The sequence below is a fragment of the Fimbriimonadia bacterium genome (genome assembly GCA_039961735.1).
GTDB lineage: Bacteria > Armatimonadota > Fimbriimonadia > Fimbriimonadales > JABRVX01 > JABRVX01.
In genome coordinates this window covers 1-57,671 of the sequence record JABRVX010000059.1, presented here as the reverse complement: position 1 = coordinate 57,671, position 57,671 = coordinate 1, and the positions used below count along the sequence as shown (strand labels likewise).

Sequence of the window (57,671 nt, the reverse complement as noted above, 5' to 3'; positions counted from 1 at the left end):
GTCGCACTCGTATACGCGAAAGCTGTCGTTGCCTTCCGTCAGCCCGAGGACCGAATCGAGCATCCGCTCGTCCTGGTAGCCAATGGCCACTTTGGCACCGTGTCGAGCGGCTGCCTCCGCCACAGCCCACGCTATCGAGAACTTGTTGGCCACGCCAAAAACGACCCCGGCTTTTCCCTCGAGCAGCAAGTCCCCCCTCACTTTGCCAGTTCGTACGACACGAGCTCGGTAACCGTCCTCTTTCCGTTCGCGTCCAACACACCCTTTACCCAACCGACCCCCAGGGCATAGCTGTCCGTGGTGGTAATGCGGATCGGGCTGCTGCCTGCTTCCACCGTCACGGTTTTGGACACGACCAGAACATCGAACGTGCCTGCAGGTACCGTGAGCTTGCCAATGGCCGTGTGCTGACACTTCGCAGAGGCCTTGTACGTCCCTCCGCCGATGGTCACGGTCCCTGACCACTCCCAGACAGTGCCCGGCTTTGCAGGTAGCTTCAGTTCCACCATGGGCGGCGAGAACTTGGCCGCCGTGCTGTCCTCCTGGACCAAACCATCGGCCGTCCAGTACAGAACGCTCGTCGTCTTGTCGCCCTTCTCCCCACGCACCTCGAGCACGAACGCCTGCTGATCTCCCTTCTTGCGCACCTTGGTTACCCGGTTCACGACGGTCTCCTTCCCGTCGCCCGCCGTCTGACGATAGGTCCAGCGGTTGCCCACCTTGAGCGGAAGGTAATCGGATGGGCCTGCCGCAAGGAGCAAAGGAGCAATCAGCAACGCGACTACGATCACGAACCCCTCTTGGACAACAGCATGGACATCTTGCCTGCCCGGCTGACGAAGACGGCTTTCACGATCCCGATGTCCTTCGCGAACCAGAAGTCGAACTGCTCGGCCAAGGCACCGGTTCCCGAGCCGACCACGCGGGTGATCTCCGTATGAATGGCGTCGAAATCACCGGCCGGAGTCGCCACACGCTCGGTGCCCACGATCTTGCCGATGGCCTTGCCAGGCGCGGTGCGACCTTGGTTGTCTTTCAGCGTGAAGGTGTCTTCCCAGCGGGCCTCCTCGCTCCACTTGTTGGGAAGGATTCGTAATGCGTAGGGTGCCGGTGAGGTGACGGTTCCAGGCTGAAGGAGCAGTCCCTTGTCGGGGTGCCAAAAGTACGTCTCCTTGACGGTGCCCGTTGCCTTCGGTGGTGGTGCCGGCTCGCCTTCTTTCGAAGGCTTGTCGAACTCGTGACTGGTGCCCGTAACGTGCTGATAGCGAATGGAACCGCTGGAGCCGGGTGACTGAAACGAGTAGTCGACTCTCGCCGTCTTCAGATCGCGCGATGCCATATATTCGCGTTTCTCGGGGCCTTTCATCGGGAAGAAGGAGGTGAAGGGGACCTTCGAAGGGTCCAGCGTCGGTTCCGCGAGGTGCTCGGGCTTCGTCGTCGTCTCGGTGGTGGACTTCGTGCTTTGGGGCGCCTCGCCGCAGCCCGAGCTAAGAAGTACCAGCAACGGGAGCAGGGCGAACAGCCCAGCGGCGAACGGCAACATCAACCTATTGGTCTTCACTGGAATACTTCAACCTCCTACCCTAGGGCTTCGAGATCGGCGAAGCGCTGTAGCAGCTTCTTGATGCCGACAATACCCGGAAACGCTACGGTGACTTCGCTGTCCTCACCCACCGGAACGCAAGCCACCACGACCCCTAAGCCGAACTTCTTGTGCCGCACCTTCTGCCCCACCGCAAAGGCGGGCTCGCGGGCAGCCTCTGTCTGCTGCTGAACGACCGGGGGACGCGCCGGATGCCGCTCCGTTCCAGGTCTCAACCCCGACGCGGCAGGTGGGATCGGTGCCCCGAGCGAAGTGACCACGTCGGGATCCAGGTCCTGCAGAAAGCGCGAGGGGCGGTTGAACGATGTCTGACCGCGAAAGGCTCGCCTCGTCGCGTAGGTCAGATTCAGCTCCTCCTGTGCCCGAGTCATCCCGACGTAGCAGAGTCTGCGCTCTTCCTCGAGTTGGGACTCCGAGTCGAGGCAACGTTGATGCGGAAACACGCCTTCTTCGAGGCCCGCGAGGAACACCACCGGGAATTCCAAGCCCTTCGCGGTGTGCAGGGTGAGAAGCTGTACGGAATCCGCCCGTTCGCCCACGAAGTCGGCGTCCGATACCAAAGCGATGTTCTGCAGAAACTCGGCCAGCGTGGGCTCCTCGGCGCGGCTGTCGTAGTTGCCCGCAACGGTCAAGAACTCGCGAACATTCTCGACCCGATCCCGGCCCTCTTCAGTTCTGTCTGCCGCGAGCGCATCGAGATAGCCGCTTTGGCGGATGGTTGCCTCGACTACCGGCAACACCGGTCCTTCCAGTGGCATCTGCCGCAAGTCCTCGATGAGCTGAACGAACGCCGCGACCCGCTTGCGTGCCGCCGTGCCGAGCGCCTCTATCGCGGCATCGGACCGCATTGCGTCCCACAGACGCTCTGCGTTGTCTGCATGGTCCCGTAATACCTGCAGCGTCGTAGGGCCGATGCCTCGGGCGGGCACGTTGACGATGCGCTCGAGCGCCTTGAGGTCATACGGGTTGTGGATGACGCGTAGGTAGGCGACGACGTCCTTGATCTCCTTCCGCTCGTAAAACCGCGTGCCCCCGATGATTATGTGGGGGATGCGGAGGCCGAGAAACGTTTCCTCGAAGGCTCGCGACTGAGCGTTCGTGCGATACAGGATCGCGAAGTCGCCGTAGCGCCTGTGGCCGGCTCGCACCTCGCGCTGAATGGTCTCGGCAATCACTTGCGCCTCGTCGGTCTCCGTGCCACACATCGTCAGGGTCACTGGCGAGCCGCCAGCATTCTCGGTCCACAGCTTCTTTTCTGCGCGGTTGCGGTTGCGACGGATGACGCGATGCGCGGCGTCCAGGATGCTCTGAGTCGAACGGTAGTTCTGGTCCAGCGTCACCACCTTCGCGTCCGGGTAGTCGCTGGTGAAACGCAGGATCAGCTTCACGTCGGCTCCGCGCCACCCATAGATGGACTGGTCGTCGTCGCCGACCACCGTGATGTTCTCGTGTTCCCCGCCGAGTAGCTGAATCAGTGTGTACTGCGACTGATTGACGTCCTGATACTCGTCCACCAGCACATGGCGGAACTGGTCTCGGTAGCGCTCGAGCACCGTTCGGTCTTCCCGCAGCAGCCGCACTGCGAAAAAGATCAGATCGTTGAAGTCTAAAGCGTTGTACTCGCGTAGGCGGGCCTGATACTTCGGGTACACCTCGGCGACGATCCGCTCGAAGAATCCGTGCACAACGTCGGGGAATTGCTCTGCGGAGATCAGCTTCTCCTTGGCCCGACTGATGGTGGTCAGTACCGAGCGGGGGGTGAACTGCTTCTCGTCCAGGTTCAGTTCCCTGAGGCAGTCTCGCACCACAGATGTCTGGTCGTCATCATCATAAACGACGAAGTTGCGGTCTATACCGATGCGCTCTCCACACTCGCGCAGGATGCGGCTGCACATCGAGTGGAAGGTGCCCACCCACCGCGGCTGCAGGTCCTCGCCCAGCAGTGCAGCGACACGCTCTTTCATCTCGTTCGCGGCTTTGTTGGTGAATGTGACGGCGAGCACGTTCCAGGGGCGCAGGCCGTCCGAGATGAGGCGCGCGATTCGATAGGTAATCACCCGAGTCTTGCCGCTCCCTGCACCGGCAAACACCAAGAGCGGCCCGCCGGGATGCATGACTGCCTCCAGTTGCTTGGGGTTGAGAGAGGAGAGATCGAGCTTGCTCACCGCCCTTCAGCCTACCCGCTCGCCGTACCGGGTGTCTAGCGGATCAAGCTGATTCGTGTTGACGTTTGTCAACTCATCAGGACCAGGTGCCCGAGCCGGTAGGCTACGAACCAGGTTGAGAGCTCGGCTCGGGTCGAGGACGCCCAGCACGTGGCGCTCTTTCTTCGGGCGGTGCCCACCTCGCTGTGCCGTGCCGCTGAGCCCACAGCAGGCCGAGCACGCCGATGGCAACCACCAACAGAGCCACCGCTTGGGCATCCGTCAGCAGCCCCGGAATCAGATACGTAGAGGTCGCCCCGGCGCGCGTGAATTCGTAGAGGAACCGATACAGCCCGTGTAGCAGCAGGAATCCCCAGAAGATCTGGCCTTGCTTTCCGTCCCTCCGATCCCACCACAGCAGCACTCCCGCGATGATCAGGTTTGCCACCGTCGCGTAAAGCTGTGAAGGGTGGCTGGGCGGCGTGACACCGTCCGGCGTGCGAAACGTGCAGGCCCAGGGTAGGTTAGTGGGTGACCCGTAGCAGCAGCCGTTCAGGAAGCAGCCGATCCGCGCGATGGCGTAACCGAGGGCGATCGAGGGCGCACACAGGTCGGCCCAGCGCCAAAACGAGATCTTTCGGCGACGCGAGTACCAAAGTCCCGCCAACACGCCCGCGGCCAAGCCCCCGAAGTAGGTCAGCCCGCCCTGCCAGATGTACAGCACCGAGATGGGGTTATCTCGGTAACTGGACCACTCCTGAACTACCCACCCGATTCGCGCCCCGATAACCCCGGAGACCAGCAACACCACGCCGATGTCCAGGATAGTGTCCAGATCGGCGCCGTACTTGGGGCCGCGACGCCATGCCAGTACGATTGCCAGAATGAACCCGAGGACCAGCATCAGCCCGTAGGAGCGTACGGGCACGCCGAACACTTCGAATAGAATGGGGTACACGGCGAACCTCGGCAGTCAGGGTACCGTCAATATACCTGGAGTGAGTGTCGCAGCCTACGGATCAGCCTATTGACCTCGCAGGCGCCTGGTCCAGGCCTCTGCGTGCCGCTTAGTCCGATTAGGCTATACTTTCGCGCGCGAGGGCCTGTGCTCTACGGTTCATCCCCCAGAAAGATGTTGTTGGAGCCCGGCGCGGATTTGGGGAATAGAAACGGTGAGTGCCGCGCTCGCGTCCGCGTTGCGCTGTTGATTCTGCGGCTTAGGCTGCGACGATAAGGTGGGAGCATGGCTGATTTGCCTGAGTTGAGAAGGGACCCGGCGACCCGAGAATGGGTCATCATTTCGCCGAAGAGAGAGGGTCGTCCGAAGGGGTTTCGGATACCGGACGGTGACGAACCGCTCGAAGAGTTCGACCCCGAGTGCCCGTTCTGCCCCGGCAACGAGACAATGACCCCGCCCGAAGTGCTGGCCTATCGGAGTTCCGATTCCCAGCCCGACTCGCCCGGCTGGTGGGTGCGAGTCGTCCCCAACAAGTTCCCGGTCATCTCGCCCGATGGAGACCTGGACACCAAGGGCTTCGGCATGTACGACCTGATGCACGGCGTGGGCGCCCACGAGGTGATGATCGAAACGCCGAAGCACAACTTGCAGATTGCGACCATGCCCCTGCAGCAGTTGGCCGAAGTGCTTTGGGCCTTCCGTGACCGATGTCTCGACCTATCGCAGGATACGCGCGTGCGCTACACAATGCTGTTCCGCAACCGCGGTCAAATCGCGGGAGCAACGCTAGCACACCCTCACTCCCAGCTCGTCGCGCTGCCGATGATCCCGCACGACCTCAAGCAGAAGATTGCGGGCGTCGCAGCATACTACGACTTCCACGAGCGATGCCTGTACTGCGACATGATCCGCCAGGAAACCAATTTCGGCGAGCGCCTCATCTGTGGCAACGAGGAGTTCATCGCGTTCTGCCCGTACGCCCCGAAGTACCCCTACGAGATCGTGATCATGCCGCGCGGTCACCGCAGGTCCTTTGTCGAAGAGACCCGACACACCATCGAACCGATGGCCCGCATCGTCCGCGAGGTGATGCAGCGCCTCGATAGCGCACTGAACAGCCCGCCGTTCAACTTCACCTTCCACTCCGCGCCGGTGAATGTCGAGAAGGACCCGCTCTTCCACTGGCACCTCAGCGTGCTGCCTCGGCTCACCATCGCAGCAGGCTTCGAAATGGGTACCGGCATCTACATCAACACCGTGCGCCCCGAGGATGCCGCGCGCATCCTCCGAGAGGAGCCCATCGAGCCGAAACTCGTAGAGGCTGCTCAGCCCGCTTCGCCAGGCAACGGGGAAACTAAGTCCGCGAGTAAGAGCAAAGTTTCGACTTGACAGAGGGGTAGGGATCGTTCACACTGAGAGGCCCGACACAGTGGCGTCGGGCCTCTCGCCTATGCTTTTGGACCGCCCACTGCGGGGCGAGATCACGGAGGTCGCCGTGAAGGACAAACCCACCCTTAGCCCGTCCAAGTTCGTGACCTACCTCGCCTGCCCGGTGATGTATCGCTGGAGCTTCGTGGACCCGCGAGGACGTTGGTACCGAACTGCCAAACCCTATTTCAGCTTCGGCGCCACCCTGCACAAAGTGCTGCAGCGCTTTCACGAACAGGGCGGCGTTGGCGAGGTGCCCAAAGAAACCCTGCTGGCCGACTATGAAGAAAGCTGGATCGAAGCGGGATACGACAGCCCCGAGGAGTCGGCAAGGCGGCTGGAGATGGGTCGCGAACTGCTTGTCGCCTACTACGAGAAGCAGGCTGCAGCGCCGACGCTCGCCAAGCCCGTGTACGTCGAACGGATGCTGCGCTTCGACCTTGGCCCCTTCCTGCTGCAGGGCCGCGTGGACCGCGTGGACGAGCATCCCGACGGCGCTCTCGAGGTGGTGGACTACAAAAGCGGTCGGGACAGCGTCACCGAGGAGGACGTGCGCAACGACCTCGCCATGTGCGCCTATCAGTTGCTTCTGCGCAGGCTTCATCCGGAGCGTTCGGTGCGCGCGACGATTCACGCACTGCGGGCCAACCAATCTGCCACCGTTGGGCTGACCGATGAGGAGTTAGCGCAGTTCGAGGAGAGCCTGCGTTTGTTGGGAGAGGAGATCCTGGAGACAGACTTCGCGGCACTAAAGCCGGCGTTCAAAGCGGTGTGTTTGGGGTGCGACTTCGTGCCGTTGTGTAAACGCGACCCCGAGTACGCGGCCCAGTGGGATGCCGCGCAGTCGGAGGCCGCGCCGGAGGTCTGATGCCCTTGTCAGGCGGCAAGCGATGACCACGCTCGAGCCGTATTCCCCTGGGTCGAAGGGAAGCAAGACTGAGGGACCGTGGGCGGGAAGGACGTGCATAATGAGAGGCGGATGATCCCTGCGCTTGCCCCCGCCCGACTTCAGGACCTTCTCGCCGAGCCCGGTGCCATGCTACTCGACGACCGTCAGTACGGCCGCACCTCGGTGTTGCGTGATCCCGTCGGCCATATAACTGCCCACACTCCGTTGGAGGTGGGGAAGGCGCTGGCCGAGTTGGACGCTGCTTTGGCTGGCGGGCTGGTAGCCGCCGGGTACCTCTCCTACGAGGCAGGCGTCGCGCTCAACCGGCCCAACGCGATCCGTCACATGCACTACCTGCCGCTCGTGTGGCTCGGGCTGTACGAGGGGGTGGAGGAGGCCGACTCCGAGTGCTTCGAGTTCGATCCCTCCGCCGCTTGTGGTGGAGGGATGGGAGGCATAGAGAACCCGCGGCTGTGTATCGGGGCTAGAGACTACGGCCGTGCGGTAGACCGGATCAAAGCCTACATCGAGGATGGCGATGTGTACCAGGTCAACTACACCTGCAAGTTGCGCTTCGAACACGACGGCCCGCCCGCCGACCTGTTTCTAGAACTGCGCAGAGATCACCCCGTCGGCTACTCGGCGTTCCTGAACCTGGGTGATGCGCAGGTGCTCTCCCTTTCCCCCGAACTGCTCCTCCGACGCGAGGGTAGGCGCGTGCTCACCCGACCGATGAAGGGCACCGCCAAACGAGGCCGCTGGAGCGAAGAAGATCGGCTCGTTGCGGACGCGCTGTCGCGCGACGACAAGAACCGCGCGGAGAACCTGATGATCCTTGACCTGATGCGGAACGACCTGGGGCGCGTGTGCGAGTACGGCAGCGTCACTGTCCCTGCCATGTTCCGTGTCGAGCGCTATCCCACGGTATGGCAAATGACGAGCGACGTGGAAGGACTGTTGCGCGAGGGCGTCCGCGTCTCGGACCTGCTCCGCGCCATCTTGCCGCCCGGCTCGGTGACGGGGACGCCGAAGTTGAGGGCGTGCGAGATCATCGGCGAACTGGAGGCGGAAGCGCGTGGCCCCTATTGCGGCTGCATCGGCATCTTCCGGCCGAACGGCGATTGCCTGCTGAACGTGGCCATTCGCACCGTTATGAAGCATGGCCCACACTGCGAGCTGGGTGTGGGAGGTGCAATCGTGGCGGACTCCTCGGCTGATTCCGAACGTGAGGAGGCTGTCTGCAAAAGCCGGTTTCTGTTCAGCAAACATGTGGTGTTCGATCTACTGGAGACCTTGCGCTACGAACGCGGCGAGGGCTACCAATGGATGGAGGACCACCTGGCGCGGATGTCCGATTCGGCTGCGTACTTCGGACGGCAGTGGGATGACAGTCGGGTGCGGGAGGCGCTGGAGGCTGCTGTCCCCGGCATCGAGGCCGACCTGTCGGTAACTGGTGCGACGGCGGCACGCGTCCGGCTGTTGGTCGGCTCGGATGGAGAGCCGAGGGTGGAGTGGGCCGCGTTGGTAGGCGGCCCAATCGGCCCCGTGACCCTGATGCTCGCGAAGGAGCGAACCGACCCGGCAGAGGTGTTCGTGTACCACAAGACCACTCACCGCGAAGCGTATGAACGCGGACTGTGTGAAGCACGGAAGCTGGGCCACTTCGATATCCTCTACCTCAACACGAGGGGTGAAGTGACGGAGTGTTCCAGAGCGAACATCGTCGTCCGGCTAGACGGTGAGTGGGTGACTCCGCCCCTTGACTGCGGCCTACTGCCGGGCCTTTGGCGTGAGGACCTTCTGAAGCGAGGTCAAGTTGCCGAGCGCGTGCTCACTCTCGCTGACCTAGTCCGGGCAGATCGGGTGCTCATTGGCAACTCCGTACGTGGCGCGATACCTGTGGCAAGCCTCCACCTCGGAGAAGGGAAGTCGGTCGAATGGCCCAGGAGAACGTTGGTAAGTGGTGGACCCTGAAGCGTTACCTACCCGCCGACTGAGCCCGAAGTGAAGTGTATGTTCCGGGAACGTCTGCCGCGCACTTCCTGTCCTGATATCTTAAGGACTGACTCTAAACGGTGGTGAACTCTGCATGAAACTGTGGATGTTGCTCCTGTCGGTGGTGTTGGCTATCTCGGTGTGCGGGAGCGGCACCTCGCGCTCTGCAGTACTGCCCTCGCCAATCAAACTCGACACCCGCGAGGCGCACGATCTCCTCACCCCGCTGACCTTCGATGCCGAGCGGTACGCGGTGCTGAAGGAAGCACGGGGGAACGTCACGCTTCGCGACTTCCCCATTAGCAGGACCGTGTCGGCCGACCTATTGCTCGAGCGCTTCGAGGTCTTGCCCTCGAACGCCGCGGTGGTTATCGGTTCGGAGTTGGGTGACATCCCGACCGAACGCCCGGACGTGGTGCTGTTGCGTGGAACGATTGATGGACTGGCAAAGTCTTCCGTGTACCTCGGCCTCTCCCCCTGGGGCTGTAACGGTTGGCTGATGATAGAAGACGACATGTACTTCCTGTCGGCCGGATCGAGGACGAACAACAAGTCTCTGCACATCTACCGTGTCAAGGACATGCCGGGCTACTGGTTCCAATCGGACTGGTTCTGCGATGCAGATAGTTTGCTGCCTCGCGGGTTGAGTGACCAGACGAATGACGTAGTGATCGCCGACGACTGCGGAGGGAAGTTGTGCTCGATTGCTGTGGAGACCGACTGGGAGTTCACAGGCAGCCTGTTCGGTGGCAATACCAACGCGTCCGGTGCATATGTCACTACGCTGTTTGGCGCCGTAGACTTCATCTATCGGCGCGACTTCGGAGTCGCAGTTAACGTTCCATACATGCGGCTGTGGAGCAACTCCAACGATCCATGGAACCAGAACAATACTTCCAACCAGCTCAATCAGTTTCGAACATACTGGACCCAAAACATGCAGCAAATCTATCGCAACATCGCGCACTTCCTCTCCGGAAGAGCGCTAGGCGGCGGCGTTGCATGGTTGGGAGTTCTTTGCGACTACGGCTATGGATACGGGCTAAGTGCCAATCTGGCAGGCTCCTTCCCTCCGGGCCTTGAGCCCGGACCTAACAACTGGGATCCGTTCGTCGTAACTCACGAGATCGGTCACAACTTCGGTGCCCCTCATACGCATGAGATGTTCCCACCCGTCGACACCTGTGGCCTCGGCTGTAACGATCCGCCATTCGTTGGGACCATCATGAGCTACTGCCACATCTGCCCGGGCGGAATGTCTAACATTCACCTGGAGTTCCATCCTCGAACCATCGAGGTCGTACAGAACTATCTCAGGGGCATAAGCTGTCTGAGCTCAGCGGTGCTCACCTGCAATGTTGCCCTTCAGGAGTATCAGGGCACGGCACCACTGATGGGATACGTGGAGTTCCGCAAGCCTGGCACCGGGGAGCTGGAATCCCTTCGGTCTGTGGTGTACCAGAACGGCACTTTCGGACTGAACACGAGCATGCTGTGCGAGCACGACTTCTCCGTCAAGTTCCCGACTTTCCTGCGCAAGACTATCCCGTCGGTGATGATCCTGCCGCCGGAGACCATCCTGAACTTCGCGATGCTGAACGGCGACGCGAACAACGACAACGTAGTGGACATTCGCGACATCAACATCGTGCTGTCCAGATTCGGACTGACCGGCCAGGGCGATGTGAACTATAACGGCGTGGTGGACGTCGCCGACCTGTCGGTGATGCTTATCAACTTCGGCCTGGTGGGTGATACCTAGAGCCTCCAAGTGCCGTACGTATGACGTTGCCCTGGAGCAGAGGCTGCTCCAGGGCAACGCGGTCGAGGGTGGTTACCCGCTATACACCGTAGTACATCATGAACTCGTACGGATGCGGCCGAAGACTCAGTTGAAGGACCTCTTCCTCACGCTTGTACCGGATGTACTCCTGCAGCAGGTCGGTGCTGAACACACCGCCCGTTGTTAGATACTCATTGTCCCGCTCGAGTGCCGTCAGCGCATCCGCCAGACTTCCCGGAGTCTTGCGGACCTTTGCGTCCTCTTCGGGCGAGAGGTGGTACACGTCCTTCTCGATGGGATCCGGAGGAACGATTTCCCTTCGGATGCCGTCGAGGCCCGCCATCAGCTGCGCCGCGAATGCCAAGTAGGGGTTGCAGCTCGGGTCGGGAGCGCGGAACTCCAGTCGCTTGGCGTGTGGCGCTGGGTTGAATGTCGGGATGCGGATGCACGCGCTGCGATTGCGCTTGCTATACACCAGGTTGATCGGAGCCTCGTATCCCGGCACCAACCTGCGATACGAGTTGGTGGTAGGTGCCGCAAACGCAAGGATCGAAGGTGCGTGTTCTAACAGGCCGCCGATGTAGTGGAGCGCGAGCTTTGAGAGCCCAGCGTACCCGTGCTCATCGTACATCAGGTTCTGTTCGTTCTTCCACAAGCTCTGGTGGCAGTGCATGCCGCTCCCATTGTCGCCGTAGATGGGCTTGGGCATAAACGTGGCCGTGAAGCCGTTGCGGAAAGCCACGTTCTTGATCACGTACTTATAGATCATCACCTGGTCGGCCTGGCGCAGCATCTGAGCGAACCGAAGGCCGAGCTCGCACTGGCCGGCAGCGCCTACCTCGTGGTGGTGCGACTCCATCTCCACCCCGACATCGCGCAAAGTGGCAATCATCTCGCCGCGCAGGTCCTGCAGCGTGTCGTTGGGTGGGACCGGCGTGTATCCGCCGCGAACCTGCATCTTGTGGCCGGGTGCGGGCTTATCCACTCGTCCGCTATTCCATATTCCCTCCGCACAGTCCACGAAGTGCATGGAGGAGTGGTTGTTCTGGTCGAACCGCACCTCGTCGAAAACGTGAAACTCCAGCTCCGGTCCGAAGAACACGGTGTCCGCGATGCCCGTCTGCCGCATGTATTCGACGGCGTTTCGTGCTACCAACCTCGGGCTCCGGTCGTAGGGTCGGCGTGTCTCTGGGTCAATGATGTCGCACACGATTACCAGCGTCTTGTACTTGCTGAACGGGTCGATGAAGTGGACGTCCGGGTCGGGTATCAGCAACATGTCCGACTGCTCGATGGTCTTGAAACAGCGAATGGACGAACCATCGAAGCCGATGCCCTCCTCGAACGAGGCTTCCGAAAACATGTTGACCGGCATCGAATAGTGATGCCAGGAGCCGATGGGGTCCGTGTAACGGTAGTCTACGATCTCAATGTCGTTGTCGCGCGCGTACTGAACGACCTCTCGCGGGCTCATTGCTCCTCCTTCATGGTGTGCCTTCCCCACGCGGGCGAGGATGGCTGCGGCGGGGCTGCGCGGTGCACAAATGACGAAGACGCCGAAGCGATCCCGTCGCTCGCCGGCGTCTTTGCAGCTTGATGCGGTCCGCGTTGACCCAACAAGGGCCAAGATTACCGGGTCAGACCGACGCCTGGCAAGCACCCGGTTCAAGAGGGCAGCTACTTGGGCCTCTTGGGCGAGCGCTATTCTTGGCTATATGGTAAAATAGTCAAAGAGCCGTCGTGTGAGGCAGGGAGTCGAGTGGGCTCGCTGTCCGCGGGGTGGCAAAGAGGACCTCGGTTTTACGAGGTCTTTCGTCAACTTGCCTTGAAGCAGGAGAACCCCGGGTGGCCTGGGCGCGGCTGGGATCAGCTTGTGGAGGTTGATTACGCCATGGCAAGTATTCGGCTCCTTCCCTTTGTGTGGGGCGTCTCGCTCCTGGGCATCTGCTTTCTCTTCTCCTCGGCCAGCAATCAGGCGCAAGATCCGACCTCGTCCGATTGGGACGGCCATCCGGACGTCACTCTTCTCGATGAGGCTGGCAATCCCGTAGACCCTACGGCTCCCAGCCCGGCTCCCTACAGTCCCAAGCAGACCTGCGGACAGTGCCACGACTACGACGCGATTACCGCGGCCTACCACTTTCAGATGGGAGCAGACCGAATCTCGGACGATTATGGTACGAAGCAAGGCAGGCCTTGGGTTAGCTCGGATGGGCAGTTCGGCCGCCAGTTCCACATGTCTTACGAGTGGCTAGGTAAGAAGAAAAACGGCTCTGCCGCGGAAGTGGGGCTATCTGCGTATCAGTTCGAGCTGTCGTGCGGGAAGTGCCACCCCGGCGGTGGCTTGGCGGAACTGGACAGGAACGGCAACCGCATGGACAAGCATCAGGCCGCCAATCCCGGAATTGCCGCATCCTTCGACGGTGATTACTTCGCGGCCGAGTGGGTGAAGTCCGGAGTGGTGGAAGCAGACTGCCTTATCTGCCACCAGCCGAAGTACGACTTTGCGGGCCGATGGCAGCAGCTATCCCAGGGTAACTTCCGGTGGGCCGCGTCCGTTGGGGCCAGGTTGGCCACCGTGGAAGGCTCGGTGCTCGCTGGCCAAACGCCCAAGCTGCGCTATCAGGGAGTAGCGAAGGACGGGACCGTGCGATTGCAAATCGGGCGGGTCACGGACGCGAACTGCCTACTGTGCCACGGTGAGGCGGAGGTGAAGAAGCGCGGGCATGTTTGGGATGGCCGGAACGAAGATATTCACTCGTCGAGAGGAATGAAGTGCACCTCTTGTCATGTCACAGGGGCCGACCACCAGATCCGTAAGGGGCGCTCGAACGAAGTGACCTTGCGCGACGACTTAGACGATCCTACGCTATCATGCGAATCCTGCCACGCTCGGGGCGAGCTCGGAGCCAAGAAGCCGCAGCACCCCTCGACCCCACCGAGCCACCTGAAGAGCATTGCCTGCGTAACGTGCCATGTGCGTGATCAGAACGTGACCGCTGTGCTGGCAGTGGATACTACCACCGGGGCGGCCATCGGTGTACCGACGCATCCGGAGGCGAAGAAATACGGAGAGAGCTTCGAGTGGAGCATGTCTCTATTTCGACTCGCAGACGGCCGCATCTATGCTGGCAACGCCCTGCTCCCGGTCTGGTGGGGCCACCGTGATGGCGATATCATCTACCCACTCACGCTCGCCGAGACGAAGGCAGCCTATCTCCGAGCACAGGCGGCGATCAAGGACGACAATGGTGACGGCAAGCCCGAGGCTAACACCGAGTCGGAAATCCTGGCGATGCTGGAGGCCCTGCGCTCCACGCTCTCCGGCGGGCGTTTTTCGCGGCCCAACCCTGTGTATGTAAAGGGTCACACGGTCTATGCCGAGACTGCCGGAAAGGTGACCAAGAGCGAACATCGCCAGGCACAGCCTCTGAGGTGGACCTTCAGCCACAACGTAGCGGCGGCATCTCGTGCACTTGGCGCCCAGGGGTGCAAAGACTGCCATACAACACCCCATTCACGCTTCCTCCACGCACCGATCGTCTTGGACCCGTACGACGAGAACGGGAAGCGCTCGACGATACAGATGTGGAAGCACCTGAAGATTGACGAGACGGTGATCACGGCGGGGCAGTAACGGGCTGCCTCCCCCGGCCTAGTCTTGGCCTCGCTCGCGGGCGCGGCGCTCGTCCTTCTTGGCAATGGCCTCGCGCTTGTCATACATCCGCTTGCCCCGCGCTAGGCCAATCTGTACCTTGGCCTTGCCGTGCGCGAAATACACTTTGAGCGGGACGATGGTGAGACCCTTTTCCTGCGACTTGGCCTTCAGGCGCATGATCTCGCTCTTGTGCATCAGCAGCTTGCGCGGGCGCCGCTCCTCTAAGTTCCAGCGCCCCGCCTGCTCGTAGGGTGCGATATACACGCCCTTCAGCCACAGCTCGCCGTCCTCCACCTGACAGTAGCCGTCGGCGAGCTGCACGTTGCCCAGGTACACCGACTTGACCTCCGGGCCGATAAGCACGATGCCCGCTTCGAAGGTGTCGAATATCTCGTAGTCGTGCCTTGCCTTGCGGTTCTGGATCGTGGCGGGGCCGCTTTGTTCCTTGCTCCGCTTGTCTCTCTTGGCCATCGCGGCGGAAGTGTACCTTTGGGTTTAAGACGACGGCCCTCCCGCACCCGGGAGGGCCGTATGGGGGCAGGGAAGTGACTAACGTCCGCGGGGAGGCGGGGGGCTTTCGTAGCTGAGGCGCACTCCGTCGTCCGACCACTCGCCTCGGATCCAGTGGCCGAAGGGGTGGCGAACCTTGTATACGCCTTTGCCGCGAAGGTTCGCGACGCCCTTTCCGGCCGCTGCCAGTGCGACCTTGCCATCGAACTCCATTCCGAACCTGGTAGCCCTGATGGTAGCGTGTCCCTCTCCTTCGAAGGTCCAACGGTCACCCTCCCGGGACTTGAGGGTGAAGCCCTCTACGCGGAACTGATCCTCGGTGACCCCGGCAATAACGAGCAACCCCGTGCCCTTGAGGTGTACGATACCGGAGCCTGCTAGTCTCACCTGTCCTTCGCCACGGGCGAGCAAGACACCCTTGCCGCCGATCCTAACGTTTTCCTGCTCCTGCGCCATCGCGAATGCCGACGCCAACAGCAGGCAAGCTGCAAATGCCATGAGTCGCTTCACTGGTGATACTCCTCCTATGGGTTGGTCAGATACCTGCGTCGTATGCATACTCGCTAGCCGGCAGGATTAGACGTGGCTCGTGCCGTTCGGTTCGGTAAGGTAGTGCGAGTTTTTTGCGAGCCCTAGCGTCGTGCGCTACATGGCCGCAATGATCGCGTCGGTGATCTCGGAGGTGGTGGCGCTGCCTCCGAGGTCGGGCGTAAGCGTCTTGCCCTCACGCAGCACGGTGTGCACCGCCTTTTCGACGCGGTCCGCCGCATCGGTTTCTCTCAGGTCGCGCAGCATCATGGCGGCACACTGAATCAACGCGATGGGATTCGCCTTGTTCTGCCCCGCGATGTCCGGAGCACTGCCATGAACGGCCTCGTAGAGCGAGCAGCTCTCCCCCACGTTGACACTGGCAGTAAGCCCCAGACCGCCTATCAACCCCGCGCATAAGTCGGACACGATGTCACCGTACAGATTCTCCATCACCATCACATCGAATCGCTCTGGGCGCATCACCAGTTGCATGCAGGTGTTATCTATGATCAGTTCGTCGGCCTGAATGTCGCTGTACTGCCTGGCGACCTTGCGAAAGCAGTCGAGGAAGAGTCCGTCGGAGAGCTTCATGATGTTCGCTTTGTGCACCGCGGTGACCCGCTGCCTGCCGAGCCTGCGCGCCAGTTCGAAGGCATACTGCGCGATGCGCGTGCTACCCTTCTCGGTGACCACCTTCAGGCTCTCGACAACGCCAGGCACCACCTGGTGCTCCAGCCCCGAGTACATGCCTTCGCTGTTCTCTCGCACCACGATCAGGTCCACGTTCGGAAAGGGCGTTTGGATGCCGGGCAGGGTCTTCACCGGCCGCACGTTGGCGTAGAGTTGCAGCCGTTGACGCATCAGCACGTTCGCGCTGGCAAAGCCGGTCCCGACGGGTGTGGTGATGGGGCCCTTGATGCCCACCCGGTTGCGGAGCAGAGACGTGAACACCTCGTCGGGCACCGTAGTGCCGTACCGGGTGTACACCTCGGCACCGGCGTCGTGCCGGTCCCAGTCCACTCGTACCCCGGTGGCCTCGACGACACGAACGGCGGCCTCCACCACTTCTGGCCCGATGCCATCTCCTGGGATGAGCGTGATGTTGTGCGTCATGGTTCCTCCCGGCGCCGAGCGCGGCGCGACCGATTAGTATACTAGGCGCCCCCGCCGAAGGGCCGTGACGAGCCCGCGGTCAATGGGGGAGCAGGTGTATCGGGAAGTCGAATGCAATCTCTTGTCGCGGTCTTGGTGTGCTGCCTTACGCAAACGTTGACATCCAACCTCCTCCGCAACGCGGGGTTCGAGGAGGCGGGTGGTTGGAACATGCCTGGTCCTGTGTGGGGCATAGACCGCTCGGTCCACCGTTCGGGTTCGGCGTCCACAAAGTACAAGAATATTCATGTAGACTTGTACAGAATAGCCTCTCAGGTCGTTCCAGTGAAGCCAGGGGCCAGATACAAAATCTGCGCTTGGATTCGCACGGAAGATGTCGTCGGGACCGAAGTCGGGGCGACCATCGCGCTGGAGTGGATCGGTACGGCAGGCGAGTTCCTAGGCGGCTGCTATCCGAGAGGGGTCACGGGCACGTCGGGCTGGACCCGCGTCGAGGCGGTTACCGCCGTTGCGCCGACTGCGGCCCGCGGCGTACGATTCGTATGCTACGTCGCGAAGGGCTCAACCGGCACGGCTTGGTTCGACGACCTGGAATTGTTCGCAATCGGTCGCGATGACTGGCACGTCACCATCCTCGAGCCGTGGTTCCGAGGCCGCCTGGACGGGTGCGACACGGTGCGGGTCGAGGTCCGGCTTCCGCCGGAAGCGGTCTCGGAGGGTCATGCGGTTCGTGCGTTCTGGGCATCACCGGGTGGCTCGAGTTCCACCGTCACGGCCGCTGAACCGACAACGTTGTGTCTGGATGCGTCCGATCTGTCCCCGGGCCGTCATCACCTTGTCGTCGATTGGCTGGGCCCGCAAGGCGATACCAAGCGCCGGTACGTGCGAGAGCTGACGAAGGGGATGTCGGCCCCCAAGCGTGTGGCCTTCGACGGGGTCAGGCTGCGTATCCACGGGAGACCCTTCTTCCCCCTCGGCGTGTACGACAGCGAGGGCTGGAAGTCCGAGACGACTCCTGCGAGGTTGCAGCAGATAGCCGATGCAGGTTTCAACTGCGTTTTGCCTTACGGTCTATTGAGCGGTTCTGTAGAAGATTGTCGCAAATACTTGGACGCTGCTGGTCGTCTGGGACTGCGTGTTCTTGTCTCGCTGAAGGATCTCTATGAGCACGTGCGCTATCCGCTCCGGCGAATGCCGGGCATCGAAGGCCGCGAGAACGTGCTCCGCACGGTGGTCACAACACTCAAGGACCACCCCGCCCTTCTCGCCTGGTACGTGAACGATGAGAGCGGCCCGGAACACGCCGAGGAACTGCGTTGGCTCTACGAGATGGTTGTCACCTTGGATCCAGAGCATCCGTGCCTCGCGGTCACCAATCAACCGGAGTCCGCCTACGAGTTCTGGGACACCACTGACATCATCGGCGTGGACCCCTATCCGGTGCCCGGTTCGCCTCTGACCCTGGTTCGCGATTGGGTTCAGGCGGGTGTAGATACCGGTCGGCCCGTGTGGGCAGTAGTGCAGGCCTTTAACAAGGCCAACTATTCTCCAGGCCCGGGTTTCAGGGCGCCGACCGTCGCCGAGTACCGAGCGATGGCGTTCCTGGCTCTCGCCTCCGGAGCAGGGGGGCTCCTAGCTTACTCCTACCACGACCTTCGCAGAGAAGCCGACTTTGAGCAGCGCTGGGCAGAGATCGGAGCCGTGAACCGAATGCTTCGGCGTTTCGGAGAGGTGGTTTCCGAGAGCGAGTGGCAAACGGTTGCTTGTGCCGGGGCGTTCGCAGCGACGTGGCGCTTGCGCGGCCAGGAGCACTTCTTGCTCGTGAACCCGACGTCTTCGCCGGTGACCGCGTCCCTGTCGCTAGGTGCCCTTCGCGAGTGCACCGAGGCTTTCACGCGTTCGGTCATCCACACGAAGGCTGGGCGCCTAGAACGCAGATTGCCTGCATTCGGGGTGGAGTGGCTGATTATGGACGATTGATACCTGCTGCCACGGCTCGAGTTCTCTCCACGTCCTATCGCTCACCGTCACTGCATCTCCTGTTAGCTGCTATCACATGTGCTATGCCACTATGTCGTCATGCTGAGCCTGTCGAAGCTAACGTCATGCTGAGCTTGTCGAAGCTAACGTCATGCTGAGCCTGTCGAAGCTAACGTCATGCTGAGCCTGTCGAAGCTAACGTCATGCTGAGCCTGTCGAAGCATGCATCCGTCAGCCACTCGCTACCACATGAAACCGCGACGTTCGCATCAGGCGCGGTCATGCTTCGACAGGCTCAGCATGACGGAACTTTATGACGGAACTTTGCTGGTGTGTTGGCTAATACACGGGGTCGGGGGCTCAGCATGACGGTTTGGGTGTTCATGTGCTTATTCGAGTTGCTGTGCTGAATGATCGCTACCGAGATGATATCTAACACGGGGGAGGAGGCTCAGCATGGTGCATAGAGCGCTGCTACCTAATGCAATACTGCGAACGGCGAGTGAGGTGACAACAGCCGGGAGGCAGCCACGTGCAACGTGGTAGTTAGCTCTCCTCGCTGACGTCCTTCAGCTTCCGGGCCTGTTTAGGGCGGCGCAGCTTGCGAAACGCCCGCTGTTCGATCTGCCGTACCCGCTCCCGCGTCACGTTCAGTGCCCGGCCCACGTCTTCCAGCGTGTACATGTTGCCGTCGTGAAGACCGAAGCGAAGCATGATGACAGTGCGCTCACGCTCCGACAGCACGGAGAGTGCATCCTCGATGCGGTCTCGCAGCGCGAGTCGCGAGGCGATATCCAGCGATGCGGTCCGGCTGTCTTCCAAGAAGTCGGCAAGCACCGAGCCTTCGTCTTCGCCGACGGGCGTCTCCAGCGAAACCGGGTGCGGCGCGATCCGCATCAGCTCCGTCACCCGCTCGACAGGGACTCCCAACTCCACGCCGATCTCTTCCAGCGTCGGCTCGCGGCCCAATCGCTGCACCAACCGGCTGGTGGCTTTCACCAGGCGATTGATCGTCTCCACCATGTGCACGGGGATGCGGATCGTGCGCCCATGATCGGCCAGCCCACGCGTAATGGATTGGCGAATCCACCAGCTCGCGTAGGTGCTGAACCGAAACCCCTTGGTGTAATCGAACTTGTCCACCGCGCGGATGAGACCCACGTTCCCGTCTTGGATCAGGTCTGCCAGGGGCAGCCCCCGCCCTGTGAAGCGCTTAGCAATGGAGACGACCAGGCGAAGGTTCGCCTCGACCAGCGCGAGCTTAGCCCACTCGTGACCCTCCGAAGCCAGCTTGGCCAGTTTCAACTCTTGGTCCGCATGCAGTAGGGGGACCCGACCGATGAGCCGCAGCCAGACCTTTACCGCGTCCTCCACCGCAGGCCCTTCGAGCGCTGCGAGGTCTTCTCCGGTAAGGTCCGCCTCCTTCGGGATCTCGGGCTCCTCGGTCTCGGGCTTGCGCATGTGAACGACGGCCACTTCGGCGACCTTGATGCCCGAGCGCTCCAGCATGGCGAACAGATCGTCCAATCGCTCCAAGTCGTCCTCGGAGAGACACGCGTTGATCTGATCGAGCGTAACCCAGCCGGTTGACTTGGATTGCTCCACCAGTTCGAGGATATCCGGAGGCCACTCGTACGATGTGTCAGCCACGATTGAGTCCTAGCAAAAGGGTCATACAGGTTAACGGCAGGAGCGGAGCCTTAGTCCCCTCTGCTCTGTTCGCCAAGAAGCCTGCAATATTCCTGCCATACCGCATCGGTTTTCGTGGTCGCGTCGCTGATGTCGGCCTGCAGGCGTCTCCTCGACGCCTTCTGGAGCGCAACGGTGAGGCACTGCAGGTAGTCTTTCAGGATCTGCTCTCCGAGCGGCTCGCTGTCGGTAATCAGGATGTCGTGGAGAGCGCGCTGGGTTTCCGCTGGTGACACGGAGGCGAGCACCTCCGCAGCAGAGCCTTGGGGCGGCATGTCGGGGTATGCGGCGAGCAGTGCGTGCACGATCTCCCTATACTCCGGCGATGGGAACTGCTCCGGCCTCAGCGCGGGCCATCCCAGTCCGCGCCATTCGGGGTCGCACGCAGCCCGCAGGAGGCCTCTCTGCGCCTTTTCTACTGCGGACCGTGTTCGCAAGGCGGATGGACGGGTCTCCGTACGCACCACCGCCTTACCACGGGCTAACGCCGCTACCTCCTGATGCACCAAGCGCTCGGCGCGTACGCGGTCGGTCAGAAAACTGGGTAGGTGGCGAGCGACACGCTCGATGTACCGGTCGCGCTCCACTTGGCTGGGTATCGCGGCCAACACACGCACGGCAGCAGCAACGAACTCCGCAGCACCCTCAGAGGAAGACAGATCGTGCCGTGCTTCCAGAAGGTCCAGTTCGAAGTCCGTGGGTGTGCTAGCTCGTGCCACCACAGCAGACAACGCCCCCGTTCCCTGTTTCTTGAGCAGCGAGTCGGGGTCTTCGCCATCTGGAAGTCGGGCGATGCGCGTGCGAAGTCCAGCAGCTACCGCGATCTGCGCGGCTCTGAGCGCTGCCTTACGTCCTGCCTCGTCCGCGTCGAACATGACCACCAGCTTCTCGGTCCAGCGTTTCAACAGACTCGCATGCTCCTCGCCGAATGCGGTGCCTAGGCCCGCGACCGCGTACTCCAGCCCCGCACCGTGGCATGCGATCACGTCCAGATAACCTTCCACTATGAGCGCAAAGCCACGCTCGGCGATGTTTGACTTGGCCAGGTGAAACGCATACAGCACGTTGCGCTTGCTGAAGAGCGGAGTGTCGGGTGAGTTCAGGTACTTCGGCTCGCCCACCCCGAGCACACGGCCACCGAAGGCGATAATGCGCCCCTGCGGATCGAACACTGGGAACATCAGGCGGCCGCGGAACTTGTCGTAGTAACCGCCGTCCGGCCCTTGGTCCACCAGCCCCGCCTTCGCGGCGTCCGCTAGCCGGTGGCCTTGCTTCTGCAGAGTTGTCGCCAGTGCGTCCCCGAAGCCAGGCGCAAACCCGAGCCCGAAGCGTTCTGCGAGACCGTCGGGTATGCCCCTGGCCCGCACGAACTCCTGCGCCGACTGGGACCTGAGCAGTTGCTCGCGGAAAAAGGCTTGTGCAGCATCCAGGGCGGCGCGCATCGCATCTGCTTCCCCCTTTGCCTCCGGCGACCGCTTGACCAGTCGCACGCCGACACGTTCGGCAAGGCGTTCGAGGGCTTCGACGAAAGTGATGTGCTCGATCTCTTGGAGAAACGTGAAAACGTCGCCGAACTTGCCGCATCCGAAGCAGCGGAACGTCTTCAGGTCGGGGTTCACATAGAACGAGGGGCTCTTCTCGTTGTGAAACGGACAGAGCCCCTGAAAACTCTTTCCCGATCGCCGGAGACGGACGTAGTTGCCTACGACTTCGAGAATGTCGGTCCGTGCGCGGACCTCTTCGACCTGCGGATCCCCGGCCATCGCACGTGCACGGCTACTTGCCGGCGGCGACGCTGATGTACACCACTCGCTGCACGCCGTTCAAAGTGACGAACTGGAACACGACGTGGCTGTTGTTGAGGAACCGCAACTGCATCGTCTGACCCTTGAAGTCGTATCGGTCCGGGTTTTTGTAGACGCTCATCACCTGCTGGAACGTCGAGCCCAGTCGAATCCCGCCCGCGGCGACCGCGGCGCCGGAGAAGCCCTTGGCGTCAATCTGGATCACGCGGTTGTCATCATCAATCACGAAGGCGTACTCCGTGCCTCCGCGCTTGTACACCCAGCGCGTGACCGTCGTGGTCATCTCGCCCTCGAAGCCGCCGCCGATGCCACCCGCAGGCCCGCCTGCTCCGGCAACGGGAATGCCGCCAGGCCCCATCGTCGGCCCGACCATTCCGGGAGGGCCACCCTTTGTGGGGCCACCCACGCCGGCAGGACCCATCGCTACAGGGCCAGCAGGTGCAGGACCGGCCGGTCCGACCATGCCAAAGGGGTTCTCGGTCATCTCACCGCCGGACGGAGTGCCCTGGTCCTGCTTCACCTGGAGCGGCTCAATGCGAGTAGGGTTGCCCCACACCTGCAGCACGCGGGTGTGCGGGTCGAGCAACTTGATGCCCAAAAGGCCGGTGTTCACCACATGCTTCGTGGTGGTCTTCTGACCGGCCTGGGCCCATCCGGCACCGGTCACGCACAACGCGCCGGCCAGCGCCGTGACTGCGAACAATACGTGCTTGCTCTTCATCTGCGAGATCTCCCTCCAGCCGTGCGATATCCTATTCGGCACGCCCCGCACTTCTCAATGGCAGCGGGCTGTCCCGGTAGGGGTTCACCTTCCAATGACGGAGTCCTTGGCGACCGGTTCCATTATCCCAATTATCGGCGAAGAACGAAAGGGGCAAACGACTCGACACGTTCGACTCTCACGGGTTACAATTCCCACTGATTGCCGCCACCAGGGCGAAACCGGAGGAATGCTCATGGGAAATGCGATTGCTGTTACTGCCGACACTTTCGATTCTGAAGTTCTCCAGTCCTCAATCCCGGTACTCGTGGACTTCTGGGCCGCCTGGTGCGGTCCGTGTCGTATGATTGCCCCGTTCGTGGAAGCCGTTGCCGAGGAGTTCGCAGGCAAGGCAAAGGTAGCCAAGGTGGACGTGGATAGCAACCAGAGCTTGGCCATGCGGTACGGCATCATGGGCATTCCTGCGCTGCTGATTTTCAAGGGGGGACAGGTAGTAGAGCAGATGGTCGGTGCTAGGGGCAAGGACGAGATCGCCGACGCCCTCCGACGCCACGTAAGCTAGTTTCGCCTACTCGCCCGAACTTTCTACCCAAGCGCGCAGCGCGATCAGAGGGTTCGAGCTGTGCAGCTGCCTTCGCGCCATTCGGTGTTCGGACTCCGTGATGGGTCCCAGCGCGTCGAACACCTCGCGCTCGCTAGAATGAAGCTCTTCACGCGATCTCGGGGTGAACACCCCGGGCCACCACTCCTCCTGGCGAATAAACCTCTCGCCCAAACGGTTGCAGCGGCGGCAGCGGAACTTGATGTACACGAAGCTCGGACCGAACTGCCGGATATAGTACTCCTGCAGCACCAAATCCCTGCGCACCAGCGGTTGACCACAATCACAAAGCAGCTTGGTCATCGTTCTACTCGGATTATATTCCAAGCACCTCAGCGCAGGCGAGGAATCCGTGCCCTCCTGTAAACTTTCGGCGTGAGCGACTTCCAGAACCTGGACCTTCGCCTATTCGAGATCCTGAACGGCGTTCCGCACCCCGAGTGGCTGAACGCCTTCTTCTGGGTCGTCACGTCTCTGGGGCTGGGGTGGGCTCAGGCAGGCGGAGTGGTGGCCATAAGCCTTCTTTGGTGGCGAGGGCGCGAGCGATTTTTCGCTTCGGAGGCCGCTAGGCGGCTGCTGTGGCCTGGGCTATGGTCCTTCGCTCTGAGCGGGCTGCTGAGCCAAGGGCTGAAGAGGTTGATCGAGCGTCCCCGACCGCCCGACCTGGGCGCAAAGGCCCTCGACGAGTACATCCACGCATACTCGTTCCCCTCCGGCCATGCCACCACTTCCTTTGCGCTCGCCGTGGTGGCAATCAGCATCACTCACGGCACCCGCAGAGCCTGGATCGGCTGGGTCGCAGTTGCGCTCGCGCTGCTAGTTGGCTACTCCCGTGTGTACCGCGGCGTACACTACCCATCGGACGTGCTGGGCGGTGCGCTCCTCGGAGCCCTCACCGGCCTCTGCGTGCTGTGGTTCTTTCGATGCCGCTACCAAGCGTCCGGAAGCTCGGAGTAGGTCGGTGTCGAGAGATATCGCTCTCCACTGCTGGGGATGATCGTCACGATCATCTTGTCTCGGCTCTCTTCACGCCCTGCGACCTGGAGGGCTGCCCATACCGCTGCGCCACTGGAGATGCCTGCCAGGATCCCCTCCTCCCGCGCTAGCCTTCGCGCGGTCTCGATGGCGGCTTCGGTCGGTACCTTCACGATCTCGTCAATAACGCTGCGATCGAGAATCGGCGGGACAAAGCCTGCACCGATGCCCTGAATCGGATGTGGGCCCTTCGGCTCGCCGGATAGCACCGCACTGGCGGCAGGCTCTACGGCCACACAGCGAAACTCGGGCTTCCGCGATTTGATCACCTGCCCGACGCCTGTGATGGTGCCGCCCGTACCCACCCCCGCTACCAGAACGTCCGCCTTGCCGTCGGTGTCCTTCCATATCTCCTCTGCGGTGGTGCGGCGATGAACGTCCGGATTCGCAGGGTTCTCGAATTGCTGGGGCATCAGGTAGCGAGAGGGGTCCGAGGCTACGATCTCCTTCGCTTTGGCAATCGCTCCACCCATGCCCTCCGGACCCGGCGTCAGAACGAGCTTGGCTCCCAACGCCTTCAGCAAATTCCGCCGCTCCACCGACATCGTCTCCGGCATCGTGAGGATCAGCCGATAGCCCCGCGCTGCACACACGAATGCTAGCGCGATCCCGGTGTTGCCGCTCGTAGGCTCGACGAGCACCGTGTCCGGCCCGATCTTGCCCTCGCGCTCGGCGGCCTCGATCATGCTCACGCCGATCCGATCCTTCACGCTGGAGAGAGGGTTGTAGAACTCCAGCTTCAGCACGATGTCCCCCGGCAGACCCTTACTCAGCCTCTGCATCCGGACGAGCGGCGTTCCCCCGATGAGCTTCGTTATGTCCTCTGCAATTCGCATCGTCGTTCTCCTACTCTCGTCTCGATCTATAGGCCTGGCATCAAGGCCATGGCCTCGCTCAGTCTGCGCGCGCGTTCAGCCAGCCCGCCTATCGTTTCGGAGGCAAGCAAAGTGTCGAGCGCCTTCTCGGCTCCCACTGCCCACTGGCGAACCGCCACTCTCGACAGCTGCTCTGCGGCGCCACGAGCCGCGGCACCGCCACCCTCGAACGCTGCGACTACCTCTCCGACCTCGATCTCGTCACCGTCGCGCGCCAGCGCATAGCCGCCAGAAGGACCCCGCTCGCTATGCACGAAGCCCTGGCGGCGCAGCCGCACCAGCACTTGATGTGCCGAAGCGACGGCTATGCCTGCCCTGCGGCTCAATTCGCCGGCCTGCAAGGGTTTGCCCTCGGGCTGAATGGCGAGTTCCACCAGGACGCACAGCGCGTGTTCCGTCTGCAGGCTTATCAGGCGAGGCATAGTTGATATTGTTGTCAACAATATCATAAATTCACAACCGTGTCAACCCGTAGGACCCCCTGCCCGATACCGAGAATGCCAACCCATGGCCAAGAAGCGGCGTGTCGAAGAAACCATCGAGCACCAACTAGAGATGTGGCGTGCAAGCAGGAATGCGCCCGCTGACCCGGGACTACGCGACGCCTACCCTGACATTCCGAGGCTTCCCATTCGTCTCATCTGCCCACGCCTAGACAAAGAGATCAATCACGGCAACCTACTTCGAATCGCTGAGGCCTTTCGCCTGGAGATGGTCGTCTTTGCCCCGGATGACCGGCCCTGGGACCTCTCAGGCGCCATGGGGGCGACGGTCTGGCAACCGTTCGAGCGCAAGCCAGGCGCCGAGGCAATCGCCCAAGCTAAGACCGATGGCTACCGCATCTACGGCCTGGACCTGCACGAGAGGGCCCGTAACCTCCACAGCGTCGAGTGGCGATTTCCGGCGGCGCTGGTGGTTGGCGAAGAGCTCCACGGCTTAGCAGACGAGCACCGCAGCGCCTGTGACGAGTTGGTTGCCATCCCGCTCTACGGACTGATGCAGTCGCTCAACGTGGCCGTGGCAACCGGAATTTGCCTGGATCGCATGGTCGAGACCCTGGCGCGCCAAGACCCGCAGTGGCGCCCCGTTCGGGCAGCCTCGCGCAGGCTACTCGACTAGCTTTGAAGCGGAAGCAGGGTGTTTCACCGGCGCGGCACTTTGCGTTCCGTGTTACGATGCCTGTGGCCCTCTGGCTGTGGTGTAATCCCTCCGACCGAAGCCCAGTCTTCGGCGGCTCCGGACTCTCCTCCTAACACGACGCCACGTACAAGGGAAGCTTAGGAGGTGCTTTGTGCCTGAGGAGAAAGGAAAGGCAGCGAAGGACCGCGCATCCAAGGGTCGAGGCTGGCATGGTGACCCGGACGGTCATCGCCGTGCCGGCAAAAAGGGAGGCGAAAAGGTCTCCCGGAACCGCGAACATATGGCCGAGATCGGCCGTCGTGGCGGGCAGAAGGTATCTGCCGACCGCGAGCACATGGCGAACATCGGCAGGCGGGGCGGCCAAAAGTAGGCCGCGACCCTTGCAACTAGCTTAGCGCCGGGAGGCGGCAGACCCCCGGCGCTTCTGCGTTCCCCAGATGTGCGACAGGAACAGGACGGGCGGGGAAGAAGCCAACGGCTATGACTGAACTGCGCACAGGCACGCTGGCGCTAATGGGTGCCGATCTCGGCCCCGAAAACCCACTTCCCGACCTCGGCACGGTGAACCCTGTCGGCGGGAAGGTAGAGGCAGAACCCGATGTTCCCGAGGAAGACTGCAGGTACCTGGGATGGGAAGTCGAGGTGAGCATCCTCCCACATCGCTTGCAAGACGGCTACACGCGCAAGCGCCGACCGATGCAGCTACCCACCATCGTGCTGGAAAACGAGCGGCTGCACGCAACGTTCCTGCCAACCCTGGGAGGGCGCCTCTGGTCCCTATACGATAAGCAGCTGGCACGCGAGCTACTATACGTCAACCCAGTCTTCCAGCCCGCCAACCTAGCAGTACGCAACGCATGGTTCAGCGGAGGAGTCGAGTGGAATGTCGGCATACGCGGTCATACCCCTTATACGTGTTCTCCCCTCTTCGCAGCGCGAGTACAAGGAGAGGGTTACCCGATCCTGCGCCTTTACGAATGGGACCGTATACGGCGCGTGTACTACCAGTTGGACACATGCCTACCTCCGGCCTCTCCACTGCTACACGTGTTCGTACGCATTCGCAACCCGCGTGAAATCCAGATACCGATGTACTGGTGGTCCAATGCAGCCGTGACCGAAACGCAGGACCTACGTATCATCACCCCGGCAAACTACGCATACAAGATGGCCTACGATGGACGTATGGCGCGGGCGACCTTGCCGGAGTGGGGCGGCTACGACATCACACGACCGACACGAGCACCCTCGGCCAGCGACGCTTTCTTCGTGGTGGACGAGCCGACGAGACCGTTCGTGGCCGCCGTCTATGAAGATGGGAGCGCTACGTTCCAGGCCTCGACGCCTCGTCTGAAGGGCCGCAAGCTGTTCGTATGGGGTATGGGTGCGGGAGGTAGGCGGTGGCAAGAGTTCCTGTCGCAACCGGGACAAGCATATGTGGAGATCCAGGCCGGGCTCGCACGCACGCAGTACGAGTGTATCCCGATGCCTGCTTCGGCCGATTGGTCGTGGCTGGAGGTGTACGGTCCCCTGCAATGCGACACGAAGGCCACGCATGGCCCGGATTGGCAACAGGCGCGCCGTGAGGTGGCGAACCGGATTGATACACTGGCACCTGCCAGCTACTTGCAGCAGGCGTACGACAAAGCGCTGGTGGCCTCGGATGCGGCTCCGCACGATCTGCTCCATCTGGGGTCCGGGTGGGGTGCACTGGAGGAGATGAGGGCTGCTGGAGAGAGTGCCAGCAGACTCGCGCACTCCCAAGTGAACGCTCTCCCGTTCCCTCAGTCGTCGCTTACGGATGAGCAACAGCCGTGGGTGCGACTGCTGCAGGAAGGCGCACTTGCCGAACCAGACCCGAGCGATGGCCCCGGCGCATTTATGGTGCAAGAGGAGTGGATGCAGCTACTGGCGCAATCGCTCGGTAGAGGGTGTGGTGATCACTGGGCGTCACGCTGGCACCTCGGGCTCATGCACTATCATGCAGGGCAAATGGGCGATGCAGAACGAGAATGGCAAACATCTGCTGCGCGTCACCCCAACGGGTGGGCACTGAGGTGTCTGGCGAAGCTGTTACTACGTCGCGGCGAACTCGATAAGGGCGCGGATATGATGCTGCAGGCCGTGGAGTTGTTACCTAACTTAACTCCGCTAGCCATCGAGTGCTGCGACGCACTGTTAGTGGCGGACAGGCCGAAGGACGCACTGCGATTTGCAACGTCTTTGGAGTTGCCGATGCGCAGCCACGGACGGATTCGAGTGAGCGAGGCGAAGGCTGCTCTCGCACTGGGCAACCTCGACGCAGCGGAGGAAGCGCTGGCTGGCGAGATGGATCTCGGGGACCTGAGAGAGGGCGACTCGATCCTTACCGACCTCTGGTTCGAGCTTCAGGAGCGCCGCGCGGGGAGCCTCGTCGGACGACCGCTATCCGAGAAGGAACGGGCTCAGGTTCGACGCGATCACCCGCCCCCGCCCCACCTCGACTTCCGTATGCATGTTGCACCAGAGCGCGTGTAGCGCCGTATCGGCCGGGGTCCCTGGTCGTGCTGTTGCTTTGTGCACTGTGCTCGAGCGGCGTTCGAGCACCAGCTAATCACCCATTGCTCGAACCCATCGCGGGGTCTGTTACTTCTGGGCCCAGCACGTCACGCTGACTTGCCACCACTGCGTACTTTTCGGCCGACACCGGCTCGGTACGGAAGGCGGCGTGTGCGTCGGGAACTGTGTGTTGAAACGACTTCGGCGGCGGGGGCGAGCGATCGGAACGGGCCGTACATTCCTCGGCGCTCGCCCCCGCCGCCGAAGTCGTTTCAGTCCCCTTGTTAGCGGGGCGGTCACTGCGACGCGGACTTGCGGGTTGACTGGTAACTGGTACCAGTCATCGTTTCAGTCCCCTTGTTAGCGGGGCGGTCACTGCGACGCTGAGGTCCCCAGCTGCGTAGCTTCGCCACGCCCCGCCTCCGGGTTTCAGTCCCCTTGTTAGCGGGGCGGTCACTGCGACCGATAAAAAAAGAGCCGCCGTAACAGAGCCGGTAATAGGTTTCAGTCCCCTTGTTAGCGGGGCGGTCACTGCGACCCTTCCCTCGGCCCTCTCCAGGTTCAATTCTATCACCCGATTTGGCGATCTGTCAACCTTTGAACCTATGCGGGACTCTCTGGAAGGCCTCAAAAAGGGGGAGAGTCGCGCAAAGGTGTCTAAATCACTAAGCACACTCAGGCAAAAAACGGTTCGACGCTTACGTTTCGGCACCCTCAGCACCCCTAGCTCCTCCCCCTGCGGACCTCGTCTCCACCGAGAAGGGTCCCAATCGGGCAGTCGCATTGCAACAAAAATAATGTTTTTCGGCCGATTTTGCGGGACTCTCACTGCGGTTTGAACCTAAGACGGATCGGCCTCGAGAGTCCCGCAACGACAATCGCCCGCCCGAGCGGCCCAAAACGGCCGAATCTGGGCTGCACTTAGACTCCCCCGACTAGTACGGTCGTGCCTCGCGGCGGGTTGCCGACTATGGGACCCCGCACTTCAGGTCCGAGGATCTCTCCCCCGACGCCGTGAGGGCGCGGAGGTGGATTGGCCAGTGACCTCGGGCATCCGTCGCGGGACCGTCTTCTCCCGTATCGACGTGTGGCTTCCCTTGCCAGCGCTGTTCGGGCATGCGCGTGCCGAGGGCAGGCTGCTGCAGTTGCAGGCCGCACTAGTAGGTCGGAACAAGCTACTCCGCTGGCGACGCATCCGTCTGCTGTGGTGATGCATGCCGAGTGGTATTCGCGCTCTCGCCCAGTTTAGGTGCCTTCTGGATCAGCTCACCCAGCTTCACTCCTGTCATGGCTTCTAGCACAGGCGGCACCTGCGCCATTATTTGTGTCACCTCGGAGGTGATTCGGCTGGCGCCCACGCCATCGCTTCCACCTCCCACCAGCACGATCTTGTCCACCTTGCTCAGCGGCGCGGCGACCGCTTGTGCGATCTCCGGCAGCTTTTCGATGAACATGCTGGCGACTGCGGCCTCGTTGTACTGGCGGAATGCTGCCGCTTGGCGATCCATCGCCTCGGCTTCCGCGATTCCCTTGGCCTTCACCGCGTCCGCTTCGGCAAGGCCCTTGGCGCGGATCATCTCCGCCTCGGCAAGTCCCTGAGCCTTCACGACGTCGGCCTGGGCGAGGCCGCGCTGACGGTTGGCCTCGGCCTCGGCCGTTCCGGCCAGCTTCGTCGCCTCCGCTTGGCCTTCCGCGGTAGTCTTCAGCCGGTACTGCTCGGCGCTTGCAAGCTGCTCGATGCGCTGGCGCTCTGCAATCGCAGGCTTCTCGACCAGCGCCTCCAGCTCCAGTTCCTTGCGCCGGATCTCCTCCTGCTGAAGCTCGACTTGCTTCTGCTTCTCCACGATGCTGACCTGCACTTCCTCCTGCTTCACCTGCTGCGCGGTCTTGAACCGCTGCAGGTCGTAGGCGAGGTCAGCATTCGCCTTCTCCAGGTTGACGGCACGTGCGAACTCCTGCTGCTTCACCTTAAAGTCACGCTCGGATTCCGCCACCTTGGTCTCGGCAGCGAGACGAGCGGTCTCGGCTTCCTGTCGCGCCTGTGCGGAACGGATGGCGGCATCTCTGCTCGCTTCAGCTTCTGCTATGGCTGCGTCACGCTTCACGGCAGCGATGCGAGGCTTACCAAGTGCATCGAGGTAGCCTTGCGAGTCGCGGATGGAGCGAATCGTGAAGCTGATAACCTCCATGCCCATATGTTGCAGGTCGCGTGCGGCAACCTCTTGTACCTTCTGCGCGAAGGCCTCGTGCTCCGTGTATATCTCCTCCACCGACATGGTGGACAGAATCGCCCGCAAGTGGCCGGCCACTGTCTGGTGGGCGATGAACCGTATGTCGCTCTGGTTCTTCGACAGGAACTGTTCGGCAGCGGTGCGGATGGACACGTCGTCGCCGCGTACCTTGATCTGCGCCACGCCGTCCACCTGAATCGGCACTCCCTGCTTGGTGTAGAATTCGCTGGATTCCACGTCGAGGGTCATCAGCTCGAGCGACATGATGTCGGCGCGTTCCAGTATCGGCAACACCATCTTGCCGCCGCCGCGTACGATCTTGTAACCCAGCCGTCTCCGCTCACCCGTTCGAGGGTCTTGGGCGAACTCGCCTCGGAATCCGGAGATGATCAGCACCTCGTTCGGACCGACCTTCCGCCACAGCATGATGTTTGCGACGAAGTAGGTGACGAACAGGAAGACGAAAGCGACTCCGCCACCCACCACCCACTTCATCAGAACCGGCAACGATGCGAACCACTCCACTTCTGTTTCCTCCTTCCGCCGCCTCTCTGCGGCGAACCCGTGCAAAACGACGTCTACTACTTACGGCTCGTCAGCCTAATCATCGAGGAGGCTCGGCTCGGAACTTTCGTCAAAGAGCGTCACGAACGCTACGCCGTCCTCGATCCGCTCGATCATCACCCTTGCGCCGGTGCGCAGTGCCGTTTCGGCCCGCGCCGGATACTGCATTCGCGAGCCCGCCGCGTACACGGTCACTTGGCCGAAGCCTCGCTCCGGGATGGCTGTGGTGACGTCGGCGATTCGACCGACCAGCCTGCTGACTAGTTCGTGGCTCGAGTGTGAGCCCGCGGCTAGGCACTTCCCGACCAGCTTGGCGGTTCCTCGGCTGAGGGCGAATCCGGCTGGAATCGCCAGAATCACCGCTAGCACCGGGAACACCCCGATGGCGCGAAGGCCCAGACCGAACAGTCCGAAGTACGCGAAGCTCATAGCCAGTGCGACCGGACTGAGATAGCTCAACGCCACTCCCGCCAGCCCGAACTGCGAGATCCCGCCGTTCCAGTGCGAGTAGCCAGTGTCGCTAGTGTCGGTTCCACCCGCATCGCCGGTGTGTGTGCCGGCGTCCGCGTGCATGCTTCCCGCATCCGCCGCTCCCATGTCGGGCCCGACGTCGGCGCCCGCGTCGCCGTGGTGCCCACCACCGGTCACATCCAGTATCGCGTGGCCGAGCGCTCCCACGAGCGCGGCAATCGTCAGGACCCCTGATCCGACGATCAGGGCGGCCACGAATACTTGATCGATCGGCGTCATCTGCGGCTCCTTCGTCGAAAACCGTCGAAGATCATACATCAGATAGGGATGCGAGGTTGCAAAGTAGAGCGGCCCGGCACGGGCCGGGCCTGCTGTGCTAGGAAGGAGAGGGTTCTCCCCTGGGGCCACCGAGAGTACGTGGGTAAAAATGACTTCACCACCATGTCCGGCGGCGGCACACCAGAAACAAAACACGACGACTACCCAGCCGTCGTGTGCTGCGTGTGGGCATTATAACACGGACCTGCTCTGATTGCCAGGAGCGAATCGGACTAGGGCAAGAAAAGTTTGCCTAAGAGGATGGTGGACGGCTCGCGTGTGCAGGATGAGGCGTTCTCCATACCCTGGCCCGTGCCCTAGTCGAGTGTCGCAACGCCAGGACCACCGACGAGGATCCGCTGGTGATGCGGGGCCGCCCTTTTTGGGATTGGTACGAACCCTCCCACCGAGCGCTCCAGAATGACCGGCTCGGCCGAATCGAAGCCGGGGCCCCGTACCATGTCGTTTGGCCCCCCCACTCGTCACCGCAAGCCACGAGATCAAGTGCCGCCGCGAGGGTGCCCGTCCATCGGGCGGCGTGTCCGCCAGCCCATGACCAGTCTCACTCGACGGGCAGTTGGATAAGACCGTGATGCAGGGCTGTCGCATGTCGCGCGGAAACTGGGTTCTACCATGAACCTTTTCGCCATCGTAGCACTCATGTTGTCGCTCGACCCCGGAGCGATTTCGCACGTCGGCGACGGGTCGCCGCTGCTGGACGTAATGCGGCCCGTCAAAGAGATCACCCGCAACTCCTTCACCCTGCAGTACTTCACACAGCAGCCGACCGAGACCCGGGTGCAGATTCGCGAGGGCAACCTCTCCGCGGTCGCATGGCGGCCCGCAGACAAGCGCGTGGACCTGTGGGCGAGTAAGGACGTGCGCACCGTGCAAGGCGCACCCGGACGCCGCACCATGCACGAGATCAGGGTCGAGGGCCTGAAACCAGGCACGCGCTACTTCTATCGCATCTACGATCCGGCAGCACGTCCCACGGGGCAGGAAGCCGCATGGGGTGCGATCCCTCCGTGGCGTAGGGAATTCGCTGTTGCCACGCAGGCGCCAAAGGGGCGCAAGACCATCATTCACCTTCCCGTCAAAGTTCTGCTAATGACCAACGTGATCGCCGTGGATACCGCTCACGGCCCGGACGGTGCGATCGCCACGCCGCCCCCACGCTTCACCGACGAGCAGCTGGAGATCATCCGCAGGGAGTTCTTTCACGCGTCGCGCTTCTTCTGGGTGAACAACGGCATGCGGCTGTGGGTGGATTTCCATATCTTCGTGGACGATCGGTGGCAGCGTTGGGGTGACGAACCCGACAACGTGGATGCCTTCTATAAGGGCTGGCCTGTCAGCCGAGCGTATCCAGGCGAGGACTTCCGCGCGCCCGGCGGCGGGGAGTTCAACATTGTGGATACCTCGGACATACATCGTCACACCAAACAGCCCGTCTACGAGGAAGTCCCCTATGCCGGTCAAATCGAAGTGGCATTCCTTCGCCGTTGGAACGCGAACGAAAAGAAGTGGGAGTTCCGTGGCAGCGGCGGTGGTACTCTGGGGATTGACAGTTTTCCACGCGGCATCCCCTCACGGTGTCAGTATCTGGGCGGAGGCGACACCGCTTGGCTCACCACCCACGAGTTTCACCACTCATTGGAGTCGATGGGTTCCTTCGGTCTGGCTAACCGAGAGGACGACAGGATCGTTTTCGACCACTTCGAGCCTCGCGCGAGGAAGCTGCAGCCGGATGGCAGGTATCAAGAAATGACCTGGACCACCAGTGGCAGACACGGAGAGCACTATGATGGCATTGCCTTCTGGGACCGTACGCTTACCGATGCGCAGTGGCTTCGCTTCTACTTCGGAGAGGCCATCACGGTGGCGGATTCGGACATGGACGGCATCCCCGACAACGATCCGAGACTACCGCTGGACGAGAAGCGGTTCGGCAGCGACCCCCGCAAGGTCTCGACCGACGGGGTGATGTCCGACCTTCACAAGGTGATGCTCAGCACGTGGGTGCCTTGTCCCTTGCAGTTCTCGTTCGTCAAGCCGGAGCCCCAACATATCGTTCCAAATCCACGCAACACCGATACCGACGGTGACGGCCTGCGCGATGGCGTTGATCCCTATCCGCTCTACCCCTATGCGCCCTTCATCTATCCCTATACGGCCACCGTGGACGGTGACGACTCCGAGTGGGCGCACATACCACTCGCCGGCAGTGCCGAGAAGGGTGGGATGAAAATTGATCTCAGGCAGTCACACACGGCATCCGCCTACTACGGTGTGATCACCATCCGTGGCCCGTGGCAGCGTGTGGAGGTGGTACAGGACGGCGAGGGACTGGGTGTATTTTCGCGCGACGGTGTCGTGGGTTTCAACATAACACGCGGCGACCCCGTGAGCGTGCGTGCCACGTGGGGCGAGGCGAAAGGCCTCGCTTGGAAGGCCGCTCAGAAGCCGGACGGCACGACGGTGGTGGAGTTCAGCTATCCGAACCGCGGGGAGGGACTATGGTATTGGAACCGCGGTGGGCGTGAGATCGGTACCTCTATTCACTTCTTCTCGTCACGTGGCACCGGCTATCCGCTCTACGAGACCTATCGTGTGTTTTACGCACGGATGATCGAGCCGACTGGCAAAGACCCCCTGCCCACTGGTGCGCCAGAGGACCTATCCAGTGTATCGGACTGCACCGTGCTGAGACCCGGCGACCCCGGGCTGCGCCTTAGCGGTGATGGGTGGAAGTTGGTGGATGGAACCTACCGATATTCCGGTGATGAGGAGCAGTCGATCTACATCGCCGACCTAGCAGCCGTCGAGTTCGATCTCTGGGTCCGGATCTCGGCAAAAAGCGATGGGATATTGGGTGCATTTCTTCCCACCACGAAGAACATGAGCGCTGGGAACGACTATATCGGTTTCGTAGGTGGATACGCCAACACCGTGACGCGGATGCGGCTGTTCGGTCAAGAGGCAGGGGACGAGCCGGTCGTCATGTCGGGCTCGCCACAGTCCATACAATTGAGCAGGCGTGCCAACGGCGTTTGGCTGCTGGTGGATGGCAGTCCAATTGTGTGGGCTCCCGACCCCGACCCCAAGGTTGTGGTGGACCGCCTAGCCGTAATTGGCGGCTACGGCGGCGAACAGGTGGTCTACGAGATCCGTTATCGCAGCCGTCCACCTAACTAGAATACGCATAACTCCGGCCTCCCGCCGGGTGTTGCTACAGACCGCCGGAGCGTGCGCCCACAGGTAGTGCTTGTTCCTGAGCCCGTGGAAGCACCCGTTATGCTGAGCCCGTCGAAGCATGACCTCGCCTGCCGCGACCGCACCAGCTGCACATGGGAACGAGCGATAGTCGGCCCCACGCCTCGACAGAGTCGGCATCTCGGGAGTGTGACGCACCGCTTACAGCATACTGCCACGGCTCAAGCAGTGTCCCATGCACCACGGTGCCCTGGACCCACATGTGACAAACAGCCGAACACTGTCACCCTCGCGGGTGACAACGACGGTGTATTTCGCGCAGACGCTCGTTGGTCACGTGGGTGTAGATCTGAGTGGTAGATATGTCCGCGTGTCCGAGCAGCTCTTGTACCACACGCAGGTCGGCGCCGCCGGACAGCAAGTGCACGGCGAACGAGTGGCGCATGGAGTGTGGTCCCAGCGGCTTGGCAATGCCCGCAGCACGAGCATACTCGCGCAACAAACGCCACAACCCGGAGCGGCTCAATGGTGCACCCCGCGTGTTGAGAAACAACGCCGCAATGGTGCGCTTTCCGACGAGCTGAGGACGCCCTTCCGACAGGTAGCGTTGCAGCCATGCTTCGGCAGCCCGACCGTATGGCACGATCCGCTCCTTGCCTCTCTTACCAGTGACACGTATTAGCGGATCGGGCTGCGTCACGTCCTCGACCGTGAGACCTAGCAACTCACTGACTCGGAGCCCGGTCGCAAACAGCAACTCGAGCATGCACCGGTCTCGCAGGCCGACCGGCGTGGAAGTGTCCGGTTGCGCTAGCAACTCTCGCATCTCGTCGAGCGATAGGTAGGATGGTAGCCGGCGGTGCATCCGACGACCGCCCTCATTCTTCATGGGAGGCTCGTCCAAGTCGCCATGACGATAGAGGAATCGCAGAAAGGCACGAACCGCACACACCTTTCGCGCGATGGAGGCCTCCCCGAGCCTCTCTTTCCGAAGCGCATGCGAGAACCGCTCGATCGTCTCGGCATGATGCAGGCGCTCGAACCGAATCTGCGCCGAGCGACACAGTGACAGGAACCGCTGGGTGTCTCGTGCATAGGCCGCGACTGTATGAGGGCTGGCCCTACGTTCGCGTTCTAGGTGCACCAGGAAACGGTCTCTCAAAACTTCTAGGGTGTCTTCCGCTTCCATATCACGATGTGCGGTGAAATGTATTGCATGTCATGCGACATCTGCCCGCGAAAACCGAAACTCTCGACCAACTCGTACCTTTCTTTGAGCAGCGAGAGTGTGTCCATATAACCTGGAAGCCGCACTCGCTCTGCGTCCACGTACTCGAACGACGAGTACACCACATAGTCGGGGCGCAGCGCGGTGATCAGTCGTGGGTCCCATTCCGTCAGTGCGCCATCTGCCCGCAGATAGTATCGCAACTGGTATTGCGAGACTTCGGCCATCCGCTGCAGACGATACCTCGCACCGGCTTCTCCGAAACCCGCTCCGGTCTCGGGAAAGAGTGGAGGGGTGTAGTACCATGGAGGATTGGGGAATCCGATCGAGGCTCCCTGGGCATTGACTGCTAGCCAACGTGCCGCGGCATCCCTCGGGTCCTCGCGGAGCATCAACTCGGTCACCACGGCGGCGTTGTTGCCGAAAGTGGCACCGAAAGCGAGTATCGCGCCGGCTACTACTGCGGGACGACTCGCCAGTAGGGTCTCCCTCATGCCCGCCGCCACCGCGCACCCTGCGAACACGCAGACCGCGGGCCCCAACGGCAGCACGTAGCGCAAGAATTTCACCTCGACAGAACCAATCAGCACATAGTAGGGAAGAGCAAACGCTAAAAGCAACCAGACTGCCGAGCGCTTCAGCCTGATTGCCAAGACCAACCCTACCAATGCCATGGCGGGCACCACCAGCCCGAACGCCTCGACCATGTTGCCGAGGTGGTACACCCATCCCGGCGCCGTAGAGGCGAAGACGAGCCCATGCCCCTCTTGCACGTGACGCATCTCGAATAGCGTATCACGCAGAAACTGCTCGGATGCGAAGATCGCGCCTGGTGTGGTCACCAAGAACGCCACCACACAGGAGAGCACCCCCAAAGCGGCGTACGTCGCCCTGGCCCTACCAGGCATGGAGCGCAGCATCAGCGCGAGCAGGGGGCACACCAGCACGAGTGCCATGTTGTACTTCACCGCCGCCGCAAGTCCCGACATCGCGCACCCCCACAGCGCAAAGCGGACTGCCCGCCGAAGCTCCTCTTCCTGCAGTGCTTTCACCGCCAGCAGCATAGCGCATGCAACGAAGAACGTGGCCGGTACGTCCACCGTGTGAAACCGAGAGTGCACCACGTGCCCTGGTGCAACCAAGAGAAGCAGTGCTGCGGTTATGCCCGCCGCCGGCCGCCATACCCTCGCGCCGATTAGGTAACACAGCGATACCGTGGCAGCACCCAATCCGGCTGAAACCACACGACACCCGAGCTGTATGACGGCTACCGATCCCTCCGGTGCAAGCCCCCAGCCGGTCAGAAAAATCGACACGAGGTGCATTACGTACAACCACAATGATCCGTAGTTGTAGAAGCCCGGATTCCACACTCCATGTGGAAGGTCCAGATTGCCGACCGCATACACGTACAGCAAGTACTCGTCCGGGTGGTAAGGCTGATGGTGCAGCTCGTTCGGTAGCCCCCAACCGATGCCTAGCAACCGTAGCCCAAACGCGAGTACTCCGGCCCCGACTGCTAGCAGCCATAGCGGGAGATGTCTTGGTTCAGTATCGCCCGGCATGCGTCCCGGTCCGCGCTGGTGTTTCTTCCAGACGGAACGGCCCCTCCAGCTCCAGTAGTACGTCTACCACCAGCGGATCGAACTGCGTCCCTCGCCTCTCGGCGAGACGCTCGATCGCTCTTTCTTGCCCGTACTGCGCTGCAGTCTCCCCGAATTCAGCGGCCGCAGCGAGTATCCTAGCCTCGATCGGTATCGCAATCGCCTTAGGCAATTGCGGGGACTTGCTACCATCCCACCATGCATCGAGGTCCCGCACCAGCGTTGACACTGATCGCAGAGAAGGGATCAGTGCTACCATGCCGCTGCCGCGCTCGGTGTGCGTGTCATAGGTGGCCTGCTCTGCAGGCGTCCGTTTCTCGGGTGGCGTGTTGATGATTGCGTATGGGATCGCGGTAAGGCCGAAGTCGCGAAGGTACGCCGCCATCTCGATACGTAACAGCTTGCGACGTGACAACTTAAGTCGGTGGCCGATCGCCAGCGCCAGCGCCGCAATGTCCTCGGAACGGCCCAGGCGGTGATTCGCTCGGCACTCCACGGCGTGCGAGACGGCACGAAGACTGTCTCGCACCCTGCGTCGCGCTTCTCGTGGGAGGCTCCAAAAGGCGCTGTAACACAGCCACGCCGTCACCAAGATCGAGACCAGCAGGCTGAGGTAAACAGGCCACGTCATGCTACGCCTTCTTCTCGCAGGGTGGCCGCGAACTCTTCCACCACTCGCGCGTCGAACTGGGTACCCGCGCAGCGGCGTAGCTCTTCCAAAGCCTCCTCGGGGCTCACAGGCTTGCGATAGGGTCGCTGCTCCCCCGGTCTGTCACCTCCTACCATCGCGTCGTAGGCATCCACCACCGCGATGATTTTCGCCTGAACGGGGATCTCCGCGTCGGACAACCCGTTCGGATAGCCTTTGCCGTCCGGACGTTCGTGGTGCGCACGAATCCAGGGCACGATTGGCTCCAGCAGTTGGATCCGACCGAGGATCTCTGCACCCACCTCGGTGTGCTTCCGGACAACGCGCCACTGCTCTTCGTTGAGAGGCCCGGGGAAGTTCAGAATCGCCTCGTCCACCGCGATCTTTCCCACGTCGTGCAACAGTGCAGCGTCTTGCATCAGGTCAACGTCGGTGGGTGGCAGGCCCAGACGCTCCGCAGTCCTCGCCGCGCGGAGGGCTACTCGGTCTAGGTGCCCACCCGTGTAAGGGTGGGCTCTCTGGATCATGAGGCCGAGTGCACGTATGGTCTCCCGATAGTCTCGCTCATAGAGAGCGCGTAGCTGGAAACACTGCCATGCCGCCCACATCGGGAGCAGGAAGAGAGCAGATACCCATACGCGCTCCGTGGCTGCAAGATGCATCACGAGGATAGCTAACAGAGCGTAGAGCAGATACTGGTAGCCGATGACTCGTCGCTTCTCGTCCAGCTTCGCAGTCACGGTCGAGCCGGACAGCGCGGCCTCCATCGAAGCGACGATGAGTGAGTTGAGAACGATGTAGACGAGAGTCGCGACCAGTGCCGCGATCACCAGCGCAAGCCCGTCGGAGAGCATGGATCGGATCGAGTACGCAGCCAATCCCGCTGCACATGCGCACATCGCGGCCTGGGAGCAGTTAAACAGCAGCCACATCCAGCGCCGGCGGCGCGACCGCGACCGGAGGGTTCGCGATGCGCCCGCAACAACCGTGCCACACACGTCCATCAGTCCGGCGACCGCAGGACCGTACAGAACGGCGACAGCCGCCACTACGGGCAGTGAAACGCTCACCTGCACGCCACGCTCGCCAATGGGGATCGTCAGCCACTCCGACAGAACGAACATCGTGGCGAACACGAGTAGCGGTCCCCATTCGATGCTCTGCGGAGGCACGAGAACCCAGCTCGCCGTGAACAAGACCGCGCCGAGCAAGCCGGATGTCCAGATGAGACGTTGTGAGGCGGCCGAGAGGCTTCCCGATGACAATGCAGGGCTCCGAGTTCCACAGATTGGGCATTCGCGGGGGGGGCGCAGGGAGGCAGGTGCTTCCTGCCGCTACGGGTGTCCACCCATCACGGGCGGAGCGGACACTTCAACGTCATCCGGGGGATAGATAGTGAACTTAGCCCCCAGTAGGGCAGACAGCGCTGCGAGGAGCGCTAGGATCTGAGCCCAGAACATAAGCGGTACCCCCTTGTGGAATAGGTGGTCAGGTCTCCGCTCTGTTTCCGCTTCGCTTCGCGCCCGTCACCCCGCGAATTCGATTACCGGATATCAATTGTCAAATCGTGACCCGCTCGGGAGGCTCGCCTCCGCGGCTTCGTCTGCTTCCTCGGTCGCTTCGGTAGGAAGCCGCTCCAGCCGCCGGTTCAGCGCATCCAGTGTAGCATGTACAACGGCTCGATGAACGTCGCCGTCCTGAACTAACGCCGATCCTGTGAGAACTTCCTCCGGCCCGCTACTCACCAAGCTAAGCGCAACCACCACGACCTGCCGCCCGCCCAGCGACACGTTCGTCGTCAAGTCCTGTAGAGCGAACCGGTCGGACAAACCACACGCGCGCTCCACCACGTCGATCGTGGCTTCGCTGAGGAGGCGCAACAGGTTGAAACTGGAACGCTGTCCCTCGGCCTTACCGGTGATCAGTCTGCCGTGCCGCTCCACCTGCACCGAGGCGCGAGCCCTGCGGCCCTCCAGCCAGTGGCTGACCTCGACAAGGCGAAGTCGGCCCCGCAGGTAGGAACGATCCTCCACCTGGGCGATACTGATCGTCTTGTGGTCCACCTGCAGCCCAAACCTGGCCTGAAGCGCGGACTCGATGTCTCTCACGACCTGCTTGGGCGTGCGGTCCCCTTCCGTGAGGGCGTGAATCTCCCGCACGCCGTTTTGTGCATCCATGATCACGCGCGCGGAAACAATGCTCCTTAGCTGGGCGAGAGCCGTCTCTAGTTGTGAGGCGGTCCAGACGGTCGCCATCTGTTTCTCATTCACCAGTATCCTCAACAGTAGACAAATACTATCACATCCGAGCCTTCACCGCAAGATTACGGGCGAAAGTTTGCTGCGATTCGCTAAGTTCTTGCGCCCAGCCTACTGCACTGTGCTCCTACGATACGCCTCGAACGGGATTCCTCTTCCTGGGGCAAGAACGAATAGCCGTGCCTCCGCTGCAGGAGCAGCGGAGGCACGGCGTGACCACGCTACCATGGCGATCTCTGGGCAATCTCAACGCCTCTGTGCGAGCATCCGACGCCCTTCACCGCAGGACGACGATCTGGTCGAAGGCCGGCCCGAGGAGAACCAGCGCGTACACGTTCAGCATCAGCATCAGCATCGGCAGCACGAACGCAAAAGCGACGCGCCGTTCCGGCAGCCACGTGAACCAGCCCACCCCGAGAAACAGCGCCATAGCACTCAGCGCCGGCAGCAGATACCGCGCCTGCGCCTGGAAATACGTCATGTTGAACCTGAGGAACCCCAGGAACACCAGGGCGAAGAGAAGTCCACAAAGAGCCCAGCCTCGCCTCAACTTCGCGTCGCATTCCCGAACGCGAGCCCGTACCATCCCGCATGCGCACACCAGCAACAACAAGCCGCCGCACACGTAGACCCATCTCGGCAGAAGCAGCATCGCGTAGCCGAACACGCCGAACAATGACCGGAGCGTCCACCACCCGACCCACTGCACCAAGTAGGCCCCGCCCCCGAACGCTTGGATGAACGTCTCCGCCCGCGGCGAGCCAGCGAACCCCTCCTCGAAGATCTTCAACCCTAGCGGGTCGCTGTACAACGACGCGTTCCGCGCCAGCCAAGGTGCTGCAATAACGGTGGCCACCAACCCAACGATCACCGCCAGCCCCAGTCGCTTCCCCGCCCGCTCCCCCGATGTCGTGAGCAACACCGCCAGCACCGCGAACGCCACCAGCACTACGCCGGAAGTCTTGGTGAGGAGTGCCAGACCGCAAAGTACCGCGCAACCGAGAGCCTTCCGATAGGTCCATCCGTCCTGCCCGCCCTGGATGCACACCAGCAGCACGGCGCAGAAGAGTAGGATCAGCAACGCATCGTTGCTTACCGACGAGCTGAGCGCCATGTAGCTCGGCAGAAGTGCGGCACAGGCGGTGGCCGCCACGGCCCAGACATCCGAGGCGACCAGGCGCCGCATCGTGAAGTAACATAGCCAGACCGCCCCCAGCGCGATCAGACTGGTGGCCAACCGCAGCAGAAACCCTTCCGCCTTCGTGTCGTCGCCAGCGACCGCCCCCACTGGCAACATCAACAAGTAGTAAAGCGGCGGTTGGTGGTTCTCGTAGCCCTCTCCGTCCCCCACCCGAAAGACGGGGAATCTGCGCTCGCTCAACAGGTGACGGATGTAGTTGACGTGCGCCCGCTCGTCCGGAGCGCCGATATCGGGTATGACCTCGGCTGCCATCGCCTCCACGTCGCCGCGGATGGGCATCTCGAGCCCGCTGGGCACGTAAGTTCCGGCCGTCCGATACGGCGTCCGCCAGTTGTACGCAGTGCACAGTCCCAGGAACACCACGCTCAGAAGGACCATCGGCCAAACCCAAGGGGACCGACGAAACATCTCTCGCAGCTTCTGCAGGAAGCGATGGCGATCCTGCAGAAGCGGGGGAGTGCGGCCGACATGGACCGCAGCCTTCCTCAAGTGAGGAAGCGGAGGAGCATATGCGTGTGACGATGTTCGCCGGGCTGCTGTTGATCGCAGGCTCGGCTATTGCCGATGATCCCAAAAACATGGCCTTCGAGCCCTCTCTCAAGACGGTGGCCATCTTCCAGGACGGTTTCGGCTACTACGTGCGAGAGGGAAGGGTGAAGCTGGAGGACGGCTGGGCCACCGCAAAGTCCGTGCCGACCGCAGTGCGCGGAACGATCTGGGTCTATCCGGGTGACCCTGCAGACTCCATCGAGTTGCTTCAGTCCGTCAAGAGCAACGTGATAGATGCCAAGGGCGCGGAAGCAATCAAGAAAGCTCTGGAGAACAAGATAGGCCTTCAGCTCTCGATCGACGCCTCGGGCAAGAACTTCTCCGGCAAGCTCTCCAAGCTGCTGGACGATATGATCCTGCTGGACATCGGCGGCGCTTTCACCGCCATCCGTTACGATTCGATCCAGAAGATCATGTTGGTCGGATACCCGTTGCGCATCAAGATGGCCACCGAGGACAAGGAGAAGGTGACCACCATTGGCATGAGCTACGTCCAGGAAGGTGTTCGCTGGGAGCCGAGTTACGTTTTGGAGATGAAAGGGAAGGGGATGGGCATGCTGACCCTCCGTGGCAACATCCTGAACCTACCAGAAGCTCTCAACTCCACGGACGTGCTGTTCGTGGTCGGCTCGCCGCATTTGTCCAATCGTGGCCAAGGCGAGACCTTTGTCGCCGGAACGGAGCCGGCCGAGGCGAAGGAGGCCGAGAAGGGTGACGCAGGCTTTGTCGCTAAGGCCCCCGGGATGACGGCAATGCCCCCGCCCCCGTTCGTCTCGTTGGCCGGCGAGGGGGCAGGCGAGCTGTTCTACTACACTAAGCCCAGCCTCTCGCTCGAGAAGGGCGACATCGCGATGGTCACCATCTTCCAGCACACTACGCCGGTCACCCCACAGTTCGAATGGTTGGCCGATGGCGACGAGTTGAGCTACATCCTGAAAATCGAGAACCGTTCAGGGCAGCCCTTCACCAACGGCCCCGTGTTCGTAATCGAGGACGGCAAACCAGTCGGCCAGGAGACCATCAAGTACACCCCGAGCGGCTCCTTCGCGGAGTTGCGACTCGCCCGTGGCATCGGACTGCGCACCGAGCGCACCGATGTCGAGGTCGAGCGAGGCAAGGTCGTGACCATCGGACAGACTCAGTTCTTGCCCGTCATCATGAAGGGCACACTGAAGGTAACCAACTTCCGAAAAGCGGATGCCCCGATCAAGATCACCCGAACCGTGCGCGGGAAACTCACGAAGGTCGGAGGCGGGGGCGTCGTCAAGGATACGCAAGTGTTCACAGGCGACCCGAACGCGGTGTACAAGGTCGAATGGCAAGCCGTGGTGCCTGCTGAGGGCACGCTGGTCCTCGAGTACGACTACGAAACCTATACCGCAGTGGCCAAGATCGGTGGCCCTCCGGTCCCTGGTGGCCCCGACGGTTTCTAGAGCAACTCGGACATGACGGCCTCGATGCCGTCCAACATTGCGTCGAGTGTGTAGTGGCGCTCTGCGTGCCGGCGCAGGGCGCCTCCCATCCTCCGGCGAAGTTCAGCGGAGCCGAGTAGTGTTCTCAACGCGTCGGCGAGATCGTCCACACTGCCGGGACGGATGGTGAGTGCGATCTTTTCGCCGGCCAGCTCGGAACCCAGGCCCGCGCGATCCGAGGCGATCACGGCAAGCCCCATCGCTGCCCCCTCCACGAGTACATAGGGATGACCCTCGTACCGCACACCGGGTAGCAGCAGAATGTCCGAAGCAGCGTAGTACGGTGGCGTCGCGGCCTGAGGCACCTCGCCGGCGAACCTCACGACCTTGCCGAGTCCGAGCGATGCAACTAGCGACCGCAACCGCTCCTCGTCCGGTCCTCCGCCAACTATCAACAGCAGGCACGGATAGTCTCGCTGCACGCGACCAAAAGCCCATATCGCATTGTCAAAGCCTTTGTCCGGAGCGAGACGACCGATGCACAGGATGATTGTCGCGTCCTGTGGCAAGCCGAGATGCTCTCGTGCCGCCCTACAATCGGCTTGGGTAGGCATCGGGGGAAGCGGTATGCCGTTCCGGACCACGCGGAGCACCTCGGGCGGTGCCAGATAAACCGAGGCAAGGTGATCGGCCACGTATTGACTCACGCACACCACTCTCTCGGCGGCGAAGTGCGCCCGAGGGCGCGCGAGCGAGCGGAGCATTGCAGGCAGGCGCTGCGTGAGCAACCGAAGATACCGCCCCGGGCCACGGTCGAAAGCGATGATCGAGAGCTCCTCGGACACCTCGGTGCCGTGGATGAACATGATAGCCGGTGGGCGCTGCGGGGGACGCAGCCTGTCGAGAGCCGCCTCAGCCGAGCGTGACTCCACCAGCATCAAGTCGAAAGAGTGATCCTCGGCAAGCGCCTGTACCACCGCTTGGTTGAACTCCCGAGAGTGGAGGCCCGGTGCGGTGTCCGGGAAGTAGCGAATGAACACACTCTCATTCGAATGGCATCCGGACTCGGCAGGGTGGGCGGTTGTCCACACCGTCACCGAGTGACCGCGTGCTACCAGCCCCTCTGCCACGTCCCTCGCGTGCCTCTCCAACCCACCAATTCGATGAGTGGCATAAGCACGAGTAACGAGAACCAGACGAAGTGGAGGCAATGTAGCGGGTGTCACGCCGCTTTGAAGGTTTCAGTCTTGAGACGTGATTGTTCCTCCAGATCACGTCTGGCGGCGGCTTCAGCTAATCCGACGATTACTACTGTGGTAGTGATAGGCGCGTTCAGAAAGAAGTTGGGCTGCACCCAGGAACTCGCTAACATCGCCAGCATGTAGGCCACGCCCCCCCACGCGAAAGCGCGCGCATAGGGGTTGCGAAGCCTACGCACCCGTCTTAGGTTCGTCACGATCCAGACCCCGAACATTCCGAGGATTGCCCCGGACGTAAGCACTCCCCCAGTCGCCAGAATATACACGTAGGAGTTGTGCACATAGGGCTGGTAGACGATCTTGTGCGCGCCAAGTCGTGTCACCTCGTACGTTCTGCGCAGATACTCCCCCGGCCCCTGACCCAGGATGGGGTGTTCGTAGAATCTCGGCAGCGCCTGTTCCACCTCACGCATTCGGTCGCGATAGCCACCAGCCTCATACTCGACAGGGTCGAAGGTCTGCATGAACCGAATCCCGATCTGCTCGGCTACGTTCATGACCTTCGCTCCCAGTGGCGGGATTGCCACCGCAGCGGCAAAGAAGATCGCCGATAGCCAGAATGCATCCTTAAATGCCCGCCATCGGGCCTGACGGCTCGAAAAGACCCACAAAGTGGCGGTACCGATTAGCACTCCGACGTAGGCGTTCCTGCCCTTGTTCATGCCCACGGCGATCATGAAAGCCAGCATGGCGAAGAGATAGAACTTCCGTTTCTTCTCGTCATCCACGTGCAGATAGAGTGCGAAGCAGACGATTGTCATGCCCATCATCAACATGGAACTGGGCAGGCGAACAGCCAATCCTACTCCGCGGGCGCTGACGTCTACCAACCCGAACAGGTGCCCCCAACCACCGGCACCGAAGAAGAAGAAGTAGTAGGTCTGGCAAGCAGCGACGCCAGTACCGATGAACAGCACCCACAGGAACACCCGAAGACGTTCCGGGTCGCGCAAATAGATGATCATCGGCAGAAGCAAGAGGTAGTGGCACATCTTGCCGTATTGGTCCCAGATGTATACCCACTCGCGTCCCTGAAGGAACTGGGCACGCAGTATCTGGAAGAGCACGATCGCATAGAAGATCAGCAGCGAGACAAACACCGTATCCACGGATGCACGTTCCTGCTTCCCCTGCCGCAAGTGCTCCCAAAACGCGAAGACCAGCAGTGCTCCGAGTACCACCTCCTGCGTCTCGAAGACGTTGAACTTCAACATCATCGAGCTGAACGCGCCAAAGCCGAAGATGGTAGCGTTGAGGATCAGAACAACACCGATCAGCGAGTCTGGCGCCCGCGCCACCAATACGAACGCGAGCAGGCCGGCCACGAAACCGATCGCCATGCGCAGAGGCCTGCCTTCCAAGTCCCCCATCAGATACAGCAGGACGGCTGCGGCTATCAGGCACAGAACCGCTAGGATGATGTTGAACCGCGCTTCACGGCTGACCGCATTGAACCAGCCGCGCCGCTGCTTCGCGACCGACAGTCGCATGTTGTGAGTTATCTCGGCTAGCTGGTGATGAATCGACATGGGCAGCCCTTAGCTCTTGATCGCCTCCGGCAAAGTGGTTTTCAGCACAGCAAATATGTCGGAGGCAAAGCGTCGGATCTTCTCCAAATCGTCTTCCTGCGAGGTCTCAGTGGGCACGATGAACCGGATGAAGTAGCCCTGGCCCGCCGATATCCCGAGACTCTTCGCGGCGAACAGCGACATCTTGATCACGAAGGGATTGGCCGTATAGCCGAACGGGCCGATGAAGAAGTAGATCGCCGTCGCCTTGACCCCGCTCGTGTTGGTCATGGATAGCACGTTGACCGGTATGTCCTGGCTGAGCGAGTCGATCCGCATGTGCTTCACCACGGGCGGCTCCAAATTCCAGCCCTGGTTGCGGAAGCAGAGCTGTGGGTCGTGAAAGGCGTCCGATGAACGCCCGGAAAGAAACACGAAATCAATCCACTGAACCCCCGGCCCCTCGTAAACCGACCACACGATTCCGTCCGGACTAAGGGCTTCCCATACCTCCCTCATGTCGCTGGTGTGGCGAGCGGAGAAGTTGCCGATGTTCTTGGGGACCCGCTCGACGTAATACTCCTGATTCGGTACCTGATACCGACGAACTGGCGTCACGGCGATGGCGATCGTACACAGCAGCATGATGATGAAGATGTTTATCGCGTGCTTTCTCACTCTTTCCATCCTAGCAACCTCGCAAGTCCGAACAGTGCACCGTATGCCAACACTAGCTCCAAGTAGCTTCCCCAATCGTGAAACAGCTTGCCCGCAGCGTCACCGAAGTGTTCTCCAAAGATGCCGATCATCCCCACACGCCAGCTGTTCACGATGAGCGCGACGGGCACCAACACCAAGAACATGATGATCGACCGCCACCAGTTGAACTTGGCTATCGAACAGAAGAATAACCCGAACATCAGTAGCGCCATCGTCAGCTTGAAGCCGCTGCAGGGCACCCCGACTTCCATCTGGTAGTTGTCCAGTGTGATTGTGGAGTTGTTTACCATGTGCGGCTCATAGCCCAAGAAGTCGAGCATCTTGACCGCCAGCTTGGTAGAGTACACCTGACCGGAGTTCGTCATCTGGCTGAAGACGAGGTCTGGCAAAGGAAGCATGAAGCCGACGAGGATGATTGGCATGAGCAGGGCACGGGTCATCTTAGTCCCCAGCACATACAGGCAAGAGCCGAACAGGAATACCATGAACCCGAACTGCCTAACCACCTGGCTATCAACACGGCTGCCCCACCATCCGACCAGCGCCCCAAGCACTACCACGGCAATCGCCCATGTGGCTGGGTTCACACTTATCTGCCGGAGGTCCTCCCATCGCCGCCACAGCATGTAGCCGATGAGCAACGGCACGAAGATACCGTGCTGATAGTAGCCGGTATCCTTGAACCACTGGTCCCAGGCATATTCCCACATTCTCCAGAAAGGCGCCACGGCGGCGAACACGAGCAGCGCGATCAAAACCCAATCGCGCGTCTCCAGCTCCGGAATCTTGAGCTGAAACTTGCGCTTCTCTGGCTTGGTCTCCTCGGCTGAGCTCTCTTGCGTTATCGGTTCTTGCGAAATGTCCATAGGCGGTTCATGAAAAAGTTCCAGAACATCACGATCACGATGGCTATGAGCTGATAAATCAGCACCTGAATAGCTGACGGCCGGACGCCTGTCGGAGGCATCAACCCATACACGATAATCGCCCTCAGGGCCATGCCGGTATACGAGACGAAGAGAAACCGACGTATCTGTCGGATTGCCAAGTCGTGTCCGCTTGCGCGGAACGTCCACTTTCGATTCCAATAGAAGCTGTTGGCAGTGCCCACCACTCCACTGGAGATCACGCTGGCCATCGCAGCGGCAGTTCTCTGTAGGTCCAGCGCGATGCCCAGCGGATCGGTCAGCAGGAACACTCCCCGAGCCATAGCGTAGGGAATGACCGGCAGCACGAACCACAACAGCTTATACGTCAGCAGGTCGAGCACCGTACTCGAGGCCCCGACCACTGCGAACTTCACGAACTGGCGACGAGCCTCCGGCTGCCGCTGTACCCAAGCTCGAACTCCGGTCATCTCCGTCATGCTGGGCGGTAGACTACCATTGACCACGTCATTCCACTCCAGTCTTGCCCAGCACCATCGCGAGGATGGCGACTAAGACCCATAACCCTACAGTCAGCAAGAGGTGAGGGTCCTGAAAGAGCAGCTTGTCCGGGCTCCCTCCCTCGCGCTGCGTGTACAGGTGGTATAGGTACCTGAGCACCCCATAGAGCACGAACGGGATGGTCAGCATCAGATACGGATTGGACTGACCCGTCGTCGACTGGATCGTGTAGAGCGCATAGGACATTACGGTGCATGCTGCGCTCACCACGACCGCGTGGTCCAGCAGGTTGGGCGTGTACTCCCTCAGCGCGTTCCGGTGCATGCCGCTTTCGGCACCCAGCGACAACAACTCGTGCCTCCGCTTGCCGAAACCTAGGAAAAGCGCGAGCATCATCGTGCACAGGAACAGCCAGGGCGAAAACCGCACGTCCAGAACAACCGCGCCGGCAAGAGCCCGAAGCACGAAGCCGGCAGCAACCAGAAAGACGTCGAGAATCACGACCTGTTTCAGCGCATAGGTGTACGCGCCCTGTAAGACAAGGTAGAGAGTCCCGACACCACCGAAGCCAAGGTCCAGAGCGAAGCCCAATCCGATCCCGGCTACCAGCAGCACCACTGCCGTCCCCACGGCGAGACCGACCGAGACACGGCCGGAAGCGATGGGCCGTCTCCTCTTCTCAGGGTGCAGCGCGTCCCGCTCTCGGTCGCGCACATCGTTCAGAAGGTACACCCCACTCGACAGCGCGCAGAACAGGGCGAAGGCTGCGAACGAACGAAGTACCAGCTCGGGCTTCGCAAAGCTCCCGCTAAAGATGAGCCCGCCGAACAGCAGGAAATTCTTCGCCCACTGCCTCGGGCGCATCGCCACGAGCAAGCTAAGAGGCAGAGGCTTGGCGTCAACGGCAACCTGTTCTGCAGCCTGCGCAGCATCAGCCACCGACCGCCTCCGTCGGGACAACGCGCTCGTGGACGATTCGGGAGATTCCTTCCGCCAGTGACACGGCAGGCGAGAAGCCCAGCTCGTGACGAGCCCGCGAGATGTCGGCGACGCTCTCACGGATGTCTCCCTTCCGCTCCGGCAAGAACTCGGGTTGCAGCGCCGTGCCCAGGCTCCGGTTGATCTCTGCGATAAGGTCCAGCAGGTTGCAGCTCGTGCCAGATGCCACGTTGTACACGCCTGGAGCAAGCTCGGGGTGCCCCAGCGCTCCAATCAGGGCCCGCGCCACGTCGCCGACGAACACGAAGTCACGTCGCTGCTGACCGTCACCGAAAACCTGCGGTGGCAGCCCCTGCATCATGCGCGAGAGAAAAATGGGGATCACGGCGGCATAGGGCGAATCATGCCTCTGCCGGGGCCCGTAAACATTGAACAACCGTAGGCAAAGCGTCGGCACCGCAAATGCGCGACTGTAAAGCGAGGCAAGTTGCTCGCACTCCAGCTTGCTCGCCCCGTAGGGCGACAGGGGCAGCGTAGGCGAGTCCTCGGATTGCTTGCTCCCAACAGGCTCTCCGTACACGGCGGCCGAGCTGGCTATCACGCAGCTCTCCACCCCCGCACGACGCGCCTCTTCCAGCACCGTCAACGTACCCATCACGTTGACCGAGTAGGTGTGAAGTGGATTGTTCAGCGAATCGGGGACCGAGATGTCGGCAGCCAGGTGAATGATGCCGGAAACGTCGGCAACCGCGGCGCGAACCGCCTTCTCGTCGCGGATGTCCCCACGCTGAAACTCCAGATTGCCAACCAGACCGTCCAGCGTGTCCATCGAGCCAGTGGACAGGTCGTCTAGCACCCGAACGGCCTTCCCCGCGCTCAGCAGTTGTTCGACGACGAAGCCTCCGATGAAGCCGGCCCCGCCCGTTACCAGTATCCGATTCAACCGATACCCCTATGTCGTTGCCGATGGTGGTCGCCACGTGCCGACATGCCCGCCTTGCGCGCGCCTCTATCCCACCCGGCTAGTATGCTCCTTGTCCTTTCAGCACTGCAGGAATGGTCAAGAGCAGAATCTTCAGATCGAGCCAGAACGACATGTGCTCGATGTAGAACCTGTCTAGTCGGACCCAATCCACAAAGGATAGATCGCTGCGGCCGCAGATTTGCCAAAGGCAAGTAATGCCCGGAGTCACGCAGAGCCGTACATAGCTCTCTTCATCATACTTCTCCACCTCGCGGGGCAATGGCGGACGTGGTCCCACCAGGCTCATGTCCCCGCGCAGCACGTTGATGAGCTGCGGCAGCTCGTCGAGGCTGAACTTGCGCAGCGTCCGGCCGATCGGCGTGACCCTGGGGTCGTTCTTGATCTTGAAGATCGGTCCATCCTTCTCGTTCAGCCCGCCCACTTCTCGGAGCCGCTGCTCGGCATCCATGTACATGGAGCGGAACTTCAGGAACATAAACGTTCGCCCGCGGAGCCCCACCCGCGGCTGCATGAAGATCACCGGGCCAGGGGAAGTCAGCTTGACGGCTAGCGCAATGGCAGCCATGAGTGGGAACAGCAGCAGCAGCATGGCGGCAGAACCCGTCACGTCCAGCACGCGTTTGAACACCCGGTATTGCACATGGCGATAGGGTATCCGGCCCTCGAAAACGGAGACCGTCTGTGCCTGTGTCGCTCTCTTTGCCAGTCTCATATTCATGCATAAGGGGTGGCGCCGCGTCGGTCGCGGCGCCACCCAACCAACTAGACCTCGTCGTCCTCGTCATCCGCCTCGACATCCGGCCGACGTGGTGCCTCGGCTTTCTCCCGTTTGGGCTTGTCGAGTGCGGGTCGCTCGGTGGGTATGCTGGGCACCTCGCGCGCCATCAGCGAGGCCTCGTAAGCTCGCCGGAAGGTGATGTAGCCAGAGCAGTCCTCGGGTCGGACCTTGTTCAACGCAACGCCGATAATGTTGATGCCCAGACGCTCGAGCCGCTTGTGGAACTCCGCCTCGCTGATCGTTGCCGGTGACCCGGCCTCGTGGATGAGCAGCACGTTCTGAAGCGTTCCGGCAAGCACGTCAGCATCCGCAAACGCAGAGCCAGCCGGGCTGTCGAATATCACGAAGTCCGCAGCCTTCGATACCTGCTCGATGAACCGTTCCAACCCCACGTCACGCAGCAGTCGGACCGGGTTAGCAGGCGGCTTGCCAGCAGTGATCAGCAACAACCCGTCCACCGGTGTCGGCATGCACACATCCTCTATGGCCGCCGTGCCGGCCAGAATCTCCGCCAACCCACTGCGGTTCTCGACGTCGAAGTGGCGGTGAAGTGACGGCTCTCGCATGTCTCCATCCACCAGCACGACGCGTGAGCCGTCCCTGGCCAGGCTCACCGCCAGGTTGGCAGCCACCGAACTGCGCCCGACGTTCGGCTCGGCACTCGCTACCACGATGGCCGGACCCTGCAACCGGTTCCGCATCTCCACGATGTTGGTGGAAAGCACCTGGAACGAAGAGGCGAGCGGTGACGCCGTCTCGGTCGTCTTCGGAAGCTGAGCCTGGCGAGTACGCGGAAGCGACCCGATGACCGGGTAGCCCAGCGCGTTCTCCGCCTGCATCGGACTGTACGCTCCGGCATCGAACTGGCCGAGAACCAGCACCAAACCCACGGAGAGCGCGAAGCTGAGGCCGAAGGCGATCGCGAGCTTGATTAGGGTCTTTTTCGGGATAACCCGGACGAACGCGTCGTCCACCATCGTAAGGCGTACGTTCTTCGCATCCTCTTCTTTGATCTTCGCTTCGGTAAGTCGTGTCTGAAGCAAATCGAGGTCGCGCTGTCGCGAGACGTACTCCGCCTCGATCAGGGCCAGACCCCGCTCCTTCTCAGGCACCTGCTGCAGCTTCTGCTCGATGTCCTCCAGCTGCACGTTGAGGACCGCCTTCCTAGCCCTCGCGGCAACTATGTTCGCTTCGGTCAGGTTGACGTTTCGCTCCGCCTCCGTCAACTCGGAGCTACGAGTCTCGGACTTGCCGGACAGAAGGTAAGCCTCCTTCGCTCGAAGTAGCTCCGCTTCCTTTTCCATAAGAGCCTGCTTCTGCTGTGCCAACTCGCGCATGCGGGGGTGGTTGGGACCATACGTCTGGAGGCGCGACGATAACTCTGCCTCAACGGACGCAAGTTGGCGCTTGATCTGGTCGTACACCGGGTTCATCGCCTGGGCCGTGGCGGTCGGGATGAGGGGCTGCTTCTGGTTTTCGGCCTTCACGGCCTGGTAGACGGCCTGCGAGCGTTGGGACATCGCGAGGTCCCGCTCCGCCTGATTCATCTGTGAAAGCGTCTCCCCGCGAAGGTTCACCAGGCTGGAGGTCGAAGCCTGGAGTGCAACAGCTTCATTCTCCGCGATGTACTTCTTCCTCCGCTCCACGACGTCGGCAAAGTCCTGTCTCGCCTTGGCGAGCATCGCCTCGATAAACTCGCGCTCTCTCAGGCCCGCGGCACTGTTCAGCTCGATGTAGTGGTCACGGAAGTTCGTGTAGAGCCGGCTGATCCCCGCCATTGCGGCCTCCTGCGAATCAGCCTTGAAGTGGATTCGGATCAACTCGGAGCCGCGGACTGGCTCGATGTCCACTGAAGAGGTGAACTCCGTGATCGCGTCGTTGAACTGTTTCGTTCCAGCTGAAGGATTGGCTTTGGGCTTCCACTCGCCAGTTTGTACAAGGTCCAGGAACGTCTTTTGCAACACCGTCCAGCTCGTGATCGTGTTGATGAGGTTGTTCAGCCTCGTCTCCACGTCCACAGTCTGGATGCCCATGGTGGGATAGATCTCGACGTTCGTGCGTGGGTCCACGCGCTTCTCGGTGATCGTCACGAAACCGTCGTACATCGTGGGCGAGAAAATGGAGATTGCCGCTGTGATCAAGCAGATGGGGATGACGATAATGGCCACTAGCCACCATCGGCGCCGAACCGGCGCCAGGAACTGAAGAATTCCGCTTTGCACTGAGCCGCCCCCTACCTAACCTATCGCAGAGCGTCGGTCACGGCGTCGAATGGCCGATTCCGAAGCGTGATGGTGATGATATAAATCGCATTCGCGAGGTCCCGAACGTTGCGCAAGTCTATGTTGTTCGTTCGCGGCACGACCAGCGTGTCCGTCTTCTGCAACACGAGGTCCTTGTTGATATCCTTGATCGCCTCGAACAGGTTCACGGGTATCTGAGTGACCTTGGCGGGGTCGTACGGGTCTTTCCTAAGCAGGGTTATCGCGCTGAGCCGGCCTCGTTCGGGAATGCCGCCCCGTGCTGCGGCAATCGCGTCGGTCACTCTCATCCCTTCGCGGTACACCTGGGGTCCTGGGTTGTTCACTTCGCCGATGACGGTGATGAAGTTCTGCTCGTCGCGCGGAACTGTGAGAACGTCACCGTCCTTCAACTCGTAGTTCTGGTCGTCACGAACGTCCTGCAGAAGGAACCGCAGGTTCACAGGAATACGCTCGTTGCTGTCCTTACGCTGAAGAACGGCTCGCCTGGTGTCCGCTGCGCCATAGATGGGGCCGCCGGCCATTCCGATGAGGTCGCGCAGACGCTGACCAGGCCGGAATTCGTACGCGTTCGGTCGCTGCACAGTGTCCTGCCCGACCACCGTAGCCAGCGGTTTGCGGAACACCTCTATCGTGATGCTGACGTCGGGAGCCACGAAATACCCGCCGGCCTTCAGCCTGCTGACGATCTCCTCTTGGACCTCGGCCACGGTTCGCCCGCGCACCAGCACCCGGCCGATGTATGGGTAATCGATGTAACCGTCCCCCCCTACGGTGGCCCGGATGTTTCGCTCCGGCTCCTGAGCCAACGACACGAAGAGCTGGTCATAGTCCTGGAACCTGTAATCTGTACCGGGTTGCTGCGAGTGACCTGCCGTCACAAGCCCTGCGCAAACCAAAACTGCAGCCAACCAACGCATCAAAACCTCCATCCGTGCGCCCTGTACCGGGTCCTGGCGACGGCAAGCCGGCGCCTCATGCTGCGCCCACGAGACGCTATCCGGTTCGATTTTCGGGAACTCGGCGTCTTAGGCGCAGGTGACACGCGATCCTGTACGGCTGGGCGTACCCATTCGTTACGCTTTGCGTTGCCTATTCTAGCCGTTCCCGCAGTAATAGGCAAGTGCTGGCTCGCGTCGCCCCCAGCATCCGCGAAACTGCGGGAATTACTTTACTTAGAACGATTTGAGAGCCTCCACCCGTCCGTATGGTGGAGATCCTGTAGCGTCCGGCCCCAATCGACCGTGGCGATTCGGCTCCAAGAGGTGTTCCGAAATGACAGACCCGAAGCGAGGCTTTACGCTCATCGAACTGTTGGTGGTCATCGCGATCATCGCGATCTTGGCCGGCATCCTGTTCCCGGTGTTCTCGCAAGCACGGCTCAAGGCACATCAGGCAGCCTGCCAGTCGTACCACAACCAAGGTGTCAAGGCCGCGATCATGTACGCGAACGACTACGACGACTACCTGTTCCCGCCCAATAAGAAAGGCTTCTTCGACACCACCTGGGGCCTCACGATCCCTGTGGGCGATGAAGACGTCGCATGGCCGACCCTCCTACAGAGCTATATGCGGAGCTACGAGATTCTGATCTGCCCCGGAGACCCGGATGATAACCACGTTCGCAACCCACGCAACGTCAACGAGGTCAGTATTCCGGCGAATCGCCCCTATCTGCGCCGCTATTGCGAAGGGTTTCACACCAATCTAGGCTACAACTACAACTGGCTGGCGTATCAGACCGGCACGGCGCAGAGCCCGACGACCTGGCTGGCGTCGGTCTCGGGGGTGGCCGCGCCCGCAACCACGCTCGTCTTCGTAGACAGCATCTATGGTCGAACCAGTGACGGCTCCCCGGCCGGCGGAGGATGTTTCGTTGTGGACTCGCCCTTCGCTCCCACCACCATCCGAAAGCCCGTCGGCATGATCCCGCCGTTCTCGACCACTCAGCTCGGCTGGGTGTGCTACTCCGTGGCTCGCGGCGACCCGAACAATGCTGCTTGCGCAACCTCGGCAATCGCCTTCGGCAAGGCGTTCCCGTTCCATCCCTACGGAGAAGGGTTCACCGTTGCGTTCTTGGACGGGCACGTCAAGAGTGTCCGAGTGGCAACTCTGGTGGACGGGATGAACGCGAACTACGACAACGTAATCGACTACGACCGCTTCCTCTGGGACACCGTGGAGTAGACGCAAGATCACGATGCCCCGTCCCGCGTCCCGGTCGGCTGTCGCCGCGATCCATGCCCTGGCCCGCGTCCCGGTCGGCTGTCGCCGCGATCCATGCCCTGGCCCGCGTCCCGGTCGGCTGTCGCCGCGATCCATGCCCCGTCCCGCGTCCCGGTCGGCTGTCGCCGCGATCCATGCCCTGGCCCGCGTCCCGGTCGGCCGCCTCCAACCTCCCGGCAGCCGCCGGCCCAGGGACCGCGCCGGGGCATCGGGCCGCCGACGCGCCGCTCTAGCACCGTTGGTGCCTAGCGAGCACCTGGTCGAGCGGCAGGCCGGTCTCCTCGCACCACGAGCCCTGCTCGAACAGCCAGGCGCTGGACCACCGATACTCCTCCGCAGACCGCACCAGCCCTCGCTTCACCGGGTTGTTGTGGATGTAGGCGACCTTCACAATGGCGTCGTCCTCACTGTACACGGGAACACTGCGGAAGCCCTCTTGCCAGAAGGCACGTCGTCCATGGACCGAAGGTTGGAGGCTGTCCATCTCCTGGCGACACATTGGCAGCAGAATTGCAGCTGACCTGGACTTCATGCTCCGCATGACTGACGCTGCAGTTCTGCCGGGTGGCAGGCGAGCGAGCAGATGGAGATGCTCAGGCATCACAACATAGGCGTGCAGCGTCACCCCGAGGTGCAGGCAGTCGTCCGCCAGCGAGTTGAGCATTGCATCCGCGAGCTCTGAGCGACGGAACACGGGCGTGAACCCCAGGACGCCCGTAGTAACGAAGACCGTCTCGTCGCCTTGGCCGACGTTGAGCCAGTGTCGGTAGCGCATCGTTGAGTGGATCGTAGCACGGAGAGGATGTGGCCCGGAGCCCCGGCGCGGTCCTTGGGTTCGCGGGGTACGGGCGGTGGTTGCATAGCGGCGGACGCGGGCCGGGGCATGGGTTTCGGAGCCCCGGCGCGGTCC

At 61.7% G+C, this 57,671-nt stretch carries 48 protein-coding genes and 1 CRISPR repeat array (1 of these 49 running past the window's edge); of the genes, 14 read left to right on the top strand and 34 right to left on the bottom strand.

The window, feature by feature from the left end:
* From HRF45_12605 to lgt, 5 genes are all read right to left on the bottom strand, one after another.
* Positions 1–186: the 5' end (the start) of an SDR family oxidoreductase gene (locus tag HRF45_12605; GenBank protein MEP0767364.1), read on the bottom strand. Its footprint begins 570 nt before the window's first position; the window shows 186 of its 756 coding nt (coding positions 1–186); its start codon is at positions 184–186; its stop codon lies off the left edge, out of view.
* Between the two features lie 11 nt (positions 187–197).
* Complete coding sequence (locus HRF45_12600; protein MEP0767363.1) at positions 198–791, bottom strand: hypothetical protein; 594 nt, start codon at positions 789–791, stop codon at positions 198–200.
* Complete coding sequence (locus HRF45_12595) at positions 788–1,561, bottom strand: hypothetical protein (GenBank protein MEP0767362.1); 774 nt, start codon at positions 1,559–1,561, stop codon at positions 788–790. The genes HRF45_12600 and HRF45_12595 overlap by 4 nt, the downstream gene beginning before the upstream one ends.
* A 17-nt stretch (positions 1,562–1,578) precedes the next feature.
* The gene (locus tag HRF45_12590) at positions 1,579–3,768 is read right to left on the bottom strand and encodes a UvrD-helicase domain-containing protein (GenBank protein ID MEP0767361.1); all 2,190 of its coding nucleotides are present in this window, start codon (positions 3,766–3,768) and stop codon (positions 1,579–1,581) included.
* A gap of 103 nt (positions 3,769–3,871) precedes the next feature.
* Positions 3,872–4,705: a prolipoprotein diacylglyceryl transferase gene (lgt, locus tag HRF45_12585; protein ID MEP0767360.1), complete on the bottom strand. Its 834-nt coding sequence runs from the start codon at positions 4,703–4,705 to the stop codon at positions 3,872–3,874.
* Positions 4,706–4,990: 285 nt separating this feature from the next.
* Between lgt and galT the strand changes: the two genes are divergently transcribed.
* The 4 genes from galT (at position 4,991) to HRF45_12565 (ending at position 10,779) form a co-directional block, all read left to right on the top strand.
* Positions 4,991–6,094 carry a galactose-1-phosphate uridylyltransferase gene (gene galT, locus HRF45_12580; GenBank protein MEP0767359.1) on the top strand — a complete coding sequence of 368 codons (1,104 nt, stop codon included), beginning with the start codon at positions 4,991–4,993 and terminating at the stop codon, positions 6,092–6,094.
* Between the two features lie 106 nt (positions 6,095–6,200).
* Positions 6,201–7,001, top strand: coding sequence for a PD-(D/E)XK nuclease family protein (locus HRF45_12575; GenBank protein ID MEP0767358.1), 801 nt, complete (start codon positions 6,201–6,203; stop codon positions 6,999–7,001).
* A 111-nt stretch (positions 7,002–7,112) separates the two neighbouring features.
* The gene (pabB, locus tag HRF45_12570) at positions 7,113–8,996 is read left to right on the top strand and encodes an aminodeoxychorismate synthase component I (GenBank protein MEP0767357.1); all 1,884 of its coding nucleotides are present in this window, start codon (positions 7,113–7,115) and stop codon (positions 8,994–8,996) included.
* 115 nt (positions 8,997–9,111) lie between these two features.
* On the top strand, positions 9,112–10,779 hold the full coding sequence (locus HRF45_12565; GenBank protein MEP0767356.1) for a hypothetical protein: 1,668 nt from the start codon (positions 9,112–9,114) through the stop codon (positions 10,777–10,779).
* 79 nt (positions 10,780–10,858) lie between these two features.
* Here HRF45_12565 and glnA read toward each other — a convergent pair whose 3' ends face one another.
* Positions 10,859–12,274 (bottom strand): type I glutamate--ammonia ligase, encoded by a 1,416-nt coding sequence (gene glnA, locus HRF45_12560; GenBank protein ID MEP0767355.1) that lies wholly within the window; start codon positions 12,272–12,274, stop codon positions 10,859–10,861.
* A gap of 417 nt (positions 12,275–12,691) precedes the next feature.
* On the opposite strand from glnA, the gene HRF45_12555 reads away from it, so the two are divergent.
* The gene (locus HRF45_12555; GenBank protein ID MEP0767354.1) at positions 12,692–14,437 is read left to right on the top strand and encodes a cytochrome c3 family protein; all 1,746 of its coding nucleotides are present in this window, start codon (positions 12,692–12,694) and stop codon (positions 14,435–14,437) included.
* Between the two features lie 18 nt (positions 14,438–14,455).
* Here the strand turns inward: HRF45_12555 and smpB are convergent, their stop codons facing one another.
* The 3 genes from smpB to HRF45_12540 all read right to left on the bottom strand — a co-directional run bounded on the left by smpB (position 14,456) and on the right by HRF45_12540 (position 16,612).
* The gene (gene smpB, locus HRF45_12550) at positions 14,456–14,929 is read right to left on the bottom strand and encodes an SsrA-binding protein SmpB (protein MEP0767353.1); all 474 of its coding nucleotides are present in this window, start codon (positions 14,927–14,929) and stop codon (positions 14,456–14,458) included.
* A gap of 78 nt (positions 14,930–15,007) precedes the next feature.
* Positions 15,008–15,478: a hypothetical protein gene (locus tag HRF45_12545; GenBank protein ID MEP0767352.1), complete on the bottom strand. Its 471-nt coding sequence runs from the start codon at positions 15,476–15,478 to the stop codon at positions 15,008–15,010.
* Between the two features lie 135 nt (positions 15,479–15,613).
* Positions 15,614–16,612 carry an isocitrate dehydrogenase (NAD(+)) gene (locus HRF45_12540; protein ID MEP0767351.1) on the bottom strand — a complete coding sequence of 333 codons (999 nt, stop codon included), beginning with the start codon at positions 16,610–16,612 and terminating at the stop codon, positions 15,614–15,616.
* A 111-nt stretch (positions 16,613–16,723) separates the two neighbouring features.
* On the opposite strand from HRF45_12540, the gene HRF45_12535 reads away from it, so the two are divergent.
* On the top strand, positions 16,724–18,592 hold the full coding sequence (locus HRF45_12535; GenBank protein MEP0767350.1) for a hypothetical protein: 1,869 nt from the start codon (positions 16,724–16,726) through the stop codon (positions 18,590–18,592).
* A 546-nt stretch (positions 18,593–19,138) separates the two neighbouring features.
* On the opposite strand, the gene HRF45_12530 is transcribed toward HRF45_12535, so the two are convergent.
* From HRF45_12530 to HRF45_12520, 3 genes are all read right to left on the bottom strand, one after another.
* Complete coding sequence (locus HRF45_12530) at positions 19,139–20,209, bottom strand: sigma-70 family RNA polymerase sigma factor (protein ID MEP0767349.1); 1,071 nt, start codon at positions 20,207–20,209, stop codon at positions 19,139–19,141.
* Between the two features lie 83 nt (positions 20,210–20,292).
* Positions 20,293–22,044, bottom strand: a complete 1,752-nt coding sequence (locus HRF45_12525) for a DNA primase (GenBank protein MEP0767348.1) — start codon at positions 22,042–22,044, stop codon at positions 20,293–20,295.
* Between the two features lie 13 nt (positions 22,045–22,057).
* Positions 22,058–22,807: a hypothetical protein gene (locus tag HRF45_12520; GenBank protein ID MEP0767347.1), complete on the bottom strand. Its 750-nt coding sequence runs from the start codon at positions 22,805–22,807 to the stop codon at positions 22,058–22,060.
* Between the two features lie 235 nt (positions 22,808–23,042).
* On the opposite strand from HRF45_12520, the gene trxA reads away from it, so the two are divergent.
* The gene (gene trxA / locus HRF45_12515; protein ID MEP0767346.1) at positions 23,043–23,369 is read left to right on the top strand and encodes a thioredoxin; all 327 of its coding nucleotides are present in this window, start codon (positions 23,043–23,045) and stop codon (positions 23,367–23,369) included.
* A gap of 6 nt (positions 23,370–23,375) precedes the next feature.
* On the opposite strand, the gene HRF45_12510 is transcribed toward trxA, so the two are convergent.
* A complete protein-coding gene (locus HRF45_12510; protein ID MEP0767345.1) occupies positions 23,376–23,711 on the bottom strand; it encodes a hypothetical protein in 336 nt (111 codons plus the stop codon).
* A 72-nt stretch (positions 23,712–23,783) separates the two neighbouring features.
* Between HRF45_12510 and HRF45_12505 the strand changes: the two genes are divergently transcribed.
* Entirely contained in the window at positions 23,784–24,365 is a 582-nt protein-coding gene (locus HRF45_12505) for a phosphatase PAP2 family protein (protein MEP0767344.1), read from the top strand.
* Here HRF45_12505 and cysK read toward each other — a convergent pair.
* Both cysK and HRF45_12495 read right to left on the bottom strand, forming a co-directional pair.
* Positions 24,338–25,279: a cysteine synthase A gene (gene cysK / locus HRF45_12500; GenBank protein ID MEP0767343.1), complete on the bottom strand. Its 942-nt coding sequence runs from the start codon at positions 25,277–25,279 to the stop codon at positions 24,338–24,340. The two genes, HRF45_12505 and cysK, sit on opposite strands and share 28 nt — an antisense overlap.
* A gap of 26 nt (positions 25,280–25,305) precedes the next feature.
* Positions 25,306–25,740: an Rrf2 family transcriptional regulator gene (locus HRF45_12495; protein MEP0767342.1), complete on the bottom strand. Its 435-nt coding sequence runs from the start codon at positions 25,738–25,740 to the stop codon at positions 25,306–25,308.
* An 85-nt stretch (positions 25,741–25,825) separates the two neighbouring features.
* On the opposite strand from HRF45_12495, the gene HRF45_12490 reads away from it, so the two are divergent.
* From HRF45_12490 to HRF45_12480, 3 genes are all read left to right on the top strand, one after another.
* Positions 25,826–26,437, top strand: coding sequence for a hypothetical protein (locus HRF45_12490; GenBank protein MEP0767341.1), 612 nt, complete (start codon positions 25,826–25,828; stop codon positions 26,435–26,437).
* A 172-nt stretch (positions 26,438–26,609) separates the two neighbouring features.
* Entirely contained in the window at positions 26,610–26,828 is a 219-nt protein-coding gene (locus HRF45_12485) for a hypothetical protein (GenBank protein MEP0767340.1), read from the top strand.
* Between the two features lie 110 nt (positions 26,829–26,938).
* A complete protein-coding gene (locus HRF45_12480) occupies positions 26,939–28,975 on the top strand; it encodes a DUF5107 domain-containing protein (protein ID MEP0767339.1) in 2,037 nt (678 codons plus the stop codon).
* A 290-nt stretch (positions 28,976–29,265) separates the two neighbouring features.
* Positions 29,266–29,534: direct repeats of the CRISPR family, unit length 37 nt; unit sequence GTTTCAGTCCCCTTGTTAGCGGGGCGGTCACTGCGAC.
* A 637-nt stretch (positions 29,535–30,171) separates the two neighbouring features.
* Here the strand turns inward: HRF45_12480 and HRF45_12475 are convergent.
* Together HRF45_12475 and HRF45_12470 are read right to left on the bottom strand one after the other, a co-directional pair.
* Positions 30,172–31,752 carry a flotillin family protein gene (locus tag HRF45_12475; protein MEP0767338.1) on the bottom strand — a complete coding sequence of 527 codons (1,581 nt, stop codon included), beginning with the start codon at positions 31,750–31,752 and terminating at the stop codon, positions 30,172–30,174.
* Positions 31,753–31,827: 75 nt separating this feature from the next.
* The gene (locus HRF45_12470) at positions 31,828–32,541 is read right to left on the bottom strand and encodes a hypothetical protein (GenBank protein MEP0767337.1); all 714 of its coding nucleotides are present in this window, start codon (positions 32,539–32,541) and stop codon (positions 31,828–31,830) included.
* A 672-nt stretch (positions 32,542–33,213) separates the two neighbouring features.
* On the opposite strand from HRF45_12470, the gene HRF45_12465 reads away from it, so the two are divergent.
* Complete coding sequence (locus HRF45_12465) at positions 33,214–35,778, top strand: fibronectin type III domain-containing protein (GenBank protein MEP0767336.1); 2,565 nt, start codon at positions 33,214–33,216, stop codon at positions 35,776–35,778.
* A 301-nt stretch (positions 35,779–36,079) separates the two neighbouring features.
* Here HRF45_12465 and xerD read toward each other — a convergent pair whose 3' ends face one another.
* The 6 genes from xerD to HRF45_12435 all read right to left on the bottom strand — a co-directional run bounded on the left by xerD (position 36,080) and on the right by HRF45_12435 (position 43,144).
* Positions 36,080–36,958 carry a site-specific tyrosine recombinase XerD gene (xerD, locus tag HRF45_12460; GenBank protein MEP0767335.1) on the bottom strand — a complete coding sequence of 293 codons (879 nt, stop codon included), beginning with the start codon at positions 36,956–36,958 and terminating at the stop codon, positions 36,080–36,082.
* Between the two features lie 5 nt (positions 36,959–36,963).
* Positions 36,964–38,589: a glycosyltransferase family 39 protein gene (locus HRF45_12455; GenBank protein MEP0767334.1), complete on the bottom strand. Its 1,626-nt coding sequence runs from the start codon at positions 38,587–38,589 to the stop codon at positions 36,964–36,966.
* Complete coding sequence (locus HRF45_12450) at positions 38,573–39,259, bottom strand: hypothetical protein (GenBank protein ID MEP0767333.1); 687 nt, start codon at positions 39,257–39,259, stop codon at positions 38,573–38,575. Before HRF45_12450 ends, HRF45_12455 begins: the two co-directional genes overlap by 17 nt.
* Positions 39,256–40,542, bottom strand: a complete 1,287-nt coding sequence (locus tag HRF45_12445) for an HD-GYP domain-containing protein (GenBank protein MEP0767332.1) — start codon at positions 40,540–40,542, stop codon at positions 39,256–39,258. The genes HRF45_12450 and HRF45_12445 overlap by 4 nt, the downstream gene beginning before the upstream one ends.
* Positions 40,543–40,830: 288 nt before the next feature.
* The gene (locus tag HRF45_12440) at positions 40,831–41,547 is read right to left on the bottom strand and encodes a hypothetical protein (protein MEP0767331.1); all 717 of its coding nucleotides are present in this window, start codon (positions 41,545–41,547) and stop codon (positions 40,831–40,833) included.
* Positions 41,548–41,812: 265 nt separating this feature from the next.
* On the bottom strand, positions 41,813–43,144 hold the full coding sequence (locus HRF45_12435; GenBank protein ID MEP0767330.1) for a DUF2142 domain-containing protein: 1,332 nt from the start codon (positions 43,142–43,144) through the stop codon (positions 41,813–41,815).
* Between the two features lie 101 nt (positions 43,145–43,245).
* Between HRF45_12435 and HRF45_12430 the strand changes: the two genes are divergently transcribed.
* Positions 43,246–44,718 carry a hypothetical protein gene (locus HRF45_12430; protein ID MEP0767329.1) on the top strand — a complete coding sequence of 491 codons (1,473 nt, stop codon included), beginning with the start codon at positions 43,246–43,248 and terminating at the stop codon, positions 44,716–44,718.
* On the opposite strand, the gene HRF45_12425 is transcribed toward HRF45_12430, so the two are convergent.
* The 10 genes from HRF45_12425 to HRF45_12380 form a co-directional block, all read right to left on the bottom strand.
* A complete protein-coding gene (locus HRF45_12425) occupies positions 44,715–45,848 on the bottom strand; it encodes a glycosyltransferase family 4 protein (protein MEP0767328.1) in 1,134 nt (377 codons plus the stop codon). The two genes, HRF45_12430 and HRF45_12425, sit on opposite strands and share 4 nt — an antisense overlap.
* 71 nt (positions 45,849–45,919) lie before the next feature.
* Entirely contained in the window at positions 45,920–47,485 is a 1,566-nt protein-coding gene (locus HRF45_12420) for an O-antigen ligase family protein (GenBank protein MEP0767327.1), read from the bottom strand.
* 9 nt (positions 47,486–47,494) lie between these two features.
* Entirely contained in the window at positions 47,495–48,142 is a 648-nt protein-coding gene (locus tag HRF45_12415; GenBank protein MEP0767326.1) for an exosortase-associated EpsI family protein, read from the bottom strand.
* Positions 48,139–49,050: an exosortase/archaeosortase family protein gene (locus HRF45_12410; protein MEP0767325.1), complete on the bottom strand. Its 912-nt coding sequence runs from the start codon at positions 49,048–49,050 to the stop codon at positions 48,139–48,141. Before HRF45_12410 ends, HRF45_12415 begins: the two co-directional genes overlap by 4 nt.
* Positions 49,026–49,577 (bottom strand): GtrA family protein, encoded by a 552-nt coding sequence (locus HRF45_12405; protein ID MEP0767324.1) that lies wholly within the window; start codon positions 49,575–49,577, stop codon positions 49,026–49,028. Before HRF45_12405 ends, HRF45_12410 begins: the two co-directional genes overlap by 25 nt.
* Before the next feature lies 1 nt (position 49,578).
* Positions 49,579–50,511, bottom strand: a complete 933-nt coding sequence (locus HRF45_12400; GenBank protein ID MEP0767323.1) for a decaprenyl-phosphate phosphoribosyltransferase — start codon at positions 50,509–50,511, stop codon at positions 49,579–49,581.
* Entirely contained in the window at positions 50,504–51,454 is a 951-nt protein-coding gene (locus HRF45_12395; protein ID MEP0767322.1) for a GDP-mannose 4,6-dehydratase, read from the bottom strand. The genes HRF45_12400 and HRF45_12395 overlap by 8 nt, the downstream gene beginning before the upstream one ends.
* Positions 51,455–51,533: 79 nt before the next feature.
* Entirely contained in the window at positions 51,534–52,214 is a 681-nt protein-coding gene (locus tag HRF45_12390) for a sugar transferase (protein MEP0767321.1), read from the bottom strand.
* A 44-nt stretch (positions 52,215–52,258) separates the two neighbouring features.
* Positions 52,259–54,496 (bottom strand): polysaccharide biosynthesis tyrosine autokinase, encoded by a 2,238-nt coding sequence (locus tag HRF45_12385; GenBank protein MEP0767320.1) that lies wholly within the window; start codon positions 54,494–54,496, stop codon positions 52,259–52,261.
* A gap of 20 nt (positions 54,497–54,516) precedes the next feature.
* The gene (locus HRF45_12380; GenBank protein ID MEP0767319.1) at positions 54,517–55,458 is read right to left on the bottom strand and encodes an SLBB domain-containing protein; all 942 of its coding nucleotides are present in this window, start codon (positions 55,456–55,458) and stop codon (positions 54,517–54,519) included.
* Between the two features lie 352 nt (positions 55,459–55,810).
* Between HRF45_12380 and HRF45_12375 the strand changes: the two genes are divergently transcribed.
* Positions 55,811–56,722 carry a prepilin-type N-terminal cleavage/methylation domain-containing protein gene (locus HRF45_12375; GenBank protein MEP0767318.1) on the top strand — a complete coding sequence of 304 codons (912 nt, stop codon included), beginning with the start codon at positions 55,811–55,813 and terminating at the stop codon, positions 56,720–56,722.
* A gap of 268 nt (positions 56,723–56,990) precedes the next feature.
* On the opposite strand, the gene HRF45_12370 is transcribed toward HRF45_12375, so the two are convergent.
* Entirely contained in the window at positions 56,991–57,536 is a 546-nt protein-coding gene (locus HRF45_12370) for a transposase (protein MEP0767317.1), read from the bottom strand.
* Positions 57,537–57,671: the final 135 nt, after the last annotated feature.

What these genes read in the sequence shown, in the direction of transcription:
- galT (MEP0767359.1), top strand. Translation starts at nt 4,991, where the DNA reads ATGGCTGATTTGCCTGAGTTGAGAAGGGACCCGGCGACCCGAGAATGG.
- pabB (MEP0767357.1), top strand. Translation starts at nt 7,113, where the DNA reads ATGATCCCTGCGCTTGCCCCCGCCCGACTTCAGGACCTTCTCGCCGAG.
- HRF45_12565 (MEP0767356.1), top strand. Translation starts at nt 9,112, where the DNA reads ATGAAACTGTGGATGTTGCTCCTGTCGGTGGTGTTGGCTATCTCGGTG.
- glnA (MEP0767355.1), bottom strand. Translation starts at nt 12,274, where the DNA reads ATGAGCCCGCGAGAGGTCGTTCAGTACGCGCGCGACAACGACATTGAG.
- HRF45_12555 (MEP0767354.1), top strand. Translation starts at nt 12,692, where the DNA reads ATGGCAAGTATTCGGCTCCTTCCCTTTGTGTGGGGCGTCTCGCTCCTG.
- smpB (MEP0767353.1), bottom strand. Translation starts at nt 14,929, where the DNA reads ATGGCCAAGAGAGACAAGCGGAGCAAGGAACAAAGCGGCCCCGCCACG.
- HRF45_12540 (MEP0767351.1), bottom strand. Translation starts at nt 16,612, where the DNA reads ATGACGCACAACATCACGCTCATCCCAGGAGATGGCATCGGGCCAGAA.
- HRF45_12535 (MEP0767350.1), top strand. Translation starts at nt 16,724, where the DNA reads ATGCAATCTCTTGTCGCGGTCTTGGTGTGCTGCCTTACGCAAACGTTG.
- HRF45_12525 (MEP0767348.1), bottom strand. Translation starts at nt 22,044, where the DNA reads ATGGCCGGGGATCCGCAGGTCGAAGAGGTCCGCGCACGGACCGACATT.
- HRF45_12520 (MEP0767347.1), bottom strand. Translation starts at nt 22,807, where the DNA reads ATGAAGAGCAAGCACGTATTGTTCGCAGTCACGGCGCTGGCCGGCGCG.
- trxA (MEP0767346.1), top strand. Translation starts at nt 23,043, where the DNA reads ATGGGAAATGCGATTGCTGTTACTGCCGACACTTTCGATTCTGAAGTT.
- HRF45_12510 (MEP0767345.1), bottom strand. Translation starts at nt 23,711, where the DNA reads ATGACCAAGCTGCTTTGTGATTGTGGTCAACCGCTGGTGCGCAGGGAT.
- cysK (MEP0767343.1), bottom strand. Translation starts at nt 25,279, where the DNA reads ATGCGAATTGCAGAGGACATAACGAAGCTCATCGGGGGAACGCCGCTC.
- HRF45_12495 (MEP0767342.1), bottom strand. Translation starts at nt 25,740, where the DNA reads ATGCCTCGCCTGATAAGCCTGCAGACGGAACACGCGCTGTGCGTCCTG.
- HRF45_12490 (MEP0767341.1), top strand. Translation starts at nt 25,826, where the DNA reads ATGGCCAAGAAGCGGCGTGTCGAAGAAACCATCGAGCACCAACTAGAG.
- HRF45_12480 (MEP0767339.1), top strand. Translation starts at nt 26,939, where the DNA reads ATGACTGAACTGCGCACAGGCACGCTGGCGCTAATGGGTGCCGATCTC.
- HRF45_12470 (MEP0767337.1), bottom strand. Translation starts at nt 32,541, where the DNA reads ATGACGCCGATCGATCAAGTATTCGTGGCCGCCCTGATCGTCGGATCA.
- HRF45_12465 (MEP0767336.1), top strand. Translation starts at nt 33,214, where the DNA reads ATGAACCTTTTCGCCATCGTAGCACTCATGTTGTCGCTCGACCCCGGA.
- HRF45_12455 (MEP0767334.1), bottom strand. Translation starts at nt 38,589, where the DNA reads ATGCCGGGCGATACTGAACCAAGACATCTCCCGCTATGGCTGCTAGCA.
- HRF45_12450 (MEP0767333.1), bottom strand. Translation starts at nt 39,259, where the DNA reads ATGACGTGGCCTGTTTACCTCAGCCTGCTGGTCTCGATCTTGGTGACG.
- HRF45_12435 (MEP0767330.1), bottom strand. Translation starts at nt 43,144, where the DNA reads ATGTTTCGTCGGTCCCCTTGGGTTTGGCCGATGGTCCTTCTGAGCGTG.
- HRF45_12430 (MEP0767329.1), top strand. Translation starts at nt 43,246, where the DNA reads ATGCGTGTGACGATGTTCGCCGGGCTGCTGTTGATCGCAGGCTCGGCT.
- HRF45_12420 (MEP0767327.1), bottom strand. Translation starts at nt 47,485, where the DNA reads ATGTCGATTCATCACCAGCTAGCCGAGATAACTCACAACATGCGACTG.
- HRF45_12410 (MEP0767325.1), bottom strand. Translation starts at nt 49,050, where the DNA reads ATGGACATTTCGCAAGAACCGATAACGCAAGAGAGCTCAGCCGAGGAG.
- HRF45_12390 (MEP0767321.1), bottom strand. Translation starts at nt 52,214, where the DNA reads ATGAATATGAGACTGGCAAAGAGAGCGACACAGGCACAGACGGTCTCC.
- HRF45_12375 (MEP0767318.1), top strand. Translation starts at nt 55,811, where the DNA reads ATGACAGACCCGAAGCGAGGCTTTACGCTCATCGAACTGTTGGTGGTC.
- HRF45_12370 (MEP0767317.1), bottom strand. Translation starts at nt 57,536, where the DNA reads ATGCGCTACCGACACTGGCTCAACGTCGGCCAAGGCGACGAGACGGTC.